General features: G+C 76.0%; 53 protein-coding genes, 2 pseudogenes and 3 riboswitches (1 of these 58 only partly in view). Of the genes and pseudogenes, 21 read left to right on the forward strand and 34 right to left on the reverse strand.

Annotated features, from left to right (window positions below; translation table 11 throughout):
* The 9 genes from ACI794_RS16175 to ACI794_RS16215 form a co-directional block, all read right to left on the reverse strand.
* A partial coding sequence (locus ACI794_RS16175) for an NAD(P)-dependent oxidoreductase (protein WP_456604172.1) occupies window positions 1-637 on the reverse strand: 637 nt, incomplete at its 3' end.
* Entirely contained in the window at window positions 634-1,035 is a 402-nt protein-coding gene (locus ACI794_RS16180; RefSeq protein WP_456604171.1) for a cobalamin biosynthesis protein, read from the reverse strand. The genes ACI794_RS16175 and ACI794_RS16180, both read right to left, overlap by 4 nt.
* Window positions 1,032-1,877 carry an energy-coupling factor ABC transporter ATP-binding protein gene (locus ACI794_RS16185; RefSeq protein WP_456616851.1) on the reverse strand — a complete coding sequence of 282 codons (846 nt, stop codon included), beginning with the start codon at window positions 1,875-1,877 and terminating at the stop codon, window positions 1,032-1,034. Before ACI794_RS16185 ends, ACI794_RS16180 begins: the two co-directional genes overlap by 4 nt.
* Window positions 1,874-2,611, reverse strand: a complete 738-nt coding sequence (gene cbiQ, locus ACI794_RS16190; protein ID WP_456616852.1) for a cobalt ECF transporter T component CbiQ — start codon at window positions 2,609-2,611, stop codon at window positions 1,874-1,876. The genes ACI794_RS16185 and cbiQ overlap by 4 nt, the downstream gene beginning before the upstream one ends.
* Complete coding sequence (locus tag ACI794_RS16195) at window positions 2,608-2,919, reverse strand: energy-coupling factor ABC transporter substrate-binding protein (protein ID WP_456616853.1); 312 nt, start codon at window positions 2,917-2,919, stop codon at window positions 2,608-2,610. Before ACI794_RS16195 ends, cbiQ begins: the two co-directional genes overlap by 4 nt.
* Complete coding sequence (locus ACI794_RS16200) at window positions 2,916-3,611, reverse strand: energy-coupling factor ABC transporter permease (protein ID WP_456616854.1); 696 nt, start codon at window positions 3,609-3,611, stop codon at window positions 2,916-2,918. Before ACI794_RS16200 ends, ACI794_RS16195 begins: the two co-directional genes overlap by 4 nt.
* Complete coding sequence (locus ACI794_RS16205) at window positions 3,598-4,983, reverse strand: cobyrinate a,c-diamide synthase (protein WP_456616855.1); 1,386 nt, start codon at window positions 4,981-4,983, stop codon at window positions 3,598-3,600. The genes ACI794_RS16200 and ACI794_RS16205 overlap by 14 nt, the downstream gene beginning before the upstream one ends.
* Window positions 4,980-5,594, reverse strand: coding sequence for a cob(I)yrinic acid a,c-diamide adenosyltransferase (gene cobO / locus ACI794_RS16210; RefSeq protein ID WP_456616856.1), 615 nt, complete (start codon window positions 5,592-5,594; stop codon window positions 4,980-4,982). The genes ACI794_RS16205 and cobO overlap by 4 nt, the downstream gene beginning before the upstream one ends.
* Before the next feature lies 1 nt (window position 5,595).
* Window positions 5,596-7,674, reverse strand: coding sequence for a putative cobaltochelatase (locus ACI794_RS16215; protein ID WP_456616857.1), 2,079 nt, complete (start codon window positions 7,672-7,674; stop codon window positions 5,596-5,598).
* A 73-nt stretch (window positions 7,675-7,747) separates the two neighbouring features.
* A riboswitch (cobalamin riboswitch) is annotated at window positions 7,748-7,882 on the reverse strand.
* 128 nt (window positions 7,883-8,010) lie between these two features.
* Between ACI794_RS16215 and ACI794_RS16220 the strand changes: the two genes are divergently transcribed.
* The 4 genes from ACI794_RS16220 to cobM are packed head-to-tail and all read left to right on the forward strand — an operon-like array spanning window position 8,011 to window position 11,458.
* Complete coding sequence (locus ACI794_RS16220; RefSeq protein ID WP_456604164.1) at window positions 8,011-8,655, forward strand: TetR/AcrR family transcriptional regulator; 645 nt, start codon at window positions 8,011-8,013, stop codon at window positions 8,653-8,655.
* 16 nt (window positions 8,656-8,671) lie between these two features.
* Entirely contained in the window at window positions 8,672-9,433 is a 762-nt protein-coding gene (locus tag ACI794_RS16225; RefSeq protein ID WP_456604163.1) for a maleylpyruvate isomerase family mycothiol-dependent enzyme, read from the forward strand.
* Between the two features lie 52 nt (window positions 9,434-9,485).
* Window positions 9,486-10,721: a precorrin-6y C5,15-methyltransferase (decarboxylating) subunit CbiE gene (cbiE, locus tag ACI794_RS16230; protein ID WP_456616858.1), complete on the forward strand. Its 1,236-nt coding sequence runs from the start codon at window positions 9,486-9,488 to the stop codon at window positions 10,719-10,721.
* Window positions 10,718-11,458: a precorrin-4 C(11)-methyltransferase gene (gene cobM, locus ACI794_RS16235; protein WP_456604161.1), complete on the forward strand. Its 741-nt coding sequence runs from the start codon at window positions 10,718-10,720 to the stop codon at window positions 11,456-11,458. The genes cbiE and cobM overlap by 4 nt, the downstream gene beginning before the upstream one ends.
* Before the next feature lie 74 nt (window positions 11,459-11,532).
* On the opposite strand, the gene ACI794_RS16240 is transcribed toward cobM, so the two are convergent.
* A complete protein-coding gene (locus tag ACI794_RS16240; RefSeq protein WP_456616859.1) occupies window positions 11,533-12,615 on the reverse strand; it encodes a cobalt-precorrin-5B (C(1))-methyltransferase in 1,083 nt (360 codons plus the stop codon).
* A 26-nt stretch (window positions 12,616-12,641) separates the two neighbouring features.
* Between ACI794_RS16240 and ACI794_RS16245 the strand changes: the two genes are divergently transcribed.
* Window positions 12,642-13,379, forward strand: coding sequence for a cobalt-precorrin-6A reductase (locus ACI794_RS16245; RefSeq protein WP_456604159.1), 738 nt, complete (start codon window positions 12,642-12,644; stop codon window positions 13,377-13,379).
* 42 nt (window positions 13,380-13,421) lie between these two features.
* Window positions 13,422-14,039 carry a flavodoxin family protein gene (locus ACI794_RS16250; RefSeq protein ID WP_456616860.1) on the forward strand — a complete coding sequence of 206 codons (618 nt, stop codon included), beginning with the start codon at window positions 13,422-13,424 and terminating at the stop codon, window positions 14,037-14,039.
* Here the strand turns inward: ACI794_RS16250 and ACI794_RS16255 are convergent.
* The 8 genes and pseudogenes from ACI794_RS16255 to ACI794_RS16290 all read right to left on the reverse strand — a co-directional run bounded on the left by ACI794_RS16255 (window position 14,036) and on the right by ACI794_RS16290 (window position 20,622).
* Window positions 14,036-15,277 carry an MFS transporter gene (locus ACI794_RS16255; RefSeq protein ID WP_456616861.1) on the reverse strand — a complete coding sequence of 414 codons (1,242 nt, stop codon included), beginning with the start codon at window positions 15,275-15,277 and terminating at the stop codon, window positions 14,036-14,038. The two genes, ACI794_RS16250 and ACI794_RS16255, sit on opposite strands and share 4 nt — an antisense overlap.
* A gap of 38 nt (window positions 15,278-15,315) precedes the next feature.
* Window positions 15,316-16,812: a precorrin-2 C(20)-methyltransferase gene (locus ACI794_RS16260; protein ID WP_456604156.1), complete on the reverse strand. Its 1,497-nt coding sequence runs from the start codon at window positions 16,810-16,812 to the stop codon at window positions 15,316-15,318.
* Entirely contained in the window at window positions 16,809-17,435 is a 627-nt protein-coding gene (locus tag ACI794_RS16265; RefSeq protein ID WP_456616862.1) for a precorrin-8X methylmutase, read from the reverse strand. The genes ACI794_RS16260 and ACI794_RS16265 overlap by 4 nt, the downstream gene beginning before the upstream one ends.
* A gap of 45 nt (window positions 17,436-17,480) precedes the next feature.
* Window positions 17,481-17,678: a hypothetical protein gene (locus ACI794_RS16270; protein WP_456604154.1), complete on the reverse strand. Its 198-nt coding sequence runs from the start codon at window positions 17,676-17,678 to the stop codon at window positions 17,481-17,483.
* A gap of 170 nt (window positions 17,679-17,848) precedes the next feature.
* Window positions 17,849-18,037, reverse strand: a pseudogene (locus tag ACI794_RS16275) (endonuclease); the annotation flags it as partial.
* A 91-nt stretch (window positions 18,038-18,128) separates the two neighbouring features.
* Entirely contained in the window at window positions 18,129-19,313 is a 1,185-nt protein-coding gene (locus tag ACI794_RS16280; protein ID WP_456616863.1) for a precorrin-3B synthase, read from the reverse strand.
* 13 nt (window positions 19,314-19,326) lie between these two features.
* Complete coding sequence (locus tag ACI794_RS16285; protein WP_456616864.1) at window positions 19,327-19,608, reverse strand: hypothetical protein; 282 nt, start codon at window positions 19,606-19,608, stop codon at window positions 19,327-19,329.
* A 210-nt stretch (window positions 19,609-19,818) separates the two neighbouring features.
* Entirely contained in the window at window positions 19,819-20,622 is an 804-nt protein-coding gene (locus tag ACI794_RS16290; RefSeq protein WP_456616865.1) for a DUF4383 domain-containing protein, read from the reverse strand.
* Window positions 20,623-20,755: 133 nt separating this feature from the next.
* A riboswitch (cobalamin riboswitch) is annotated at window positions 20,756-20,819 on the forward strand.
* 55 nt (window positions 20,820-20,874) lie between these two features.
* Here ACI794_RS16290 and cobN point away from each other — a divergent pair.
* The gene (gene cobN, locus ACI794_RS16295) at window positions 20,875-24,513 is read left to right on the forward strand and encodes a cobaltochelatase subunit CobN (protein ID WP_456616866.1); all 3,639 of its coding nucleotides are present in this window, start codon (window positions 20,875-20,877) and stop codon (window positions 24,511-24,513) included.
* Window positions 24,514-24,583: 70 nt separating this feature from the next.
* On the opposite strand, the gene ACI794_RS16300 is transcribed toward cobN, so the two are convergent.
* Both ACI794_RS16300 and ACI794_RS16305 read right to left on the reverse strand, forming a co-directional pair.
* A complete protein-coding gene (locus tag ACI794_RS16300) occupies window positions 24,584-24,937 on the reverse strand; it encodes a DUF1622 domain-containing protein (protein WP_456604092.1) in 354 nt (117 codons plus the stop codon).
* A complete protein-coding gene (locus ACI794_RS16305) occupies window positions 24,934-25,335 on the reverse strand; it encodes a DUF1622 domain-containing protein (RefSeq protein ID WP_456582964.1) in 402 nt (133 codons plus the stop codon). Before ACI794_RS16305 ends, ACI794_RS16300 begins: the two co-directional genes overlap by 4 nt.
* Window positions 25,336-25,395: 60 nt before the next feature.
* Between ACI794_RS16305 and ACI794_RS16310 the strand changes: the two genes are divergently transcribed.
* The 4 genes from ACI794_RS16310 (at window position 25,396) to ACI794_RS16325 (ending at window position 29,054) form a co-directional block, all read left to right on the forward strand.
* On the forward strand, window positions 25,396-25,860 hold the full coding sequence (locus ACI794_RS16310) for an SRPBCC family protein (RefSeq protein WP_456616867.1): 465 nt from the start codon (window positions 25,396-25,398) through the stop codon (window positions 25,858-25,860).
* Window positions 25,861-26,380: 520 nt separating this feature from the next.
* Complete coding sequence (locus ACI794_RS16315; RefSeq protein ID WP_456604094.1) at window positions 26,381-27,253, forward strand: alpha/beta fold hydrolase; 873 nt, start codon at window positions 26,381-26,383, stop codon at window positions 27,251-27,253.
* A gap of 103 nt (window positions 27,254-27,356) precedes the next feature.
* Window positions 27,357-27,977 (forward strand): AAA family ATPase, encoded by a 621-nt coding sequence (locus tag ACI794_RS16320; RefSeq protein ID WP_456604095.1) that lies wholly within the window; start codon window positions 27,357-27,359, stop codon window positions 27,975-27,977.
* Window positions 27,978-28,025: 48 nt separating this feature from the next.
* A complete protein-coding gene (locus ACI794_RS16325) occupies window positions 28,026-29,054 on the forward strand; it encodes an Atu2307/SP_0267 family LLM class monooxygenase (protein WP_456616868.1) in 1,029 nt (342 codons plus the stop codon).
* Between the two features lie 51 nt (window positions 29,055-29,105).
* On the opposite strand, the gene ACI794_RS16330 is transcribed toward ACI794_RS16325, so the two are convergent.
* A complete protein-coding gene (locus tag ACI794_RS16330; RefSeq protein ID WP_456616869.1) occupies window positions 29,106-29,324 on the reverse strand; it encodes a hypothetical protein in 219 nt (72 codons plus the stop codon).
* A gap of 153 nt (window positions 29,325-29,477) precedes the next feature.
* On the opposite strand from ACI794_RS16330, the gene ACI794_RS16335 reads away from it, so the two are divergent.
* Window positions 29,478-30,314, forward strand: a complete 837-nt coding sequence (locus tag ACI794_RS16335) for an HpcH/HpaI aldolase/citrate lyase family protein (RefSeq protein ID WP_456604097.1) — start codon at window positions 29,478-29,480, stop codon at window positions 30,312-30,314.
* A gap of 3 nt (window positions 30,315-30,317) precedes the next feature.
* Here the strand turns inward: ACI794_RS16335 and ACI794_RS16340 are convergent, their stop codons facing one another.
* A complete protein-coding gene (locus tag ACI794_RS16340) occupies window positions 30,318-31,904 on the reverse strand; it encodes a diguanylate cyclase (RefSeq protein ID WP_456616870.1) in 1,587 nt (528 codons plus the stop codon).
* Between the two features lie 79 nt (window positions 31,905-31,983).
* Window positions 31,984-33,618 carry a glycoside hydrolase family 13 protein gene (locus ACI794_RS16345; RefSeq protein ID WP_456616871.1) on the reverse strand — a complete coding sequence of 545 codons (1,635 nt, stop codon included), beginning with the start codon at window positions 33,616-33,618 and terminating at the stop codon, window positions 31,984-31,986.
* Between the two features lie 169 nt (window positions 33,619-33,787).
* Between ACI794_RS16345 and ACI794_RS16350 the strand changes: the two genes are divergently transcribed.
* The 5 genes from ACI794_RS16350 (at window position 33,788) to ACI794_RS16370 (ending at window position 40,865) form a co-directional block, all read left to right on the forward strand.
* Window positions 33,788-35,017 carry a saccharopine dehydrogenase family protein gene (locus tag ACI794_RS16350; RefSeq protein ID WP_456616872.1) on the forward strand — a complete coding sequence of 410 codons (1,230 nt, stop codon included), beginning with the start codon at window positions 33,788-33,790 and terminating at the stop codon, window positions 35,015-35,017.
* A 69-nt stretch (window positions 35,018-35,086) separates the two neighbouring features.
* Complete coding sequence (locus ACI794_RS16355; protein ID WP_456604101.1) at window positions 35,087-35,668, forward strand: DNA-directed RNA polymerase subunit alpha C-terminal domain-containing protein; 582 nt, start codon at window positions 35,087-35,089, stop codon at window positions 35,666-35,668.
* Between the two features lie 13 nt (window positions 35,669-35,681).
* On the forward strand, window positions 35,682-37,292 hold the full coding sequence (locus ACI794_RS16360; RefSeq protein ID WP_456616873.1) for a bifunctional 3'-5' exonuclease/DNA polymerase: 1,611 nt from the start codon (window positions 35,682-35,684) through the stop codon (window positions 37,290-37,292).
* 162 nt (window positions 37,293-37,454) lie between these two features.
* A riboswitch (cyclic di-AMP (ydaO/yuaA leader) is annotated at window positions 37,455-37,581 on the forward strand.
* 270 nt (window positions 37,582-37,851) lie between these two features.
* Entirely contained in the window at window positions 37,852-38,736 is an 885-nt protein-coding gene (locus ACI794_RS16365) for a hypothetical protein (protein WP_456604103.1), read from the forward strand.
* A gap of 248 nt (window positions 38,737-38,984) precedes the next feature.
* Window positions 38,985-40,865, forward strand: a complete 1,881-nt coding sequence (locus ACI794_RS16370; RefSeq protein WP_456616874.1) for a protein kinase domain-containing protein — start codon at window positions 38,985-38,987, stop codon at window positions 40,863-40,865.
* A 93-nt stretch (window positions 40,866-40,958) separates the two neighbouring features.
* Here ACI794_RS16370 and ACI794_RS16375 read toward each other — a convergent pair whose 3' ends face one another.
* The 3 genes from ACI794_RS16375 to ACI794_RS16385 are packed head-to-tail and all read right to left on the reverse strand — an operon-like array spanning window position 40,959 to window position 43,069.
* Complete coding sequence (locus tag ACI794_RS16375; protein WP_456581403.1) at window positions 40,959-41,114, reverse strand: hypothetical protein; 156 nt, start codon at window positions 41,112-41,114, stop codon at window positions 40,959-40,961.
* A 56-nt stretch (window positions 41,115-41,170) separates the two neighbouring features.
* Entirely contained in the window at window positions 41,171-42,634 is a 1,464-nt protein-coding gene (locus tag ACI794_RS16380) for a protein adenylyltransferase SelO (RefSeq protein WP_456616875.1), read from the reverse strand.
* A 42-nt stretch (window positions 42,635-42,676) separates the two neighbouring features.
* On the reverse strand, window positions 42,677-43,069 hold the full coding sequence (locus tag ACI794_RS16385) for a WhiB family transcriptional regulator (RefSeq protein WP_456604106.1): 393 nt from the start codon (window positions 43,067-43,069) through the stop codon (window positions 42,677-42,679).
* Window positions 43,070-43,265: 196 nt separating this feature from the next.
* On the opposite strand from ACI794_RS16385, the gene ACI794_RS16390 reads away from it, so the two are divergent.
* Window positions 43,266-44,114, forward strand: a complete 849-nt coding sequence (locus ACI794_RS16390; protein ID WP_456604107.1) for a mechanosensitive ion channel family protein — start codon at window positions 43,266-43,268, stop codon at window positions 44,112-44,114.
* Here the strand turns inward: ACI794_RS16390 and ACI794_RS16395 are convergent, their stop codons facing one another.
* The 6 genes and pseudogenes from ACI794_RS16395 to ACI794_RS16420 form a co-directional block, all read right to left on the reverse strand.
* On the reverse strand, window positions 44,115-45,980 hold the full coding sequence (locus ACI794_RS16395) for a helicase-related protein (RefSeq protein WP_456604108.1): 1,866 nt from the start codon (window positions 45,978-45,980) through the stop codon (window positions 44,115-44,117). It lies immediately after the preceding gene.
* Window positions 45,981-46,093: 113 nt separating this feature from the next.
* The gene (locus ACI794_RS16400; protein ID WP_456616876.1) at window positions 46,094-46,291 is read right to left on the reverse strand and encodes a hypothetical protein; all 198 of its coding nucleotides are present in this window, start codon (window positions 46,289-46,291) and stop codon (window positions 46,094-46,096) included.
* Between the two features lie 170 nt (window positions 46,292-46,461).
* Window positions 46,462-47,352: pseudogene (locus tag ACI794_RS16405) on the reverse strand (DUF222 domain-containing protein); the annotation flags it as partial.
* Window positions 47,353-47,512: 160 nt separating this feature from the next.
* The gene (locus tag ACI794_RS16410; protein ID WP_456616877.1) at window positions 47,513-49,708 is read right to left on the reverse strand and encodes an MMPL family transporter; all 2,196 of its coding nucleotides are present in this window, start codon (window positions 49,706-49,708) and stop codon (window positions 47,513-47,515) included.
* Window positions 49,709-49,714: 6 nt separating this feature from the next.
* Window positions 49,715-50,314, reverse strand: coding sequence for a TetR/AcrR family transcriptional regulator (locus tag ACI794_RS16415; RefSeq protein WP_456616878.1), 600 nt, complete (start codon window positions 50,312-50,314; stop codon window positions 49,715-49,717).
* 84 nt (window positions 50,315-50,398) lie between these two features.
* A complete protein-coding gene (locus tag ACI794_RS16420) occupies window positions 50,399-50,869 on the reverse strand; it encodes a heme-degrading domain-containing protein (protein WP_456616879.1) in 471 nt (156 codons plus the stop codon).
* Between the two features lie 89 nt (window positions 50,870-50,958).
* Between ACI794_RS16420 and ACI794_RS16425 the strand changes: the two genes are divergently transcribed.
* On the forward strand, window positions 50,959-52,029 hold the full coding sequence (locus ACI794_RS16425) for a YihY/virulence factor BrkB family protein (protein ID WP_456616880.1): 1,071 nt from the start codon (window positions 50,959-50,961) through the stop codon (window positions 52,027-52,029).
* Between the two features lie 62 nt (window positions 52,030-52,091).
* Here the strand turns inward: ACI794_RS16425 and ACI794_RS16430 are convergent, their stop codons facing one another.
* Together ACI794_RS16430 and ACI794_RS16435 are read right to left on the reverse strand one after the other, a co-directional pair.
* Entirely contained in the window at window positions 52,092-53,624 is a 1,533-nt protein-coding gene (locus ACI794_RS16430) for a DUF2252 family protein (RefSeq protein ID WP_456616881.1), read from the reverse strand.
* Window positions 53,625-53,685: 61 nt separating this feature from the next.
* Complete coding sequence (locus ACI794_RS16435; protein ID WP_456616882.1) at window positions 53,686-54,552, reverse strand: siderophore-interacting protein; 867 nt, start codon at window positions 54,550-54,552, stop codon at window positions 53,686-53,688.
* A gap of 286 nt (window positions 54,553-54,838) precedes the next feature.
* Here ACI794_RS16435 and ACI794_RS16440 point away from each other — a divergent pair, with 286 nt between their 5' ends.
* Entirely contained in the window at window positions 54,839-55,675 is an 837-nt protein-coding gene (locus ACI794_RS16440; protein ID WP_456616883.1) for an acyl-CoA thioesterase, read from the forward strand.
* A 115-nt stretch (window positions 55,676-55,790) separates the two neighbouring features.
* Window positions 55,791-56,409, forward strand: the 5' portion of a protein-coding gene (locus tag ACI794_RS16445; protein WP_456581416.1) for an ATP-dependent 6-phosphofructokinase. 410 nt of this gene lie beyond the right edge of the window; only the first 619 of its 1,029 coding nucleotides appear in the window; its start codon is at window positions 55,791-55,793; its stop codon lies off the right edge, out of view.

The following is a 56,409-nucleotide window of genomic DNA, read 5'->3' on the forward strand; positions in this document are numbered from 1 at the left end:
GGGGCAGGGAGGCGAGCAGGGGTTGGGGGCCGAGGTGGTCGGCGAGGACGACGTCGGCGGTGGCCAGGGCCTGGCGGCCGCGCACGGTGATCAGCCCGGGGTCACCGGGACCCCCACCCACCAGCACGACGCTCCCGGTCATCGCCTGCTCGCGCCGGCGGACCGGCAGGGTGCCCTCCGCGAGGCCGGCGAGCACGGCGTCGCGCAGCCCGGCCGCGGCGCGCTGGTCGTCGGCCCCGTGCACCGCCACGAGCAGCCCCCCGGCGCGGCCGGTGACCGGCAGCTCGGCGCCGGCCCGCCCTCCGTCGGCGCGGGCGCAGAAGACCCGTTCCCGGTCGGCGTCGGCGGCCACCGCGGCGTCCACCTCGGGGTCACCCGTCGCGGCCAGCGCGAACCAGGCCCCCGCGAGGTCCCCGGCGGCAAAGGGCCGCGGGCACCAGGTCAGCCGGCCGGCCGACGCCGCGGACTCCAGGGCCGGGGTCACCGCGGGGCTGATCACCGCCACGTCGGCGCCCGCGGCGAGCAGGCCGCTCACCCCGCGGTGCGCGGCCGCCCCGCCGCCGACCACGACCACGCGCCGCCCGGCCAGCCGCAGCCCGACCGGGTGCGGCGCCTCGCCGGTGGGGTGGGTGGTCACGGGTCCTCCTGGTGCGTCGGTGCGGGGCCGGGGGGAGCGGGCGCCGCGTCGGGTGGCCGGGCGACGGCGACGGTCACCCGCCCGCGCACCGTCTTCCCGACCTCGAGCACCCCGCCGGCGAGGAGCGCCGCGGCCTCGGCGACCGAGGGGGTGCCCACCCGTTCGGCGACCGCGCCGGACGGGGCCGGCACCGGGACGGCGGCCAGCACCTCGGCGGGGTGCCCGGTCAGCGGCCAGCCGCGCAGCGCCGCGGCGACCACCAGCCCCGGCTCGCGCACCCGGCTGTCCAGCGTGGCCAGCCGCACCGGACCGGCGGGGTCGGGGAGCACCGCGTCGACCGCGGCCAGCACCTCGGCGGCGGGCACGCCGGAGGCCAGCCCGATGCCGACGGTCCTCACGTCGGCACCCCCGGGCGGTCGGGCAGCGCGGCCAGCAGGCCCGCGGCGTCACGGGGGAGGGGGCCGTCCGGGAGCAGGCCGAGCGCGCGCAGCCGGCCGCCCACCTCGAGCGCCCACGGGCGGGACAGCCGGGCCCGCGCGAGCAGGTCGCCGTCGCCGAGCACGGCTCCGGGCGGCCCCTGCACCACGGCGCGGTCGACGACGACGGCGACCTCGTCGGCCCAGCGCAGCGCGAGGTCGACGTCGTGGGTGCTCATCACCACGGTGGAGTCCTGCTCCTGCAGCCGGGTGAGCGCGGCGAGGGTGTCGGCGACCGCCGTGGGGTCCAGCCCCGCGGTGGGCTCGTCGAGCAGCAGCACGCAGGGGCGCATGGCGACCGCGCCGGCGATCGCCACCCGCTTGCGCTCCCCGTACGACAGCTGGTGCGTCGGGCGCGAGGCGAGCGGCGCCACCCCGAGCAGCTCCAGCGCCTCGGCGACGCGGGCGCGCACCTCGTCCTCCGGGAGCCCGAGGTTCAGCGGACCGAAGGAGACGTCCTGGCCGACCGAGGCGCTGAACAGCTGGTCGTCGGGGTCCTGGAGCACCAGCTGCACCACCTGCCGGTGCTCGCGCAGCCCGCGGCGGGTGTGCTGGAGCGGCGCGCCGTCGACGGTGACCGCGCCCGCGGCGGGGCGCAGCGCCCCGGAGAGGCAGCGCAGCAGCGTGGTCTTGCCCGACCCGTTGGCGCCCAGGAGCGCCAGCCGCCGCCCCGGCGGCACCGCCAGCCCCGCGCTGTCGAGCACCGGTGCCGCACCCGGGTACCCGGCGACCAGACCGGAGGCGGCGAGGGCCCGGTGGCTCACCGCACCACCAGCGTGAGCCCGGCGATCCCCAGCGGCAGCGCCACAGCCAGCGCGAGGAACGGCCGGGAGGAGGGCAGCGCGTCGGGCAGCACCCGGAGCCCGGTCTCCATCCCGCGGCCGGCCAGCCCCTCCTGCATGCGCCGCGCGCGGTCCCACGACCGGGTCAGCACGGCCGCCGCGAGCATCCCGGCCGAGCGGTAGGAGCGGCGGGGGCTGGACCAGCCCATCCGCGCCGCCTGCGCCTCGCGGATGGTGCCCAGGCTCTCGAGCAGCACGAACACCAGCCGGTAGGTCACGCTCGCGACCTCGACGACCGCCGCGGGCACGCGCAACCGGCGCAGCTCGGGCAGCAGGTCCGACATCGGGGTGGTGGTGGCCAGGAGCAGCACCGCGGCGCTCCCGGCCACCGCGCGACCCACGAGGGAGCCCGCCTGCTCCGCGGCGTGCGGGGCCCAGCCGAGCCCGCCGTCGCCGACCGTGACCACCGCGGTGAGCGCACCGACGGCGATGAAGGCCAGCGGCCACCGGATGGCACGCAGGAAGGTGCGGGCGGGCACCCGGGCGGGGCCGAGCGCCAGCCCGACGGCGGCGAGCCCGACGAGCACGCTGCCCGGCCACGCGGGCAGGGCCAGCGCACAGGCGACGAGGCCGGCGCAGAGCAGCACCTTGTCGCCGGGCGCCCGCCCGCGCCACGCGCTGCACCACGCCGCCTCGTCGACCGCCAGGCCCGTCACCGCCGGTCGGCCTCCGCCGCCGCGCTCGTGGAGGTCGTCGCCCGCCGGCCGCGCAGCCGGCCCAGCACGTAACCGAGCACCCCGCCGCCCAGCGCCGCCTGGAGCGCGAACAGGCCGGACTCGACCTCGCCGGTGGGGCTGAACAGGGGGTCGGACCAGGGGGTGTAGCCCTGGGCCTCGAGCTCCTCGGTCACCGCGGTGTCGGTGCCGCCGTACTTCGAGGTGCCGCCGTCGACCAGCAGCGGGACGGCGAACAGGGCGAGGACGGCGAGGACGAGAAGGGTGGTGACGAGCGCGCGGCGGGTCACGCGGCACCTCCGGCGGGCGCGGGGACGGGTGCGGCCTTCAGGATGCCGAGCCGCTCGAGCTCGGGCCGGGCGTTGACGGTGAGCACCCGGAACAGCAGGACGCCGAGCAGCCCCTCGCCGATGGCCAGCGGGATCTGGGTGAGCGCGAAGACCCCGAGGAACTTGGCCAGCGCGCCGGCGAACCCGGTGCTCGCGTCGGGGAAGGCCAGCGCCAGCTGCAGGGAGGTGGTGACGTAGGTGGCGAGGTCGGCCAGGGCGACGCCGACGAAGACCGCCGGCAGCAGCCCCGCGCCCGCCGCCCGGGTCAGCCGGTAGGCCCCGTACCCGACCCACGGGCCGACGACGGCGAAGGCGAACGCGTTGGCCCCCAGGGTGGTCAGGCCGCCGTGCGCCAGCAGCAGCGCCTGGAAGAGCAGCACCACGGTGCCCAGCAGGGCCATCACCGGTGGCCGGAAGAGGAGCGCCCCCGGGCCGGTGCCGGTCGGGTGGCTGGAGCTGCCGGTGACGCTCGGCAGCTTGATGGCGCTGAGCACGAAGGTGAAGGCGCCGGCGGCACCGAGGAGCAGGGTCGACTCGGGGTTCTCGCGCACCTCCTTCACGACCGCCCGGGCACCGTGCGCCACGAAGGGCGCGGCGGCGAGCGTCCAGCCCAGGGCGTGCCCGGCGGGCAGGAACCCCTCAGCGATGTGCACGGGCGGTCTCCGATCGGTCGGCGGTGGCGCACGAGGCGACGAAGCGGGCGGCCAACGCGGGGGCGCCGGCCCAGTTGAGGTGCAGGTAGGAGGCGTGCACGCCTCCGGCGACGAAGCCCTCGGGGCCGGCCCCCGACCACTGCCAGGCGGGGTCCGGGCCGGCCGGGGGATCGGCGTGCGTGCGGTGGAACTCGTGGCCGCGGACCCGCGTGCCGGCCGGCGCCAGCACCGAGCCGCCGGCCGCCACCGCCTCGCGGTAGCCCAGCGTCAGGCGCGGCGACATCGCCGTCCGCACGTCGAGGACGCCGCACATCGGGACGCCGTCCAGCTCGCGGGCCAGGTACAGCAGCCCGGCGCACTCGGCGGCGACCGGGGCGCCCCGGGCGGCGAGCGCGGCGACGTCGGCGCGGAGCTGCTCGTTGGCCGAGAGCTCGGCGGCGTAGACCTCGGGGAAGCCGCCGCCGACGACCAGGCCGGCGGTGCCCTCGGGCAGGGCCTCGTCGCGCAGCGGGTCCACGGTCACCACCTCGGCGCCGGCCGCGGCGAGCAGCTCGGCGTTCTCGGCGTAGCCGAAGGTGAACGCCGGTCCGCCGGCGACGGCGATCCGTGGCCGGGCCCCGGCCGGGGTCACCTCGGCGGCCGGGTCCCAGGGGCGCCGGTCGAGGGCGGGTGCGGTGCGGGCCAGCCGGAGCACGGCGTCCAGGTCGACCCCGTCGGCCACCACCTCGCCGAGCCGGCGCACCGTCGCGACCGCCTCGGCCGAGCGCTCGGCGGCCGGCACCAGGCCGAGGTGGCGGGAGGGGGTGTGCAGCGTCTCCATCCGCCGGATCGCGCCCAGCACCGGGACGCCGGCGGCGCCGAGCGCCCCGCGGAGGATCGCCTCGTGCCGGTCGCTGCCGACGCGGTTGAGCACCACCCCGCCCAGGCGCACCGACGGGTCGAAGGTGGCGAAGCCGTGCACCAGCGCGGCGACGCTGCGCGCCTGGGAGGAGGCGTCGACGACGAGCACCACCGGTGCCCGCAGCAGCCCGGCCACGTGCGCGGTCGAGGCGAAGCCGGGTTCGACGCCCGGGTGCGTGGCGCCGTCGAACAGGCCCATGACGCCCTCGACCACCGCGAGGTCGGCGTCGCGCGCACCGTGCAGCAGGAGCGGGGCGATCCGCTCCTCGCCGACCAGCCACGGGTCCAGGTTGCGGCCGGGACGGCCGGCGGCGAGGCCGTGGTAGCCGGGGTCGATGTAGTCGGGGCCGACCTTGTGCGGGGAGACGGTGAGCCCGCGGGCGGTGAGCGCGGCGATCAGCCCGGTGGCGATCGAGGTCTTGCCCGCGTTGCTGCTCGGCGCGGCCAGCACCACCCGCGGCAGCGTGGTCACCACTCGATCCCCCGCTGGCCCTTCTGGCCGGCGTCCATCGGGTGCTTGACCTTGGTCATCTCCACGACCAGGTCGGCGGCCTCGACCAGCGCCGGGGGCGCGTCGCGCCCGGTGACGACGACGTGCTGGTTGCCGGGTCGTGCCGTGAGCGTCGCGACGACGTCGTCGACGTCCACCCAGCCCCACTTCAGCGGGTAGGTGAACTCGTCGAGCACGTAGAACCTGTGCCGCTGCGCGGCGAGGTCCCGTTTGATCTGCGCCCAGCCCTCGGCGGCGTCGGCGGCGTGGTCGACCTCGGTGCCCTGCCGGCGCGACCAGCTCCAGCCCGAGCCCATCTTGTGCCAGACCACCGGGCCGCCCTCGCCGGTCTGCTCGTGCAGCCGGCCGAGCGCGGTCAGCGCGTTCTCCTCGCCGACCTTCCACTTGGCGCTCTTGGCGAACTGGTAGACCGCGATCGACCAGCCCTGGTTCCACGCCCGCATCGCCATCCCGAAGGCGGCGGTCGACTTGCCCTTCATCTCGCCGGTGTGCACCGCCAGCAGCGGCCGGTTGCGGCGCTGCCGGGTGCTCAGGCCGTCCTGCGGGACGACCGCGACCTGACCCTGGGGCATGTCAGGCCGCCTTCCGCGCGTCCCGGACGGTGGCGGCCAGCGAGTCGGCGCCCAGCTCCTCCAGGCGGATCGTCCGGGCGCCGAGCGCTACGCCCAGCGACGCCGCCAGGCCCAGGCGCACCGGCCCGGACTCGCAGTCGACGACGACGCCCGCCACCTCCGCGGCGGCGAGCAGCCCGGCCGCGCGCCGGGCCTCGCCGAGGTGGTCGGCGCCCCGTGCCCCGGTGGCCCGGCCGTCGGTGACGACGACCAGCAGCGGGCGCCGGCGCGGGTCGCGCACCCGCTCGCGGGTCAGGGTGCGGTGGGCCTCCAGCAGCCCGGCGGCCAGCGGGGTGCGCCCGCCGGTGGGCAGGCCGGTCAGCCGGGCCGCGGCGGCCTCCACCGACCAGGTGGGCGGCAGCGCGACCTCGGCGTCCGCTCCGCGGAAGGTGATCAGGCCGACCTTGTCGCGGCGCTGGTAGGCGTCCAGCAGCAGCGAGAGCACGGCGCCCTTCACCGCGGCCATCCGCGAGCGGGCGCCCATCGAGCCGCTGGCGTCGACGACGAAGAGCACGAGGTTGCCCTCGCGGCCCTCCAGCACGGCCTGGCGGAGGTCGTCGCGCTCGACCAGGAGACCTGGCCCGCTGCGGCCGCGGGCCCGCTGGTGGGGGGCGGCCGCGAGCACGGTGCCGGCCAGGTGCAGCTTGGTGACGGCGGTGGCCGGGCAGGTCGAGCCGACCACCCGGCCGCGTTCCGACCGGGCCCGCGACCGCCGGCCCGCGGCCCCGGTCCCGATGCCCGGCACCTCCAGCCGGCGGGTGCGGAAGGGGTCGGCCGGCGCGACCGCGGGCTGCTCCGGCGCGGCCGCGTCGGTGCGCCCCCCGCCCTCGCCGCGCGGCGCGACCGTCGGCCCGCCGGCATCCTCGCCGTCCCCGGGCAGAGGAGGCTCCACCTGCGTCTCGGCGTCGGATCCGTAGGCATTGCTCCCTCTGCCCGGGTCCTGCCCGGTGTCGTCCGGGCGCCCGTCGTCCGGGCCGCCGTGGTCCGGGCCGCCGTCGTCCGGGCCGCCCTCCGGGGGGCCGGGGTCGTCGTCGGGCCGGGAGTCGGCGAGCGCCTGGTCGAGGGTCTCCTCGTCGAGCCCGGGTGCGTCGAACGGGTTGCGCCGGCGCCGGTGCGGGAGGGCCAGCCGGGCGGCGACGCGCACGTCGTCCTCGGTCACCTCGTCGCGGCCGCACCAGGCGGCGTGCGCGATCGCCGCGCGGGCGGTGACGAGGTCGGCGCGCAGGCCGTCGACGTCGAAGGCGGCGCAGACGGCGGTGACCTGGCGCAGCGCGGCGTCGGAGAGCACGACGCGGGGCAGGCGGGCGCGGGCGTCGGCGATGCGGGCGGCCAGCGCGGACTCCTCGGCGGCCCAGTGCGCGGCGAACCCGGCGGGGTCGGCGTCGGAGGCGAACCGGCGGCGCACCACCTCGGCCCGCACGTCCGGGTCACGCGGTGCGGCGACCTCGACCGTGAGGCCGAAGCGGTCCAGCAACTGGGGCCGGAGCTCGCCCTCCTCGGGGTTCATGGTGCCGACCAGCAGGAAACGGGCGGCGTGCCGCACCGAGACGCCCTCGCGCTCGACGTACGCGGTGCCCAGGGCGGCGGCGTCGAGCAGCAGGTCGACGAGGTGGTCGTGGAGCAGGTTGACCTCGTCGACGTAGAGCACCCCGCGGTGCGCGGCGGCGAGCAGCCCGGGCTCGTAGGCCTTGACGCCCTCGGTCAGCGCCCGCTCCAGGTCCAGCGAGCCGACGAGCCGGTCCTCGGAGGCGCCGACCGGGAGCTCCACCAGCCGGGCCGCGCGGGTGCGCCCGGCCGCCCCGGGCTCGTGCGGGCCGTCGGGGCAGGCCGGGTCGGGGGTGGCCGGGTCGCAGCCGAACCGGCAGCCGGCCACGACCGCGACCGGCGGCAGGACGGCGGCCAGCGCCCGGACGCTCGTGGACTTGGCGGTGCCCTTCTCGCCCCGCACCAGGACGCCGCCCACCGCGGGGGAGACCGCGTTCAGGAGCAGGGCCAGCCGCAGGTCGTCCATGCCGACGACGGCGGTGAAGGGAAAGCTCATGCGGGGTACCCGCGCATGGCACGCGTCCTCTCCCCGGGTGTCCACGCCCGGAGGTGGCAGGGACGACGGCTGGAGTCTCCTGGCTCCCGGATCGACACCCGTCCCCGACCTTCCCGCTCCCGAGCGAGCTCAGGCGCAGTGGTCGAGCGTGGGGACGGGCTCCCCGGTCACAGTGGCGGGACCGCGCCGGGATCTCACCGGGCTTCCTCCACTGCCGTCGCTTGTGGCGGCGTCATCAGACCACGGGCGGGCTCCCCGGCGACAGACCCCCTCCGCGCGTGGCGGGACCTAATGCCCTGTTGACATCCTATTGCCCTTAGGACGAGCATCCGGTCCGTGACCGGAGCCGTGGTGCCGGACCGTCGCGGGCGGCGGCGGCAGGAGACGATCGAGCAGGTGCTCGACGTGGCGGTCGAGGTCATGGCCGAGCAGGGCGCGGCCGGGCTGACGCTCGGCGAGGTGGCCCGCCGGATGGGCATCCGCCCGCCGTCCCTCTACGGGTACTTCGACGGCAAGCACGCGCTGTACGACGCGCTCTTCGAGCGGGGGTGGCGCGCCCTGCAGCAGGTGCTCGAGCGGGCCGGTGCCACCGGGGACGGCGCCGACCCCCTCACCGCGTGGCGGGAAGGCACCGCCGTCCTGGTCCGCTGGGCCGTCGAGCACCCGGCCCACTCGGCGCTGATGTTCTGGCGCCCGGTACCCGGCTTCGCGCCCTCGGCGCGGGCGTACGAACCCGCGGTCGAGCTCGACGTGGCGTCCCGGGCGATGCTCGTCCGGCTCCGCGATGCGGGGCACCTCGCCGCGGACGTCGACCTCGACCGCGCCTACCGCACCTGGACGGCGCTGGTCGGTGGGGTCATCTCCCAGCAGCTGTCCAACGCGCCCGGCGAGCCGTTCGAGTCCGGCGCCTTCACCGCCGTCCTCCCCGACGTCATGGACATGTGGCTCGACCACCACCGCACGAACCCGTCCACCCGCTGATCCCAGGAGGTCCCTCGTGACCGCTCCGACTCCTGCTCCCGCCCGTCCCCGTCCGCGGACCGCCGCCCTCGACCGGGACACCGCCTACCGGCTCGCCGCCACGGAGTACGAGCGGATGCTCGCCCTCCTCGGCGGGCTGGACCCCGGCGACTGGAGCCGGGCCACCGACTGCCCGGACTGGGACGTGCGGGCCATGGCGGCGCACGTCCTCGGGATGGCGCAGATGGCCGCCTCGGTCCGCGAGATGGCGCGGCAGAACCGGATCGCCGGCAAGGCCGGTGGTGGCATCGACGCGCTGACCGCGGTGCAGGTCCGCGCGCACGCCGGCCTGGACGGCCCGGCGATCGTCGCCGCGCTAGCGGCCACCGCACGTCGCGCGGTGCGGGGACGACGCCGGCTGTCCCGGATCGCGGGCCGCGTGACGCTGCCCGAGGAGCAGGTCAACGGCGATGTCCGGGAGTACTGGCGGATCGGTTTCCTGCTCGACGTCGTCCTGACCCGGGACGTCTGGATGCACCGGATCGACGTGTGCCGGGCGACCGGGCGCGAGCCCGAGCTCACGCCCGGGCACGACGGCGTCCTGGTCGCGGACGTCGTGGGGGAGTGGGCGCAGCGGCACGGCCGGCCCTACGAACTCACCCTCACCGGCCCGGCGGGCGGGCAGTGGTCGTCCGGGGCGGGTGGCGAGCGGCTCGAGCTCGACGCCGTCGAGTTCTGCCGGGTCCTCTCGGGCAGGGGCAGCGGCTCCGGCCTGCTGGCTCAGCAGGTTCCCTTCTGACCCACCCCGCGGCCGGCCGGACGGCGGTGCACCACCCCTAGGATCGGCCGACGTGCCCGGAGATCCGCGTCCCGACGGCCGCCCACCGGTCGTGGTGGTCGGCGTCGGAGCCGACGGCTGGGACGGGCTCCCGCCGCGCGCCCGGCGGGCGGTCGAGGGCGCCGACGTGCTCCGCGGCAGCGCCCGCCAGCTCGCCCTGGTGCCCCCCGAGGTGACGGCGGAGCGGGTGCCCTGGCCGTCCCCGCTCGGCCCCGCGCTGGCCGGTCTCGGGCAGGAGCACCCCGGACGGCGGGTGGTCGTGCTGGCCAGCGGCGACCCGATGCTCTCCGGCGTCGGCACCTCGCTGGTGCGGCTGCTGGGCCCGGCGGCGGTCGAGGTGCTCCCGCACCCCTCGTCGGTGTCGCTGGCCTGCGCGCGGCTGGGCTGGGCGGTGGAGGAGACGCAGGTGGTCACCGTCGTCGGCCGGCCGGTGGAGCTCGTGGTCCCGCACGCCACCCCCGGCCGGCGGCTGCTGGTGCTCGGCTCCGACGGCTCGACGCCGGCCGCCGTCGCCGCGCTGCTGGCGGAGCGCAGCCTCGGCGCCAGCCGGCTGACCGCGCTCGCCCAGCTCGGCGGCCCCGCGGAACGCGCGGTCACCGGCACCGCCGCCGGCTGGCCGCACGGGGACACGGACCCGCTGGTGCTCACCGCCGTCGAGGTGGTCGCGGACCCCGGCGCCGTGCCGTTGCCGGCCCTGCCCGGCCTCCCGGACGACGCCTACGAGCACGACGGCCAGCTCACCAAGCGCGACGTGCGGGCGGTGACCCTCGCCCGGCTGGCGCCGCTGCCGGGACAGCTGCTCTGGGACGTCGGCGCGGGCGCCGGGTCGATCGGCATCGAGTGGATGCGCACCCACCCCAGCTGCCGGGCGGTGGCGGTCGAACGCGACGCGGGGCGGGCGGCCCGGGTCGGGCGGAACGCCGCGCGGCTGGGCGTGCCCGGGCTCGAGGTGGTCACCGGCGAGGCCCCCGCTGCCCTGGCCGGGCTGCCCGCGCCGGACGCGGTCTTCGTCGGCGGCGGCGCCACCGTGCCCGGGGTGCTCGACGCCTGCTGGGACGCGCTGCCGGCGGGTGGGCGGCTGGTGGTCAACGCCGTCACGCTGGAGAGCGAGGCGGTGCTGGCCGAGCGGCACGCCCGCTCCGGCGGCGAGCTCGTGCGGCTCGGCGTCGCCACCGCCGCCCCCGTGGGCGGCTTCACCGGCTGGAAGGCGGCCATGCCCGTGACGATCTGGTCGGGGGTCAAGCCGTGACCGTGCACTTCATCGGCGCCGGGCCGGGCGCGGCGGACCTGGTCACCGTGCGGGCGGCCCGCATCATCGCCACCGCACCGGTGTGCCTCTACGCCGGCGCGCTGGTGCCCCGGGAGCTGCTGGACACCGCGCCGCCGGGCGCCCGGTTGGTGGACACGGCCGACCTCGACCTCGACCGGATCACGGCCGAGCTGGTCGCCGCGCACGAGGCCGGGCACGACGTCGCCCGGCTGCACTCCGGCGACCCGTCGGTCTACAGCGCGATGGCCGAGCAGATGCGCCGGCTGGACGCCGCGGGCGTGCCCTACGACGTCGTGCCGGGTGTGCCCGCCTTCGCCGCCGCGGCCGCCTCGCTCAAGCGGGAGCTGACCGTGCCCGGCGTCGGGCAGACGGTGATCCTCACGAGGACCTCGGCCCGGTCGACGCCGATGCCGGCGGGGGAGGACCTGGCGACCCTCGGGGCCTCCCGCGCCACGCTCGTCCTGCACCTCGCGGTGCAGCGGATCGCCGAGCTGGTGCCGGAGCTGGTGCCCTCCTACGGCAGCGACTGCCCGGTCGCGGTCGTCGCCCGCGCCAGCCGGGACGACGAGCTGGTGCTGCGCGGCACGCTCGCCGACATCGCCGGCCAGGTCGAGGCGGCCGGCGTGCGGCGGACCGCGGTGGTGATCGTGGGCTCGGTCCTGACCGCGGGAGAGTTCCCCGACAGCCACCTCTACTCGACGACCCGGTGCCGATGAAGGACCCCGCTGCCCCCCACCGCTCGCGAGCTCGCGGCGGGCCCCTGCAGCGGGGCCGTCCGACCGGACGAGGCTCAACTCTGCCCGACGACCGTGCCGGCGCGGTCGATCACCAGGACGTCGACCTCGACCGGGGCGCCGCGCAGCACGCCGAGCGCCGTCTCCCGCGCGGCGGCGGCCACCAGGTCGCCCAGCGGGAGCCCGGCCGCCCGGCACTGCTGCAGCGCGTCGAGGGCGGTGTTCGCGCCGCGCACGCCGTCCACCAGCGCCGGGGGTCCGCCCGCATCCTGGACGCGGGCGGCCAGCGAGGCGAAGGACACCTGCGAGCGCCCCGAGTGCAGGTCCAGGTGCCCGTCGGCGAGCTTCGCGAGCTTGCCGATGCCGCCGGCGACGGTCAGCCGCGGGACGGGGTGGCGGCCCAGGTACTTGAGGACGGCGCCGGCGAAGTCCCCCATGTCCAGCAGCGCGTCGTCGGGCAGCCCGTAGCGCTCCACGACGACGCGCTCGCTGGTGCTGCCGGTGCAGGCGGCGACGTGGCCGTGCCCGGCGGCGCGGGCGACGTCGATGCCGCGGCGGATCGAGTCGATCCAGGCCGCGCAGGAGTACGGGACGACGACGCCCGTGGTGCCCAGGATGGAGAGCCCGCCCAGGATGCCCAGCCGCGGGTTCCAGGTACGCCGGGCCAGCTCCTCGCCGTGCTCGACCGAGACCTCGACAACGACGTCGCCGGTGCCGCCGTGACGGGCGGCGACCGCGGCCACGTGCTCGCGCATGAACCGGCGGGGCATCGGGTTGATCGCCGGCTCGCCGACCGGCAGCGGCAGTCCGGGCTTGGTCACCGTGCCGACGCCCGCGCCCGCCCGGAAGGTGACGCCGCTGCCCGGCTCGCCGTGGGTCACGCGGACGGAGACCAGCGCGCCGTGGGTGACGTCGGGGTCGTCGCCGGCGTCCTTGACCACCCCCGCGGTCGCGGCGCCGCCCTCCAGCCGCTCGGTGGCCAGCGCGAACGCCGGGTGCCGGTCCTTGGGCAGGTCGATCGTCACCGGGTCGGGGAACTCGCCGGTGAGCAGCGCGGTGTAGGCCGCGGTGGTGGCCGCGGTCGCGCAGGCGCCGGTGGTCCAGCCGGAGCGCAGCCCGCTGCCCGCTGTCGTTCCCACATGACCAGCATGCACGGCGGCCTCCGGTGACCGGCCGGGTGCTGGTGCTCGGGGGCACCGGGGAGGCCCGGCGGCTGGCCACGGCGCTGGTCGCGGACGGCATCGGTGTGCTGAGCTCGCTCGCCGGGCGGGTCGCCGATCCGCGGCTCCCGCCGGGGGAGGTGCGGATCGGTGGCTTCGGGGGCGCAGCAGGCCTGGCGGAGTGGCTGCGGGCGAACCCCGTGGACGCCGTCGTCGACGCGACGCACCCGTTCGCCACGGCGATGACCGCATCCGCCGTCTCGGCCGCGACCGCGACCGGGGTGCCACTCCTGCGCCTGCAGCGGCCGGGCTGGACCGCGCAGCCGGGCGACGACTGGCGGTGGGTCGACTCACCGGCCGGGGCGGCGGAGGCGGTGCAGGGGTTCGGGTGCGTCTTCCTGACGACGGGCCGGCAGGGGCTGGCCGCCTTCGCCGGGCTGGCGGCCCACTGCGTCGTCCGCTCCGTGGACCCGCCGGAGCCCCCCGTGCCGGCGTGGACCACCACCGTCCTCGCGCGCGGCCCGTTCAGCCTCGAGGACGAGCTGGCCCTGCTGCGCGAGCACGCCGTCGAGGTCGTCGTCACCAAGGACAGCGGCGGCTCGATGACGGCGGCGAAGCTCACCGCGGCCCGGCAGCTCGCGGTCCCGGTGGTGCTGGTGCGCCGGCCGCCGCTGCCTGCGGGCGTTCCCGTGGTCGCCACGGTGGCGGCGGCGCGGCAGTGGGTCCGGTTGCGCGCAATCTGATCGTCATGTGTGTCGGCGCAGGTCGGCGGGGAGTGCACCCCCATGACCGAAACCGCGTCTCTCCGCGCCCTCGCCCTCGTCTGCAGCCTCAAGCCCTCGCCCGCGCCGTCCAGCAGCGACCTGATCGCCCGCCAGATCCTGGCCGGGCTGGAGGAGCACGGCGTCACCGGTGACGTCGTGCGGGTCGTCGACCACGACGTGAAGCCCGGCGTCGAGGTGGACATGGGGGAGGGTGACCAGTGGCCCTCGATCCGCGAGCAGATGATGGCCGCCGACATCCTGATCGTCTCCACGCCGACCTGGGTCGGTCACATGAGCAGCGTGGCCCAGCGGGTTCTGGAGCGGCTCGACGGCGAGCTCTCCGAGACCGACGACTCGGGCCGGCCGAAGGTGACCGGCAAGGTGGCGGTCGTCTCCGTCGTCGGCAACGAGGACGGCGCGCACAAGATCGTCGCCGACCTGTTCCAGGGCCTGGACGACATCGGCTTCACCATCCCCGCGCAGGGGTCGACCTACTGGAACGACCAGGCGATGGGCGGCACCGACTACATGGACCTCGACGAGACGCCCGAGGCGGTGGCCTCCACGACGGCGACCCTCGCGGAGAACGCCGCGCACCTCGCCCGGGCGCTCAAGGCCCAGCCGTACCCCGGCAGCTAGGCCGGCAGCCGCTCCGCCGCACCGGTGGTGGCTTCGCGTGCCCCGGCGCGGCGGCGGCGCAGCCGCACCCCGGCGATGGCGGTCAGCGCCAGCACGACCAGCACGGCCGCGTACACCTCGGTCACCGTCTCCAGGCCGAAGGCCCCGGTGGCCGACCCGGCGACCACCGCGGGCACGCTGAAGCTGAGGTAGCCGACGACGAAGATGCTGGACAGCAGCCCGGCGCGCTCGGCGGGGTCGACGCCGGCGCTGGCGGTCGCGACGGAGCCGAGGAACGACAGGCCGAAGCCGAGCCCCGAGACGACGGCGGACACGAACAGCACGGAGACCTGGCCGGTGAGCAGCGCGGCGATCGTGCCGGTGACGCCGCCGGCGAAGAGGGTGGCGCCGCCGACCATGACCCGCTCCGCGGCGAGGTCGCGGCCGAGGATCGCGGCGATCCCGCCCGAGCCGTGCATGGCCAGCACCATCAGGCTGCCGACCAGGTGGTCCTCGATGCCGAAGACGCCGACGACCAGCGACGGCCCCAGGGAGAGGTAGAGCCCGCCGAGCGCCCAGGCCGCGACCATGACCGGCAGCACGGCGAGGAACGCCGGCCGCTGCGAACGCGGGACGCGGACCGTCGGGCGCAGCGAGCGGAGCGCCCCGGGGGCGCGGGGCGAGGTCTCGGGCAGGAACACGACGGCCGCCGCCGCGACCAGCAGGACGACGGCGAGCACGCCGAACACCCACCGGGCCGGCGAGGCGACGTGCTCGACGACGAGGCCGGCGCCGACCGCACCCACCGACAGGCCCAGGCCCGGGGCGGCGCTGTTGAGCAGGGCGCCCAGCGGACGGGACGGGCGCTGGGTGTCCAGCAGCAGCGCACCGAGGGTGCCGGTCAGGACGCCCATGGACAGGCCCTGCAGCACCCGGGCGGCGAGCAGCCAGCCGACGCTGTCCGCGGCGAGGAAGACGACCATCGAGACCGCCTGCAGCAGCAGGCCGCCGGCCAGCACCGGGCGCCGCCCGACGTGGTCGGAGAGGCCGCCGACCACCAGCAGGGCGGCGAGCAGGGCGAGGGCGTAGATGCCGAAGACGGTGGTCAGCATCCCGGGGCCGAACCCGAACTGCTCCTGGTAGACGCGGTACAGCGGTGTGGGGACGCCCGACGCGGCCAGGACCAGGATGAGCAGGCCGGCGGCGGTCCGGAACGCGGGGTCCCGGCGGAGGGTCGGTGGAGCCACGATGGTGGCCAAGCGCAACGATCCCGCGGGCATTCCCGTGCCCCGGTGTGTCAGCGCGGGTAGCTGCGCGAGGTGTAGACGGCGCCCGAGGGGGTGACGCGGGTCTGCGAGGACCCGATGAGCACCAGGCAGCGCATGTCGACGGTGCCCGCGTCGAGGGTGCCCAGGGTGGTGACCCGGACGGCCTCCTCCGGCCCGCCGACGTCGCGGCCCACGACCACCACGGTCTCGGGCGGGCGCTCCTCGAGCAGCACCCGCAGCGCCTCGCCGAGCTGGTGCGGGCGGTGCTTCGACCGCGGGTTGTAGAGGGCGATGACCAGGTCGGCCGCGGCCGCGTGGCGCAGCCGGTCGACGACGACCTCCCACGGCTTGAGGACGTCGGAGAGCGACAGCACGCAGAAGTCGTGGCCGAGCGGGGCGCCCACCCGGGAGGCGACAGCCTGGGCGGCGGTGAGCCCCGGGACGACCCGCACCGGGACGCCGGCGAACTCCGGTCGCTCGGCGACCTCCAGGACCGCGGCGGCCATGGCGAAGACGCCCGGGTCACCGCTGGAGACGACGGCGACCCGCCGGCCGTCGCGGGCCAGGGCGAGGGCGTGCGCGGCGCGGTCGGCCTCGACGCGGTTGTCGCTGGCGTGCCGGGCCTGGCGCGGGTTCACCGCGACCCGGTCGAGGTAGGGGCCGTAGCCGACCAGGTCGTCGGCCGCGGCGAGCGCCTCGGCTGCCTCGGGCGTCGTCCAGCCGCGGGCGCCGGGGCCGAGGCCGACCACGACGACCTCACCGGCGTCGGCCGGCCGCTCCGCCGGGGGTGCGGGCTCGGCGACCTGCGGGGTGAGCGGGCTGGGCAGCAGGGCGAGGGAGAAGTACGGCACGCTGGCGGGGTCCACGTCGGCCAGCGGGGCGCAGCGCTGGCGGTCGGTGGTGGCGCGCTCGACGTAGAGGGCGCGGTCGAGCACGCCGGCCCGCTCGAAGGCCTCGCGCACCTGCGGGAAGGTGCGGCCGAGCTTCATCACCGCGGCCGAGTCGGTGGCGGCCAGGCGGGCGGCGAGCTCCTCGGCGGGGAGGGTGCCGGGGAGGACGGTGAGGACCTCGTCGCGCTCGACCAGGGGCCGGCCGACGGCAGCGGCGGCCGCGGTGACGCTGGTGACCCCGGGGACGACCTCGGTGGGGTAGCGGTGCGCCAGCCGCTTGTGCATGTGCATGTAGGAGCCGTAGAAGAGCGGGTCGCCCTCGGCGAGGACGACGACGTCGCGGCCGGCGTCCAGGTGCGCGGCCAGCCGGGCGGCGGCGGCCTCGTAGAACTCGTCGATCGCGCCCTGGTAGCCGCCGGGGTGGTCGGTGGTCTCGGTGGTGACCGGGTAGACCAGCAGCTCCTCGACCTGGCCGGCGCGCAGGTAGGGCTCGGCGAGGGCGCGGGCCACCGAGCGGCCGTGCCGGGCGGCGTGGAAGGCGACGACGTCGGCGGCGCCGATCAGCCGGGCGGCCTTGACGGTGACGAGCTCGGGATCACCGGGGCCCAGCCCCACCCCGTACAGCCGGCCGCTCACTCCACATCACTCGCGATCGCGTTCACGGCGGCGGCGGTGATGGCGCTGCCGCCGCGGCGGCCCCGCACGACGAGGAACTCAAGGTCGGAGGCGGCGAGGGCCTCCTTGGACTCGGCCGCGCCGATGAACCCCACGGGGATCCCGAGGACGGCGGCGGGGCGCGGCGCGCCGGCAGCCACCATCTCGAGCAGGTGGAACAGCGCCGTGGGGGCGTTGCCGATGGCGACGACCGCGCCGTCGAGGCGGTCCCGCCAGAGCTCCAGGGCGGCGGCGGTGCGGGTGGTGCGGAGGTCGGCGGCGAGCCCGGAGGTGCGCGGGTCGTTCAAGGTGCAGACGACGTCGTTGTCCTTGGGCAGCCGGCGCCGGGTGACGCCGCTGGCCACCATCTGCGCGTCGCACAGCACCGGTGCGCCGGCGTCGAGCGCCTCGCGGGCGCGTTGCACCACCGCGGGGGAGTAGGCGATGTCCTGGACGAGGTCGACCTGCCCGCAGGCGTGGATCATCCGCACGGCCACGCGGGCGACGTCGCCGGGCAGCCCGCCGAGGTCGGCCTCGGCGCGGATCGTCGCGAACGACTGCCGGTAGATCTCGGCGCCGTCCTTCTCGTACTCGTAGACCACCATCGGGCGGAGAGGCTACGTCGGTGGCCCCGGTCCGCCCGCGCCCGGTCACCCCGTCCGTGACCGTTCGGGCGCTGTCGTGATGCGGGGGAGGACGAGGATCTCGGTGCCGTCGGGCCGGTAGGTGCGCCATCGGCCGTCGGGTTGTCGTTCGACGCGGAACCCGTGGTGGATCTTGGTGTGGTGCCGTTCGCAGAGCAGGGCTGAGTTCTCCAGCGAGGTGTCCCCGCCGTCGGCCCAGTGCACGAGGTGGTGGACGTCGCACCAGTGGGTGGGGGCGTGGCAGCCTGCGAACGCAAGGACCCCTCCGCCCCCCGCCACTCGCAAGCTCGCGGCGGGCCCCTGCGAAGGGGCCGAACGCGGCCGACGTCGAGGGGCTGGCCCTCGGGGCCCAGCACGATGCGGGTGACGGTGCCGTCGCAGGCCAGCCAGCGGGCCCGGGCGGCGGAGATCGTGGCGCCGAAGCCGAGGGTGGCCGCGCCGGGGCCGGTGTCCGGGTCGATGAGGTCCTCCAGGTCCACCCGGACGACCACCTGGGGTTTGTGGGTGCGCAGCACCGGCAGGGCGCCGCACCCGACGGTCCCATCGAACACATGTACGAACACTACCGCCGGCCGACGGCATCCGCAGGGCGAAAGTGCAGGTCAGAGCCGAGTCCACAGATTGCCACCGGCCCTTGACAGCTGACCGATGTCGTCACTCCGCCGGTGCGTCGATCCGGTAGCCGGAGCCGGTGGCGACCACGTCGACGACCGCTCCTCCGGGCCGGCCGCAGCGCCGCTCGCAGCCGGCCCAGTGCTGCCGCGCGCCACCGGCGGGGAGTGAGCCGACCACCACGGCGGCGGTCGCGTCCGCCCGGACGTCGGCGAGCGACTTGGCGCACCCGGGCAGCCCGGCGCAGGCCGTCACGCGGGTCCACGGGCTGGCCGGGTGGAGCACCAGCCCGGCCTCCACCAGCAGCGGGGCCGCCGACCCGTCGGCCAGGTCGGGGACCACGACCCCGCGCCACGGTGTCAGCTGGGCCTCCGCCGCGAGGTCGGCCAGCAGCGAGAGGTGGGCGGCGGTGAGCCGGCCCAGGGGCACGACGGCGGCGAGGGCGGTCCGCCCGTCGTCCTGCCGCACCGCCCCGATCGGGCGCACCCGCGGCTCGGCCGGCACCTCGGTCCGCGCGCCGGCCTGCAGCTCCAGTGAAGCCGCCACCCGCGCCGCCACTCGGGCAGCTCCGTCCACCAGCTCGGCCAGCCGCCAGGCGGTCCCGCCCTGCTCGGCCCGCTCGGCGAGAAGAGCACGGGTCGCCGCCAGCGCGAGCGAGACGGCGTCCGAGGGCCCGGCGCGCAGGCCGGAGTCGACGCCGGCCAGGGTCAGCGCGATCACGCCCGGGGAGAGGGCGAGGAGGCCGACGTCGCCACCGAGCGCGGCGACGTCGCCCCGGCCGTCGTCGAACGTGGCCAGGAACCGGCCCGGAAGCGCCGCGAGGGAGGGATCGGCGCACATGGCGACGTCGAAGGCGCGCACCCAGCCCCGGGCGTCGAGCAGGCCGCCCGCCCGGCCGCTCAGCACGCTGCCCAGCAGGTTCCGCGCGGTCTCGTGGCTGTCGCTGGGCAGCAGCCCGGCCGCCGCGAGCCGGCCACCGAGCTCAGCCGCCGATCCCCGGCGCAGGCCGCGCAGCTGCACGTTGCCGCGGCTGGTGAGCTCCAGCGCGCCGTCGCCGAGCTCGACGGCGGCCACGCCCAGCACCCGCAGCTGCCCGGCGTCGAGCAGCCCGCCGGGGACCCGCACCCGTGCGAGCTCGCCATCGGCGGCGGAGTGGGTCTGCAACGCGCCGGGGCAGGCGTCGGCCCGGTCCCGGAGCGGTGGCGTCGGCGTACCGGTTGATGACATGGCGTCCGCGAGGCTACGTCCCCGGCCGCTCGCGCTCGACCGTCAGCTCCGGTCGGTCACGGGCGTCCCGGTGGACCCCCGGGAACCGGGAGGAGTGCACGTCCAGCCGCCGGCTGCACAGGCTGCGTCCGTCGGCGTCCAACGCCTCCGCGGTGGGTGGCCGACGACCGGCCCACACCACCACCAGGTGGCCGTGCCGGGGCACCCGCAGCAGGCGCGTCCCGACGGCCAACCGGTCGACCTCCCGGCTGGCGCGCACCCGGGCGTAGGAGACGTACCGGGCGCCCCACGGCACCGACCGCCCGCCGTCTCCTCCTCGACGCAGCCGACGCTGCGGCGGGCGAAGAGGGTGCAGGCGACCTCGCCGTCGACGTCCACGGCCAGGGCGGCGAACCGCCGCCGGCGGCTGAGCCGCGCGGGGCTGTCCGGCACGCCGCGCTCGATGAGCGCGACGCTCTCCGCGAGGGCGTCGTAGGCCACCGCCGAAGGCCAGGGGCGCAGGAGCTCAGGAGGCGCGGCGGTCGAAGGAGAGCCACACCCGGCGCCGTTCGGCCCGGCTGTGGGCCGACGCCATGGCCGCGACCCGGCGCTGCTGGTCGGGGGTCGCGGTGTGCTGGACGACCGCCACCTCCGCCTCGCGCATGGCCCGCTCGGCGGCGAACTCCTCGGGGGTCGAGGGGTACTCGTCCGCCTCGTCGGGGCCGGCGTCCATGTTCGCGCCGGACCGGGCGTAGGGGCTGTCGGGCGGCAGGTTGCCGCTCACCCGCCCGTAGGTGCCCAGGAGGAGCAGCACGAGCCCGGCGACGACGGAGAAGACCACGTTGGGGAAGCGGAACGCCAGGACGTTCAGGTCGGTGTTGAGCACGGCGAGGTTGGCCAGCGCCGACACCAGGAACAGCACGCCGACGACGATCATCACCGTCGAGGCGATCCGCGGCCCGCGCACGGCGGCCGCGACCAGGACCACCGCGGTGACGACGGAGATGGTGGACAGCAGGCCGTTCGAGGAGAGACCGAGGACCCGCTCGCCCTCGGTGGAGAAGAAGTCCAGCCCGTCGGCGAAGCCGAGGATGCCGAAGACGGCGATCACCGCGGCGACGACCACCGCGCCGATCCGGTGGACGGCGGGCACCCGGCCGCCGGCGCCGGCGTCGTCCGGTTCGCCGACCCCGGTGCGCGGGGGTTCGGCCCGCACCGGCTCGGCGCGGGCGCCCGCGTCGGGGCCGGCAGGCGGGCTAACCGGTCCCGCCCCGGCGGGTGGGGTGCTGGACGCGGTTCGGTTGCGGCGGAGGTGCGAGCGCAATGCCATGAGGACTCCCTCGGACGGACCGGTCGATACCCGTCCTTCCGATCCCGGGCGGCCTCCGGATGCGGACGGTGGGGGTCGGCTCGCGCTGCGCACGCACCCCGGTAGCGTTCGCCCCACATCACGGCAGTGCAGAAGGAAGCCGGTGCGAGTCCGGCGCGGTCCCGCCACTGTGAGGCCTCCGGGCCGAGCCAGACACTCCGGCTGCCGTGCCCAGCGGAACGGGGCGCGGACCCCGAGGGAGGCGGCGCGGCCGTGTTCACCCTGCTCTCCACGAGCGACACCGACCTGCTCTCGGCCCGGGCCAGCGGCGCGGACTGGCGGCTGGGCAACCCCGCCCGCCTGGACGCCGACGGGATCGCCGCGCTCGCCCAGGGCAGCGCGCTCGTGGTGGTCCGCATCCTCGGTGTGCGCCGCCAGTACGAGGAGCTGATCGCGCCGCTGCTGGGCGGCCCGGCGCCCGTCGTGGTCCTGGGCGGCGAGCAGTTGCCCGACGCGGAGCTGATGGAGCTCTCCACCGTCCCGATGGGCGTGGCCACCGAGGCGCACGGCTACCTGGCCCAGGGCGGCCCCGACAACCTGACCCAGCTGCACCGCTTCCTCTCCGACACCGTGCTGCTCACCGGCGAGGGGTTCGAGCCGCCGTCGGTCGCCCCCGACTGGGGGCTGCTGGACCGCACGCCGCGGACGACGACGGGCCCGCGCGTCGCCGTCCTCTACTACCGCGCGCACCACCTCGCCGGGAACACCGCCTTCGTCGAGGCGCTGTGCACCGCGGTCGAGGAGGCCGGCGCGCAGCCGCTGCCGGTGTTCGTGAGCTCGCTGCGCAGCGTCCCCGACGACCTGCTCGCCACGCTCGGCACCGCCGACGCCCTGGTGGTGACCGTGCTGGCCGCCGGCGGCTCGCGGCCGGCCACCGCGCAGGCCGGCGGTGACGACGGCGCCTGGGACGTCGGGCAGCTCGCCGCGCTCGACGTCCCCGTGATCCAGGGGCTGTGCCTCACCCGGTCGCGCGACGAGTGGCTCGCCGACGACGACGGCCTCTCGCCGCTCGACGTCGGCAACCAGGTCGCGATCCCCGAGTTCGACGGACGCCTGATCAGCGTGCCGTTCTCCTTCAAGGAGACAGACGACGACGGGCTGACCCGCTACGTCGCCGACCCCGAGCGCGCCGCGCGGGTGGCCGGCACCGCCGTCGCCCACGCGCGGCTGCGGCACACCCCGCCGGCCGAGCGCCGCATCGTCGTGATGCTGTCGGCCTACCCGACCAAGCACGCCCGCATCGGCAACGCCGTCGGGCTGGACACCCCGGCGTCGGTGGTGCGGCTGCTGGCCGCGATGCACGGCGCGGGCTACGACGTCGGCCCGTTCGACGGACCCGACGCGCTGCCCGGTGTGGCGGACCTCGACGGCGACGCCCTGGTGCACGCGCTCATCGCCGCCGGCGGCCAGGACGAGAACTGGCTGACCGAGGAGCAGCTCTCCGGCAACCCGGTGCGCATCCCGGCCGACGAGTACCGGAGGCACTTCGACACGCTCCCGGCCGACCTGCGCGAGGCGATGACCGAGCACTGGGGCGAGGCGCCCGGCTCGCTGTTCGTGGACGGCTCCGGGGACGACCAGGCCATCGTCTTCGCGGCGCTGCGCGCGGGGAACGTCGTCGTGATGGTGCAGCCGCCGCGCGGCTTCGGCGAGAACCCGATCGCGATCTACCACGACCCCGACCTGCCGCCCTCGCACCACTACCTCGCGGCCTACTGGTGGTTGCGGTCGGTGTTCGGCGCGCACGCGCTGGTGCACGTCGGCAAGCACGGCAACATGGAGTGGCTGCCGGGCAAGACCGTCGGGCTGTCGGCCTCCTGCGCACCCGACGCCGCGATCGGCGACCTGCCGCTGGTCTACCCGTTCCTGGTCAACGACCCCGGTGAGGGCAGCCAGGCCAAGCGCCGCGCGCACGCCACCCTGGTCGACCACATGGTGCCGCCGATGGCCCGCGCCGAGACCTACGGCGACATCGCCCGCCTGGAGCAGTTGCTCGACGAGCACGCCAACGTCGCGGCGATGGACCCGGCGAAGCTGCCCGCCGTCCGCGCCCAGATCTGGACCCTGCTGCAGGCGGCGAAGCTGGACTCCGACCTCGGGCTCAACGAGCGCCCCGAGGACGACCACTTCGACGAGATGATCCTGCACGTCGACGGGTGGCTCTGCGAGATCAAGGACTCCCAGATCCGCGACGGGCTGCACGTGCTCGGCACGCCGCCCTCGGGGCAGGACCGGGTCGACCTGGTCGTGGCGATGCTGCGCGCCCGGCAGATCTGGGGCGGCTCGGTGGCCCTGCCCGGGCTGCGCGAGGCGCTCGGCCTGACCGAGGACGGCACCGCCGGGTTGCACGAGACCGACCGGATCGAGGCGCTGGCCGCCGCGCTGGTCGGTGCGATGGAGGAGCGCGGCTGGACCGGGGCCGCCGTCCCCGAGGTCGTGCGCGAGGTCCTCGACCGCGACGACGAGGCGGTCGCGGCGGTGCTCCGGTTCGCCGTCGACGAGGTGGTGCCCCGGCTGGCGCGCACCACCGACGAGCTCGACGCCACGCTGCACGCCCTCGAGGGCGGCTACGTGCCGGCCGGCCCGTCGGGCTCCCCGCTGCGCGGCCTGGTCAACGTGCTCCCGACCGGCCGGAACTTCTACTCCGTGGACCCCCGCGCGGTGCCCTCGCGGCTGGCCTGGGAGACCGGCCAGGCGATGGCCGAGTCGCTGGTCGACCGCTACCGCGCCGACACCGGCGAGTACCCGCGCTCGGTCGGGCTCTCGGTCTGGGGGACCTCGGCCATGCGGACCTCGGGCGACGACGTCGCCGAGGTCCTGGCGCTGCTCGGCGTCCGCCCGGTGTGGGACGAGGCCTCCCGGCGGGTGACGGCGCTCGAGCCGGTCCCGCTGGACGAGCTGGGCAGGCCGCGGATCGACGTCACCGTGCGGATCAGCGGATTCTTCCGGGACGCCTTCCCGCACGTGGTCACCATGCTCGACGACGCGGTGAGCCTCGCCGCCTCGCTCGAGGACGAGTCCGACGACGAGAACTACGTCAAGGCCCACGTGGACGCCGACGTGGCCACCCACGGCGACCGCCGGCGGGCCACCACCCGCGTCTTCGGCTCCAAGCCCGGCGCCTACGGGGCGGGGCTGCTCCCGCTGATCGACAGCCGGAACTGGCGCGGAGACGCCGACCTCGCCGAGGTCTACGCGGTGTGGGGCGGCTACGCCTACGGCCGCGACCTCGACGGGGTGCAGGCGCGGCCGGACATGGAGGCGGCCTACAAGCGGATCGCCGTCGCCGCGAAGAACGTCGACACCCGCGAGCACGACATCGCCGACTCCGACGACTACTTCCAGTACCACGGCGGGATGGTCGCCACGGTGCGCGCGCTCACCGGCTCGGCGCCGAAGGCCTACATCGGCGACTCGACCCGGCCCGAGCAGGTGCGCACCCGGTCGCTCACCGAGGAGACGGCGCGGGTGTTCCGCGCCCGCGTGGTCAACCCGAAGTGGCTCGCGGCGATGCGCCGGCACGGCTACAAGGGCGCCTTCGAGCTCGCCGCCACGGTCGACTACCTGTTCGGCTACGACGCCACGACCGGCGTGGTGGCCGACTGGATGTACGAGAAGCTGGCGCAGACCTACGTGCTCGACCCGGAGAACCGGGAGTTCATGGAGAAGTCCAACCCGTGGGCGCTGCACGGCATCGCGGAGCGGCTGCTGGAGGCGGTGGACCGGAAGATGTGGGCGTCGCCCGACCCGCAGGTGCTCGCCGAGCTGCAGCAGGCCTACCTCGACACCGAGGGGGAACTGGAGGGCGGGGAGACGCCGGCGGGGTCGGCTCCGGGACCGCGCCGGGCATAGCGCCGGGCCGCAGGGTCCACCAGCTGCCCTGCAGGGTGTCGAACCCGGGATCTCGTGCCGGGCGGGCGGCTCAACGGTGCCAGGCCGGCCGCAGCAGCTGGGCCACCAGGTCGCGCGGTGGCCGGGGGCGGTGCGAGCGGTCCCCGTTCGCCGGGGGCTCGCCCTGCAGGGACCGTGCCCCCAGCCGCAGGCCGTAGCTGACCAGGTGCCGCAGGGCCACGATCGCTCCGGCCACGACGATCTGCTGCCAGCTGGGGTCGCCCACCAGCCGCAGCAGCCCGGCAGCCACCAGCAGGTCGAGGAGGATGCCGACCGCGAGCGCCGGCCGGCGGGTGACGGCCAGGGCCAGCCCGCTGGAGACCAGCGCGAACGCGGCGACGACCGGGGACATCGCCCCGGTGACCGCGACCAGCGTCGAGCTCACACCGTCCGCCCGGCGCGCCGGTGGTCGGTCGGGTCCTCCGAGGACGCTTCGTCGTCGTCCTCGGCGATCTGGCGCTTCTCCTCCGCGATCTCCTTGCCGAGGAAGTAGTTGAGCACCGTCCGGATGGCCGCGATGGCGGCCAGCTGACCGATCTCCTCCCAGCTCGGCGCGACCGCGGTCTTGAGGACGTCGGCGGCCAGCTGGAACTCCAGGCCGAGCGCGAGGAAGCGGCCCAGCGTGAGCCGGACGGGGACGAACGCCCGTGTGCTCCGGTCGCGGAAGCCGACCCACAGGAAGAGCAGGAACGCCCAGACCGCGCCGATGATGATGACCGCCGCGCCGCAGGCCTCCACGATGACGACCAGGACGTTGACGATCTCCTGCAGCAGCTCTTCCACGGGGCGCCGCATACCCGGGGCGCGTCGCCGGGCACGCATGGTGGTTGCGAGACTGCGCCGATGAGCGAACTGCGCCACTCCGCCTCGATCGTCGTCGCCGCCTCCCCGGAGGAGCTGTACGACCTCGTCTCCGACGTCACGCGGACCGGTGAGTGGAGCCCGATCTGCCAGGAGTGCTGGTGGGACGAGGGTGCCACGGGGAAGGTCGGCGACCGGTTCACCGGGCGCAACGCCACGCCCGACCGCACCTGGGAGACCCGCTCGCGGGTGGTCGTCGCCGACCGCGGCCGCGAGTTCGCCTGGGTGGTCGGCGACGACTTCGTGCGGTGGGGCTTCGGCATGGCGCCGGTCACCGGCGGGACGCAGCTCACCGAGTCGTGGGAGTTCCTGCCCGCCGGCCTGGCGATGTTCGCCGAGCGCTTCGGGGAGCGCGCCGACGAGCAGATCGCGCTGCGCACCCGGCAGGCGCACGAGGGCATCCCGGTGACGCTCGCGGCCGTGAAGCACATCGCCGAGCGGGGCTGATCGGTCGGCTGCCGCCGTCCACCGGCACCGGCCGCGCCGGCCCGGCGCCGTTCCTCGACCAGCCCTCCTGGTCGAACAGGACGGTCAGCCGGTCGGGCTCCACGGACATGACCACGCCGTGCCCCCACTCGCGGTGCCGCACCTCGGCGTTCACCGGGAACGGTGCGTCGCCGACGGCGTGGTCCGCGGCCGTGCCGGCCTCGCACCATCTCGATCCGGGAGCGGATGAGCCGCTGGTGGGTCTCGGACACCTCCACGGCCTCCCGCACCGCCTGGCCGGGGGTGAGGTCCTGGTCCAGAACAACTCCAGCCGGCCGTCGTCGCTCTCGCGCTCCACCGCCAGGCGGAGGTTGGGCCGGTCGAAGCCGGCGACGATCTCGGCCGGGTCGCGCAGGCCCAGTCGTTCCGCGATGCGGCCGGCGCGGGGTCTGCTCACCGCCGGGCCACCGGGTCGCTGCGGACCGGTGGCCTCCGATCCGCCTCCAGCCTCTCCGGGGGCGCCCCGTCGTAGCCTCCCGGCATGCCGGACCAGACCTTCCAGCTCCCTTCCGCCCACGACGTCCCGGTCACCGCCTACCGGTGGGACCCCGCCGGCCCGGTCCGCGGCGTCGTGCAGCTCACCCACGGCATGGGTGAGCACCTGCTCCGCTACGAGGCGCTGGCCGCCGCGCTGACCGCGGCCGGCTGGCTGGTCGTGGGGCAGGACCACCGCGGTCACGGCGCCACGGCCGGCGACGGTGCGTGGGGCGACCTGGGGCCCGGCGGCTGGGACGAGCTGGTGCGCGACATCGGCCGGCTCAGCGCCCACGTGCGCGCCGAGCTCCCCGATGCGCCGCTGGTGCTGCTCGGGCACAGCATGGGTTCCTTCGCCGCGCAGCAGCACGTGCTGGACCACTCCGGGGAGCTCGCCGCCCTGGTGCTCACCGGGACGACGGTGCTGGACCTGATCGAGCCCGCGGTGGACCTGGACGGCCCCACCGACCTCTCGGCCTTCAACGCCCCGTTCCAGCCGGCCCGCACCGACTACGACTGGCTCTCCCGCGACGAGGCGCAGGTGGACGCCTACGTGGCCGACCCGCGGTGCGGCTTCGGCCTGGCCGCCGCCGACAGCCGGCAGATGTTCCTGGCCGGGCGGCAGCTGGCCGACATCGAGCGGCTGCGCGGGCTCCGCGACGACCTGCCGGTCTACGTGGCGGTGGGCGACGCGGACCCGCTCAACGGCCGGCTCGCGCTGGTGCAGGTGCTGGTCCACCGGCTGCGGGAGGCCGGCGTCCGGGACGTGACGCTGCAGGCCTACCCCGGCGCCCGGCACGAGGTCTTCAACGAGACCAACCGCGACGAGGTGGTCCGCGACCTGCTGACCTGGCTCGATCGGGTCGTCCCCGCGGGCTGAGCACGGCGCCGCGGGCCCGGTTCACAGCCGACACCCAGGGAGCTCCCCGGGAAACACCACCTCGGCGAGGGAGCCTCGCCCTCCCGAGCGAAGAGGAGGCGCCGTGGTCAGCAGCACGGTCCCGTCCGCAGCGCCCCGGAGCGGTGCGTCCGCGGCGCCGTCCGGCCGCGTCCTCCTGGTCGTGGGCGGGCTGCCGGGCAGCGGCAAGACCACGCTGCTGCGGCGCCTGCTCGCCGACGACGCCCCCGGCGTCGCCGCCCTGGACTCCGAGGACGTCGCCGCCCGGGTGCGCCGGGCGGGGATCGGCGTCCCGTACCGGCTGCTGCGGCCGTGGGTGCACTGTTGGCACCGGTGGCGCGTGCTGCGGACGGTGGGCGGCGACGCGCCGCTGGTCGTGCTCACCGACCCGTGGACCAGTTCCCCGTGGCGGAGCCTGGTGGCGCGGGTGGCCCGCCGGTCGGGCCGGACGCTGCGCGTGGTGCTGCTCGACGTGCCGCCCCCGCTCGCCCGGGCGGGCCAGCGGGCGCGCGGCCGGACGCTGCCGGGCGGCCGGATGCGGCGCCACGCGGCCCGGTGGAGCCGGTACCTCGAGCGGGTGCAGGCCACACCCGAGGGGGTCCTCGTCGTCGACCGGCCGGGGGGTGACGAGCTGACCTGGGAGGTCGCCCTGGGGGAGGCGGAGCCCGGGGCCGGCAGCGCCCTTCGCCACTGCCGTGTTGACTGAGCCGCGGGGCCGCCCGGTCCCTTTCGCACCGAGCTCCTGGAGGACGGCATGCACGTCGGCGTCGACAGCTTCGTCGCGGCGGTGACCGATCCGCGCACCGAGCGGCTGATCGGCCCGGAGGAGCGGATGGCGCACCTGCTCGAGGAGATCGAGCTCGCCGACCGAGTCGGGCTGTACTCCTTCGGCATCGGCGAGCACCACCGCAGCGAGTACTACGACTCCGCGCCGCCGGTGATCCTCGGGGCCGCCGCGGCGCGCACCTCGCGCATCCGGCTGGGCAGCGCGGTCACCGTGCTGAGCGCCGCCGACCCGGTGCGCGTCTTCCAGCAGTTCGCCACCCTCGACCTCATCTCCCGCGGCCGGGTCGACCTCGTGGTGGGGCGTGGCTCGTTCACCGAGGCCTTCCCGCTCTTCGGCCTCAGCCTGGCCGACTACGACGAGCTCTTCGCCGAGAAGCTCGACCTGCTGCTGCGCATCCGGGCGTCGGAGCACGTCACCTGGTCGGGGAAGCACCGGCCGCCGCTCACCGGGCAGGGCGTCCACCCTCGCCCGCTGCAGGACCCGCTGCCGATCTGGGTGGGGGTCGGGGGCACGCCGGAGTCCTTCGCGCGGGCCGGGCTGCTGGGTCTCCCCCTGATGGTCGCGATCATCGGCGGGGAGCCGCGCCAGTTCGCCCCGCTGGTCGACCTCTACCGCCGGGCCGGTGCGCACGCCGGGCACCCGCCCGAGGCGCTGCAGGTGGGGCTGCACGTCTTCGGCTTCGTGGCGGAGAGCACGCAGGCCGCCGCCGACACGATCTACCCGGGCTGGCACGAGATGTTCGCGAAGATCTCCCGCGAGCGGGGGTTCGCCACCCCGACACGGGCGCAGTTCGACGCCACCAGCGGCCCGGACGGCGCGTTCTTCATGGGCGACCCGGACACCGTGGCCGCCAAGCTGCGGCGGGTGTCCGAGCAGCTGGGCGGCGTGGACCGCGTGGCGCTGCAGATGACCAACCCGCGGCTGGGGCACGAGGACCTGCTGCGCGGCATCGAGCTCCTCGGCACCGACGTCGCCCCGCAGGTCGCCGGGGCCTGACGGCGGGCCGTCGCCCGCGGCCCCGGGGGACGCCGGCGACGGGCCGGGGGCTCAGGCCAGGCCCTCGTCGTGCGGCCCGATGCTGGCCGAGGGGTCGACGCCCTCGTCGGCCGCGGGCTGGACCGGGCCCTCGCCGGGCTCGGACCCGGAGCCGGCCGCGGTGTTGCGCGAGGAACGCTCCGGATCGGTGACGTCGGTCGTCGTCGGCGCCTGCCCGATCCGCCTGGCGGCCTCTCCGGTGCCGGTCTCCTCGAGGTTTCCGTCGGTCACGTCTGCTCCTCTCGTACGGGGTCGCCCCTGCGCGCGCGGCGTACCTCCAGGCCGTCTCAGGACACGTCGGCGGGCGCACCGGTGTGGTGCGCGCAACCGTCGGGCGTGGCGCGCCGGAAGGTGCTGGGAGCCGATCCGTACGAGGATGGGGACGTGGTGAGAACGCGGAAGGTCGGACCTGAGGACGCACGCTCCTGGCTGCTGGTGAACGGGGCGCGGACGGAGCTCTTCGACGTCGCCCACGAGTCACGGGCCGATGCGGTGGTGCTCGACATCGAGGACGCCGTCGACCCCGCCCGCAAGGGCGAGGCGCGCGAGGGCGTCGTCCAGTGGCTCTCCCGCGAGGACCGCAGCGCCTGGGTGCGGATCAACGACCACGAGACGCCGTACTGGGCCGACGACATGGCGGGGCTGGCCGGGCTGCCCGGGCTGCTCGGCGTCATGCTCGCCAAGGCCGAGGCCGCCGAGCACGTGACGGAGACGTTCGACCGTCTCGGCGGCGCCACGCCCGTCCTCGCGCTGGTCGAGTCGGCGCTCGGCATCGAGGAGGCGGTGAACATCGCCCGGGCCCGTGGGGCCTTCCGCCTCGCGTTCGGCAGCGGCGACTACCGCCGCGACACCGGCACCAGCGCCGACGAGCTGGCCATGTCCTACCCGCGGACGCGCCTGGTGCTGGCCAGCCGCATCGGTGGCCTGCCCGGGCCGATCGACGGCCCGACCGTGAGCACCAGCCTGCCGGTCCTGCGGGAGCAGAGCGCCGTCACCGTCTCCCTCGGGCTGACCGGGAAGCTGTGCCTGGACATGGACCAGCTGCCGGTGATCAACGAGGTCATCAGCCCCGCGCCTTCGGACGTCGCCTGGGCTCGTGACTTCCTCGCCGACTTCGACGCCCGCGGGCAGGTCATCCGCGACGGCAGCGACCTGCCCCGCCTCGGCCGCGCACGCAAGATCGAGCGGCTGGCCGGGATCTTCGGGGTCGAGCCCGTCTGACGCTCAGGCCACGGTGACGACGCGGTCGCGGCCCTGCCGCTTCGCCGCGTACAGCGAGGCGTCGGCGCGGCCGAGCACCTCCGCGGGCGTGCTGCCGCCGCCGGCGATCCCGATGCTGACGGTCACCGGGACGCCACCGGTCAGCGCCGCCCACGGGTGCTCGGCGATCGCCCGGCGGACGCCCTCCAGGTGCCACGCCGCCGCACCGGGCCCGGTGCCGGTCTGCACCAGCAGGAACTCCTCGCCGCCCAGCCGGGCGGCGAACGACCCGGCGGAGCCCGTGGCGGTCTCCTGGAGGATCGCGGCGACGGCCCGCAGCACCTGGTCACCGACCTCGTGGGAGCAGGTGTCGTTGACCCGCTTGAAGTGGTCGAGGTCCAGCAGTGCCACGGTCACGTCGCCCGGGCGGGCCGCCAGCAGGCGCGGCAGCTCCTCGTCGACGTAGCGGCGGTTGTACAGCCCGGTCAGCGGGTCGCGCAGCGAGAGCTCCCGGTACCTGCGGCTCTGCCGGCGGGCCTCGGTGGTCTCGTACATGGCCTGCAGCGCGCGGGCCCGCGCGTCGCGCTCGCCCGACTGCAGCTCCATGAGCTCGGCGCAGTAGCGCTTGTGCTCCTCGTACGCCGCCCGGAAGCGACCGCGGGCCGCGTGCAGCTCGGCCAGCTCGCGGCGGGCCCGCACGCGGATGGACGTCAGCCCGAACCGCTCGCAGCGGCGCACGCACTCGTCGAGGCTCTCCTGCGCCTCGTCCAGGCGCCCGCGGCGACGGCGGATCTCGGTGAGGGTCAGCAGGAAGTCGGCCCCGGCGTCGCCGTCCAGCGAGGCGTCGAGCAGCTCCGGGTGGAGACCGGGCGCCATGGCGGTCTCGGCGTCCTCGAGGCACCCCAGCTCCATGAGGGCACGGCCGATCGTGTCCAGCCGGCCGACCCCGAGCGGGATGCCGTGCCGCGCCGCCAGCTCCTGCAGCTTCCGGCTCCAGACCAGGGCCTCCTCGAACCGCCCGGAGAGGCTCTCGCAGTAGGTGCGGTTGTTGAGCACGAGCAGCTGCCGGTCGACGTCGTCGATCTCCTCGGCCAGCTCCAGCACGTGGTCGTAGCGGTCACGGGCGGCGAGGTCGCCGTTGAGCCCCAGGCAGTCGGCCAGCCGCGCGTGGAGGTCGATCCGGGTCTGGGGCCGGACCTCCTCGTCGATCAGCTCGACGGCGCGGACGGCGTGCTCCAGCGCCAGGGAGAGGTCGCCCAGCTCCTGGAACACCGCGGTCAGGACGAAGTGGCTCCGCGCCAGGAGGCGCCGGGAGCCGCGGTCGGCGGCCCAGCGGTTGATCTCCTCGGCCACCCGGCCGGCCTCGGCCACGTTGCCGAGCCGCCGCACCAGGTCGGCCTGCACCAGCCGGGCGCGCTGCTCCAGCTCGGGCATGCGCAGCCGGCGGGCCTCGGTCAGCGCCTGCTCGGCCCGCTGTTCGAGGCCGTCGTCGTCGAACCGGGAGCGGTCCTCCAGCTCGTCGATCCGCGCCGAGAGCGGCGCCGCGCCGGCGTCCGGGGGACGTGGTACGGGCAGGTCGGGAGCACGCTCCCCACCGGATCGTTCCGCCACGCTGGTCACCCGACCCCATCGGCCGGTCGCCGGCCCGGCTCCAGCGTCCGGCCCCGGGAACCCCCTCGTACGGGTGGGGTCAGCCCTCGGCGAGCCAGATCGCGGTGTGCGGCGGCAGCGCCACGGTCGCCGGGGAGCGGCGCACGTGCGTGTTGGACGCCAGCAGGACCGTGCCGCGGGTGCGCACCAGCGTCGTGCCCGTGCCCATGTTGACCACGCACCGGACCACGCTGCCGTCACCGGCGGTGCACCGGACAGTGAGGACGTCGCCCCGCGTGCTGACCGTGGCCTCGCCGGAGCCCAGCGCCGGGTGCGCCTCGCGCAGCGCCAGCGCCCGCCGGTAGAGGGTCAGCATCGAGCCGCCGTCGCGCGACTGGCGGGACACGGCGTACCGGTCCCACTGGTCGGGGATCGGCAGCCAGGGCTCGGCGTCGGGCCGGGTGGAGAAACCGACCCCGGGTGCCGGGTTCCAGGGCATCGGCACGCGGCAGCCGTCCCGCCCGCTGCGGGCGCCGCCGCTGCGGAAGAAGATCGGGTCCCGCTTGGCCTCGTCCGGGACGTCGGCCTGCGGCAGGCCCAGTTCGTCGCCGGCGTAGACGTAGGCGGAGCCGGGCAGCGCCAGCATCAGCAGCGCGGCGGCCCGGGCGCGGGCGGCGCCCACGGCGCCACCGCCGAACCGGGTGACCTGCCGGTCCTTGTCGTGATTGCCGAGCACCCAGGAGACCGGGGCGCCGACCTCGCCGAAGGCGTCCAGCGCGCTGCGCACGCCGTCGGCGAAGGCCTCGGTCGACCAGGCCGACTTCAGCAGCCGGAAGCTGAACGACTGGTGCATCTCGTCGGGGCGCGAGTACAGGGCGACCTCGCGCGGGTCGGCCAGGCACACCTCGCCGACGAGCATCGTGTCGGGGTACTCGTCGCAGATCGACCGCCAGCGCCGCCAGACGTCGTGCACCTCGGGCTGGTTCCAGGTCATCGCCTGCTCGGGGCCGTGCCCGAACAGGGTGGGGGAGTAGGCCCCCGGGTTGTCGCGCAGGCCGGCGTCCTTGAACAGGCCGTAGGCGACGTCGACGCGGAAGCCGCTGACGCCGCGGTCGAGCCAGAAGCGCAGGGTCCGCTCGAAGTCCGCGGCGACGGCCGGGTCGCGCCAGTTGAGGTCGGGCTGCTCGGGGGCGAACAGGTGCAGGTACCAGCGGCCGTCGGGGGTGCGCGACCACGCCGGCCCGCCGAAGAGCGACTGCCAGTTGTTCGGCGGCTCCTCCGACGGCGGCGCGAAGTGGTAGCGCGACGCCTCGAGGCACCCCGGGTCGGCCAGCGCGGCCTGGAACCAGGGGTGCCGGTCGGAGGTGTGGTTGGGAACGACGTCCAGCACCACCCGCAGGCCCAGCGCGCGGGCCTCGGCGACGAGCGCCTCCAGGTCGGCGACGTCGCCGTACTCCGGGTCGACGGCGCGGTAGTCCACGATGTCGTAGCCGCCGTCGGCTCCCCCGGAGGGGTAGTGCGGGTTGATCCACACCGCGTCGACGCCCAGCCACGACAGGTAGGGCAGCCGGGACCGCAGCCCGGCGAGATCCCCGATGCCGTCGCCGTTGCCGTCGGCGAACGAGCGCAGGTAGACCTGGTAGACCACCGCCGACCGCCACCACGGGGACGTCGACGACCGTTCCGCGACCTGCCGACGGGTCGCGGTCCGCACCGATGCGAGCCGCACTGCCATGCGCCCTCCATCGGCACCCTCCCGGGCTCCTGACGCACAGAGGGGGTCGGAGTGACCCGTGTTCCGGCTCGTGACCTCCCCGAGACGTGCCCGCGCGCCGCCGGCATCGCGGCCGGGGGTGGCGCCGGCCGGCGGGACACCCGGTCCCGCGGCAGGTCAGGATGGCCGCATGGCAGAAGACGCACGGACCCACGACCTCGTCGTCTACGGGGCCACCGGCTTCGTCGGCCGGCTGCTGGCGGGCTACCTCGCCGACCACGCCCCGCCCGAGATCCGCATCGCGCTGGCCGGCCGTTCCCGGGAGCGGCTCGAGGAGGTCCGCCGGGCACTGCCCTCCGGCGGTCGGAACTGGACCCTGGTCGAGGCCGACTCCACCGACCCCGCCTCGCTGGACGCCCTCGCGGCCGCGACCCGCGTGCTGGTGACGACCGTGGGCCCGTACGCCCGGTACGGGCTGCCGGTCGTGGAGGCCTGCGCCCGGGCCGGCACCCACTACGCCGACCTCACCGGCGAGGTGCTCTTCGTCCGGGACGCGATCGACCGCTGCGACGCCGTCGCCCAGGAGACCGGCGCGCGGATCGTGCACGCGTGCGGCTACGACTCGATCCCCTCGGACCTCAGCGTGTTCCTGCTGGCCCGGCAGGCCGCGGCCGACGGCGCCGGCTGCCTGCGCGACGTGCAGCTGGTCGCCACCCTGCGGGGCGGGTTCAGCGGCGGGACCATCGACTCGATGCGCGCACAGGTGGAGGCGCTGCAGGCCGACCCGGCCCGGCGCCGGGTGGTCGGCGACCCCTTCGCGCTGAGCCCCGACCGGGCGGCGGAGCCCGACACCCGCCAGCCGCGGGACGCCGGCATGCCCACGCAGACCCCCGACGGTCGGTGGACGGCGCCGTTCGTGATGGCCCCCTTCAACACCCGCATCGTCCGGCGCAGCAACGCGCTGCAGGACTGGGCCTACGGGCGGGAGCTGCGGTACGGCGAGGTGATGGGCGTGGGGCGCGGCCCGGTGGGCGCCGTGACCGCCGCCGGGGTCACCGCCGGGCTGCTCGCCACCGTGTCGGCGATGAGCCTCTCGCCGACCCGCGCGCTGCTGGACCGGGTGCTGCCCGCGCCCGGCACCGGCCCCAGCGAGTCCGTCCGGGAGAAGGGCTGGTTCCGCATGGTCGTCGACGCCACCGCCGAGGACGGGCGGCGCTACCGGGCGACGGCCGCGGGCAGCGGTGACCCGGGGTACAAGGCCACCGCCGTGATGCTCGGGGAGAGCGCCCTCGCGCTCGCCCTGGACGGCGACCGGCTGCCCGACCGGGCGGGGTCGCTCACCCCGGCGACGGCGATGGGGGAGGTGCTGGTCGAGCGGCTGCGGGCTGCCGGGCACGCCTACGAGTTGGTCGCGGTCTGAGAGTCCTCCCGTGGGCCGGCCGACCGCCTCCGGAGCAGGCGTCGGGGGGCATGGCTAGGGTTGACCGACATGCCGACCAGCGCACCGGGACAGCCCGCGGGGACGATCCGGGACCTGGGCCTCCCCGCCCGGGCGGTCACCGCCCTCAGCCGCGCCGGGATCACCGAGGTCGAGGCGCTCGCGACCCTCAGCCGGCGGGAGCTCAGCGCCGTCGCGGGCCTCGGCCCCGGGCTGGTGGCCGCGATCCGGGCCGTCGTCCCCGAGCCGCCCGCCCGGCTGCGGGGCGCCGACGACCGGCCCGGTGCGGCGGCGCGGGACGGCGAGGGACCGGTGGCGCCGGTCATCCCGTCGTTCGAGTCGCTGCGGGGGCCGCGGCGCCGGTCGGCGGTCGACCTCCTGCTGCCCGGGGCCCCGGAGCGGCGGGAGGCCCGGGAGCAACAGGCCGTCCCCTCCCCGCCCCCCGCGCCGCCCCGGCCCGTCGCCCCCGCCGGCCGCTCCACGCCGGGCGGGGCCGGGGACCCTCCCGCCGTCCGCCCGCCCGACTACGCCGACCTGCTCCGCCTGGGCGTGCACGTCGCCCGCGCGGTCCTGGTCCTGCCGGCGCGCTGCCTGCACCGGCTGCTCGGCCGGGGCGCCCCGCCGACCCCGTAGGCCCGGGGCGCGGGTGGAGCGGGTCCTGCTCCGGCGCAGCGGTGAGGCGGTGGAGGCCGTCGAGCTCGACGCGGACGGGGCGACCGGCGCGCGGCTGGACCGGGCGGCGCTGGCCGGGTACGTGCGTCGGCGCGAGACGGGCCCCGCGCCGGTCCGCTGGGTGTGGGACGACACCACCCGCTGGTACCCGGCGCTGCTCGCGGCCGGGGTCCGGGTGGAGCGGTGCAGCGACCTGCGGCTGGGCCACGCGATCCTGCGGCGGTCGCCGTTCGCCGCCCGGGAGCTGCTGGCCGGGGAGGACACCCCGGGCTGGGACGCGCTGGCGCCCGGCCCGCCGCCGGAGTCGGCCCTGTTCCCGCTGGCCGACCCCGCCGACCTCCTCGACCCGCTGGCCGAGCACCGGCGCCAGCAGGCGACCGTGGCCGCCTCGCCGGAACGGGACCGGCTCGCCCTGCTGCTGGCCGCGGAGTCCTCCGGTGCGCTGGTCGCGGCCGAGCTCGCGCACACCGGGCTGCCGTGGCGCACCGACGTGCACGAGCGCCTGCTGACCGGCCTGCTCGGTCCGCGCCCGTCGGCCGGTGCTCGCCCGGCGGTCCTCGAGCGGCTGCTGGGCGAGGTCCGGAGGTCGTTCGGGGCGCCCGCGCTCAACCCCGACTCGCCCGGCGAGCTGCTGCGGGTCCTGCAGCACGCCGGGCTGCCGATCGCCGATACCCGGTCCTGGACGCTGGAGCAGCTGGACCACCCCGGCATCCCGGCCCTCCTGGAGTACCGGAAGCTGTCCCGGCTGCTCGCGGCCAACGGGTGGGCGTGGCTGGACACCTGGGTGCGCGACGGCCGGTTCCGCGCGGTCTTCGTCCCCGGTGGGGTGGTGACCGGGCGGTGGGCGTCCTCCGGGGGTGGGGCGCTCTCGGTGCCCACCGTCGTCCGGCCAGCGGCGGTCGCCGACCAGGGGTGGCGGTTCGTCGTCGCCGACGTCGCCCAGCTGGAGCCGCGGGTGCTGGCGGGGATGAGCGGGGACGGGGCCATGGCCGAGGCGGCGCGGGCCGCCGACCTCTACGCGGGGATGGTCGCCGCGGGCACCGTGGCCACCCGGGCCGACGCCAAGCTCGGCATCCTCGGCGCGATGTACGGCGGCACCCGGGGTGAGAGCGGGCGCATGATGCCCCGGCTGGCGCGCCGCTACCCCCGCGCCATCGGGCTGGTGGAGGACGCCGCCCGCGCCGGGGAGTGCGGCGAGGTGGTGCACACCCTGCTCGGCCGGGGGTCGCCGCGGCCCGGGGCGTGGCCGCACGAGGAAGGGGACCGGGCCCGCCGCGCCTGGGGCCGGTTCACCCGCAACTTCGTCGTCCAGGGCACGGGCGCGGAGTGGGCGCTGTGCTGGCTGGCCGACCTCCGCAACCGGCTGTGGCGGCTCGGGGACGGCGACACCGTCGGCGCGCGGCCGCACCTGGTGTTCTTCCTCCACGACGAGGTGGTGGTGCACACGCCCGAGCACCTGGCCGACGAGGTGGCCGAGGCGGTCCGCGCCGCCGCGGCGACCGCCGGGCGGCTGCTGTTCGGCGCCTTTCCCGTCGACTTCCCGCTCGACGTCGCCGTCGTGCGGTCCTGGGCGGACGCCGGCTGACGCGCGCCCGCGCTACACCACCGACCGGGCCGGCGGCCCACCGCGACACACGTCACGTCCTGGAAATCGGCGCCTGCGGATTGTCACGACTGCATAACGACGGTTACGGTGGCTGGGCCCGGCCGGTCGTTCTCTCCCCGCCAGGGGAGGTCCGCCGGGCGCCGCCGAGCCGTCCTCCGGGACGGGCCGGGGACCCACCGCAGCACTGGGGTGAATCGCGCGCCGGCCACGTGACGGCGCGGGTAGGGCGACTTCCTGCGCCCGAATCCGTCAGCTAACCCGGTAGGCGGCACCACGGAAGAAACGGAGAGCCGCCCCGAATGGCGCGCCCCTGCACCGCCGCACGACCCTGCGCCCGCCGGCACCGCCGCCTCCGGGCCCGTCCGCGGATCTGATCGCACGCGCCGCCCGGCGCCCCGCCGGTCGCCCGCCGACCCGCACCGGCCTCCCCGCCGCTGCGTGCCGGCCCCGCGACCCGCGCCCGGGCCCGCTGTCCGCATCCTCCGCGGTCCGCCGTCACCGGCCGACCGCGCCCCACACCCCGGAGCACCCGAACACCATGGACCCCCGCACCACCACCGGCCGACGCGGCCGGCTCGCCCTCCACCGCCCGCCGGCGTCCGTCCGCCGGCCGGCCCTCTACCTCGCCGTCGCGGTCGCCGGCGCCGTCCTGGTCAACGGCCTCGTCGGTACCGACCCCGCCGTCCAGGCCGGGGCCACCACCTCCGAGTCCGTCAGCGTCGCCCAGGAGCTGGGCCTCTCCGCGCAGTCGGGCCCCGTCGACGTCACCGAGGACCTCCAGGCGCTGGAGGACCTGGCGGCCAGCCGCAGCACGCGCGAGGCCGACCAGGCCGCCGCGCAGCAGGCCCAGGCCGCCGCCGACCAGGCGGAGCTGGACCGGCAGAAGGCGGAGGCGGAGGCCGTGGCCCGCGCCGAGGCCGAGAAGAAGGCGGCCGAGGAGGCCGCGGCGGCGGAGGCCGCGGCGGCCGAGCAGGCCCACGAGCACGCCCCGGCGGCCCCGGCCAGCCCGACGCAGCAGGCGCGGGCGGCAGCCACCGCCGCCGCCTCGGTGGCGGCCTCCGCCGTCGCCCGCATCACCAACAGCTCCGGCAGCGTGCGCCCGCAGGTCCAGGCCGCGGCCGACGCCGTGGTCAGCAACGTGCCCGGCGCCGCGGGGATCACCCTGGGCGGCACCCGGCCCAGCGCCGCCGACCCGGGCGGGCACCCCTCGGGGCTGGCGCTGGACTACATGGTGATGTCGAACGCCGCCCTCGGGGACGCCATCGTCGAGTACCACCGCGCGCACTGGGCCGAGCTCGGCGTGGACTACCTCATCTGGGAGCAGCGGATGCTCTCCTCGCCGGGCGGCTCCTGGCAGGCCATGGAGGACCGCGGCAGCGGCACGGCGAACCACTTCGACCACGTGCACGTCAACTACAACTGAGCACTCCCGCAGCGGCTCCCAGGTGACCCGGCGGATCCCGGCCGGGTGCCTGCGTGCTGTCCCTCTCGGAGCGGATCCCCGCGGCCGGTAGGGCGGTCGGCCCGGCCGACCGCCGCTTGCAACCTCGTCGGGCGTGTCGCGGTTCAGGCCCCCTCGTGGTGGGCACCCATGAGAGGCGCACGGGCACGCGAGGACGCACGGGGTGGACCTCGCGAGCACCGACACGAGGAGATTCGGGAGATTCGGGAGTGACCACGGCCGGAACCAGCCGACGATGCCTGGACGGCCGCTACCAGCTCCACGAGCTCATCGCCGTCGGTGGCATGGGCGAGGTCTGGCGGGCCAGTGACCAGCAGCTCCACCGGACGGTGGCGGTCAAGGTGCTCCGCAGCGAGTACGCCGACGACCCCGTCTTCGTCGCCCGCTTCCGCGCCGAGGCCCGCCACGCGGCCGGGTTGAGCCACCCGAACATCGCCGCCGTCCTCGACTACGGGGAGACGACGGCCCCGGACACGGGCGAGCACCTGGCCTACCTGGTGATGGAGCTGGTCGAGGGCACGTCGCTCTCGGCGCGGCTGGCCGAGGAGGGCTCGCTGGACACCCGGGCCACGCTGGCGCTGCTGCGGCAGGCGGCCGCGGGCCTGGCCGAGGCGCACCGCGCCGGCGTGGTGCACCGCGACGTGAAGCCGGCCAACATCCTGCTCGGCCCGGACGACACGGTGAAGCTCACCGACTTCGGCATCTCGTGGTCGGCGGGGAGCGCCCCGATCACCGGAACCGGCCAGGTCGTGGGCACCGCCCAGTACATGTCGCCCGAGCAGGCGCGGGGGGAGCACGTCAGCCCGGCCAGCGACGTCTACGCCCTCGGCCTGGTCGGCTACGAGTCCCTCACCGGGCACCCCGCCTTCGACGGCGACAACCCGGTCACCGTCGCGCTCAAGCAGGTGCAGGAGGCCCCCGAGCCCCTCCCTGCGGAGCTGCCGCCGGACGTCCGCGCCCTCATCGACGCCGCCCTGGTCAAGGACCCCGACGAGCGCCCGCGCGACGGCGGGGCCTTCCTCGCCGCGATCGAGGAGACGATCCGGCGGCCGTCCGGCGAGGCCCCGACGCAGTCGGTGGTGGCGGCGCCGGTGCAGCGTGAGCGCCGGGCGGAGCGCGCGCGCAAGGCGGCCGCGAGGCGCCGGCCCGCCCGGGTGACCCGTCCGGAGCCCGGACCATCCGCCCGCCGTCCGCTCGTCGCGGTGCTGCTGCCGCTGGTGGCCCTGCTCCTGCTCGGCGCGGGTGCGGTGGCTCTCGTCTCCGGACCTGGGCCGGACACCACCGCCTCGGACTCCTCGGCCGGCGTGGTCTTGCACAGCGAGGACTACCTCGGCCGCCCCGCCGCGGAGGTCGCGGCCGAGCTCGGCGCCCTCGGCCTCACCGTCCGGCAGGTGGAGGACCCGACTCGGGAGCGCGCCCCCGGCACGGTGACCGGCCTCGACCCGGTGGTCACCCTGCTCCGCCCGGGTGACGTGGTCCGCCTCTCCGTCGCCGTGCGGCCCGGCGCGCGCTCGCCCGTGCCGGCGCCCTCCACCGGTGGGGGTGCGACGCCGGTGCTGCGTCCCGAGCCTGTCGCGCCCGCCCCGGAGCTCCCGGCGGAGGACCCGGTCCGGAACGGCCCGGCTGCGGGCGGTGGGAGCGCTCCGGCCCCCGGCCGTCCCGCGGCGCCCACCGGCGACCCCACGACCCCGGCCGGGGGCGGCGACCCGACGGGCGAGCCGACCACCCCGGCGCAGGGCGGCGACCCGACGGGGGAGACGGCGACCCCGCCGGAGACCGGCGGCCCCACGAGCGAGCCGACCACCCCGCCCGAGACCGGCGGCCCCACGAGCGAGCCGACCACCCCGCCCGAGACCGGCGGCCCCACGAGCGAGCCGACCACCCCGCCCGAGACCGCCGGCCCCACGAGCGAGCCGACCACCCCGCCCGAGACCGCCGGCCCCACGAGCGAGCCGACCACCCCGCCCCAGACCGAGGACGAGGAGGACGGGGACGACGGCGGTGAGGACGACGGTGACGAGGACGACGGCGACGACGAGGACGTCGATCCGGAGGCGTCCGGGCAGGTGTCGTCCGCCGCGCGGGTCTGACCGCGCGAGCGCCGTGGCCTGACGACCGGTCAGCCGCGGGCGGGGGTCATCGCCTCGCGGGCGTGGTCCACCACAGCGGTACGGGGACGCGGCTCAGAGCAGCCGGTCGAGGTCGTCCGGCCCGGGGGCGGTGCCGCCGGAATCGGGCAGGGGTGAGGCGTCGGGGACGTCGTCGTCGGGGGGCTCCGGGGCCACCGGCCCCTCGGCGTAGAGGGTGTCGGGGTCCCGGGGGTCCATCTCGCGCGGCACGGACGGCGACTACCCGGCGGCGGCGCGGTGAACCCGCCCGGCCCCGCCCTGACCGCTCAGGTGCCGCAGAAGGTGCGGTACGCCCCGAAGTCCTGCGGCGCGGGCCCCGCGTAGCGCTCCAGGCCGGGCCGCTCGTCGAAGGGCTGGGTCACGGCCTCCAGGAGCCGCCGGAGCGGCGCGAGGTCGCCCTCGGTCGCCTCCTCGAGGGCCTCCTCGACGAGGTGGTTCCGCGGGATGTAGACCGGGTTGACGCCGTCCATGCCGTCGGCGTCGGGGTGCAGCGCCCGCCAGCGCTCCAGCCAGCCGTCGATGCCGGCCAGGTCGAGGAAGAGCAGGCGCACGCGCTCGACGTCGCCCCGGGCCGCCGCGCCGAGCCCGCGGAACAGCGAGGTGAGGTCGACGTGGTCGCGGGCGAGCAGGGCGAGCAGCTCCTCGGCCAGCTCGCGCACCACGGCGTCGTCGGTCCCGTCGGGCAGCCCGAGCTTCGCGCGCACGCCGGCGGTCCAGGCCGCCTCGTACCGCGGGGCGAACTGGCGCAGCGACCCGACGGCGAGCGCGACCGCCTGCTCCTGGTCCTCCGACAGCAGCGGCAGGAGCGCCTCGGCCAGCCGGGCGAGGTTCCACTCCGCGACCACCGGCTGGTTGCCGTAGGCGTAGCGCCCGGAGTGGTCGATGGAGCTGTAGACGGTGGCCGGGTCGTACGCGTCGAGGAAGGCGCACGGGCCGTAGTCGATCGTCTCGCCGGAGATGGTGGTGTTGTCGGTGTTCATGACGCCGTGCACGAAGCCGACCAGCATCCAGCGGGCCACCAGCGCGGCCTGGGCGGCGACGACGGCGTCGAACAGGGCCAGGTAGGGCTGGTCGGCCTCCGCCGCCTGCGGGTGGTGCCGGGCGATGGCGTGGTCGGCCAGGCGGCGGAGCAGGTCGACGTCGCCGGTGACGGTGGCGTACTGGAAGCTGCCCACCCGCAGGTGGCTGCTGGCCACGCGGGCCAGGACGGCGCCGGGCAGCAGCGTCTCGCGGCGCACGGCGCGGCCGGTGGCCACCACGGCGAGGGCCCGCGTCGTAGGGATGCCGAGGGCGTGCATCGCCTCGCTGACCACGTACTCGCGCAGCATCGGGCCGATCGCGGCGAGGCCGTCGCCGCCGCGGGCGAACGGCGTGCGGCCCGAGCCCTTGAGGTGCAGGTCGCGCGGGGCGCCGTCCGGGCCGGTGAGCTCGCCGAGCAGCAGGGCGCGCCCGTCGCCGAGCCGCGGGGTGAACCCGCCGAACTGGTGCCCGGCGTAGGCCTGCGCGACCGGGGTGGCGCCGTCGGGGACGAGGGTGCCGGCCAGCAGGCGGACGCCGTCGGGGGAGCGCAGGGTCGCGGCGTCCAGACCCAGCTCCGTGGCCAGCGGCTCGTTGAGGAGCAGCAGCCGGGGATCGGGGGTCTCCTCGGCGTGCCAGGGCACCGACATCTCCGGGAACTCGCGCGCGAAGCGGTCGTCCAGGACAACGGTCCGTGCCGGTGCGGAGGTCACGCCCCCAGGGTACGAGCGAACCCGAGGGCCGGCCGGGGACGATCAGGCGCTGATGGTCTCGCGGCGCTGCAGGCGGACCCGGCGGCGCTCGCGCTCGGAGAGGCCGCCCCAGATGCCGAAGCGCTCGTCGTTGGCGAGGGCGAACTCGAGGCACTCGGCGCGCACGGGGCAGCCGGTGCACACCCGCTTGGCATCGCGGGTGGAGCCGCCCTTCTCCGGGAAGAACGCCTCGGGGTCGGTCTCGGCGCAGAGGGCGTCCAGCCGCCACGCCTCGGGGGAGACCGCCTCGGCCGGCCAGGCCGGGGCGGTGAAGGCGTCGAAACCGGCGTCGCAACCGGTGTCGTAGCCGGTGTCGAAAGCGGCGTCGGCGGGGCCGAGGTCCTGGGCGGCGGAGCCGGGAACCAGGGTGAGCACGGGGCGGGAGAACGAAGACACGGGAAGCTCCTCGGAGGACGTGGTGCAGGCGGGGTGACGGACCGGTACGGCCTGCTTGCTACGTGTGACGTTACGGAGCCGGGGCCGCGTCGGCACTGGCAGAATCCACACGGAACCGGCTCGTCCGATTGGCAGGTCTGCGGCCGCGCGTGGACGTCGGGCGGCGGGATCTCCGGAGGCTGCCTAGCCTCCGGAGGTGGCCGGAGCGCACCTGACCAACCTGTGGACGGCGGCCGAGGACCCCGTCGACGCCGTCGTCACCGACCCGATCACCTGGCAGCAGGGCCTCCAGGCCCTGGTCGTGCTCGTGCTGGGCATCGTCCTGGCGATCGTCGTGCGCCGCGGTCTGGTCCGCGCCATCGACCGGGAGGGCAGCCGCCACGTCGGCCTGGTCGTGGGCCGCTTCGCGAGCGTGGTGATCGGCGCCGTCGCGGCCGTCTACGCCCTCGACCTGCTGGGGGTGAGCATCGGCCCGCTGGTGGGCGCCCTGGGTGTGGGCGGGATCGCGATCGCCTTCGCCGCGCAGGACATCCTGCAGAACTTCATCGCCGGCGTCCTGCTGCAGGTGCGCCGCCCGTTCCGGGTGGGGGAGCAGATCGGCAGCGGCGACCACGAGGGCGTCGTGGAGGACGTCAACCTGCGCACCACGGTGCTCAACACCTACGACGGTCTGGTGGTGTACCTGCCGAACGCCGAGGTGCTCAAGCAGCCGATCGTCAACTACACCCGGACGCCGCTGAGCCGCACCTCGCTGACGGTCGGCCTGCCCTACGACGTCGACCTCGACCAGGCGCGGCAGGTGCTGCTCGCCGCCTGCCTGGAGACCGACGAGGTGCAGGCCAGCCCGCCACCGGAGGTGTGGGTGGAGGAGTTCGCGGACTCCTCGATCAACGTCGCGGTCCGCTACTGGCACCCGGCGGACATCGCCAGCCGGTGGCGGGTGCGCAGCGCGGTCGCCATCTCGGTCAAGACGGCGCTGGACGCTGCCGGGATCTCCATCCCCTTCCCGCAGCGGGTGCTCTGGTTCCCCGAGGGCCCCGGCTGATCAGCTGCGGCGGGAGCGGCCCCGCGGACCACCCTGCCGCCCGCCGAGCGCCCGGCCGGCGGCCCGGCCCGCCGTCCGCCGACCACCGCCGACGGGCCGGCGCTCGCGCTCGCTCTCGCGCCGGCCGGCCGGGGCGCTGCAGGGCCGGCAGGTGGTGAACCAGGGAGCGATCGCGTTACCGCACTCGACGCACTTGCCGGAGCGACCCAGCGCGATGGCATCGGGGAGCAGCTCGGTGATCATCTCCGCGCACTCCTCCTCGACCCACGCGGCGTCCTCGCTGTCCAGGCCGGCGACGCCGGGGAACTGGCGCAGCAGGGTCTGGGCGTCGCGGGCCGCTGCTGCCGCCTGCTCGTACTCCTCGACGGTGCCCCCGCGCGGGACGTCGGGCAGCACGGTCTCCGGCGGGACCGGGAGACCGACGGCGTGCTGCAGAGCGGCCCGGGCGAGCACCAGCCAGCGGGTGCGGCGCGGCGGGTTGTAGTCGATCGCGAGGTTGACCAGTCGCCACACGGTGTTCAGGTCGCCGGCCGCGCCCAGGGGGCCGCGCAGCAGCGGCAGCAGGGCGTGCACCCGGAGGACGAGGCTCGTGACGTCGTCGGCGGTCATCGCCTGGTCGCGGGTCGCGGCCCGGGCCCACGCCATCCAGCGGGTCAGCGCCTCGGGGAGGTCGACCGCCTCGAAGGCGCCGAGGTCCTCGAGCTCGGGGCGCAGCCGGGGGGCGCGCTTGGGCAGGTCGCTCATCTCGTCGCCGCGCGCGACCGCGGCGCCGGCGCCGACCAGCGCCGCCAGCGGCTTGAGCCCGCTGACGCCGATCAGGATCCCGGCGGCGCCGTGGCCGGTGAGGCCGTAGCGCCCGGCCCGCCCGGCGATCTGGGCGGCCTCCCAGGTGCGCAGCGGCCGCATCTCCTGGCCGTCGAACTTGGTGGTCTCGGCGAAGAGCACGGTGCTGGCCGGGACGTTGATGCCGTGGCCGATGACGTCGGTGGTGACCAGGACGTCGAGCTCACCGCTGGTGAACCGCTCGATGACCTCCCGCCGGGTGGCCGGAGGCAGCGCGCCGTAGAGGACGCCCACCTTGCCGGGGCGGTGCTGGTCGAGTTCGGCAGCGACCGCGTAGACGGCCTTGCGGGAGAAGGCGACGACCAGGGTCTGCGGCCGGACGTTCGCCGGCCGCACCGGCGCCCGGAGGACGTCCAGCCGCGACAGCCGCTTGTGGTTGACCACCTCGACGTGCTCGGCGTCGGAGACCAGCGGCTTGAGCACGAGGTAGGCCTCGGCGGCGGAGATCAGGTGCATCTGGCGGTACTCGCCGGTGAGCAGGAGCCGCGCCCAGTGGTGCCCGCGGTCGGGGTCGGTGACCCAGTGGGCCTCGTCGAGGACCAGCATCTCGCCGCGGTCGGGGGCCTTCTCCACGGTGCAGCAGACGATGGGCGCGAAGGGGTCGATCTCCTCCTCGCCGGTCGACAGACCCACGGTGCCCTCGGGCAGCTGGGCGGAGAGCTTCGCGTAGGCCTCGTGCGCCAGCTGGCGGAGCGGTGCGGCGTAGACGCCCGCCCCGGTCGCGGCCAGCGCCTGGAGGGACTCGTAGGTCTTGCCGGAGTTGGTCGGGCCGAGGTGGAAGACGACCTCCTCCGGCCGGGTGGCGCGGGCGGGCAGCTCCGGTGCGGCGCCCTCGACCCAGCTCTGCTGGGCGAGCTTCTCCTCGCGGGCGGCGGCGCGGTCGGTCTCGCGGGTGGCGCGGGTGGCGTCGTCGGTGCCGCGCGTGCGGCGGGCGGCGTCGTCGGTGCCGCGCGCGGCGGCCGAGCGGCTGGCGGAGCGGTTCCGTCGGCGGGCGGGCGCGGGCTGGGGGTGGTGCTCGGGCAAGCGTGATCCTCGAAGTGCTCGGGGGCAGGTGCGCGCCTCTGCCGAGCCGCGTCGTCTCCAGAGCCAACACCGGACGGTGCCGATGCATGCCCGCGGGGTCGGGAGCGGCCCGCTCACCCCGTCCGTGACCGTTCGGGCGCTGTCGTGATGCGGGGGAGGACGAGGATCTCGGTGCCGTCGGGCCGGTAGGTGCGCCATCGGCCGTCGGGTCGTCGTTCGACGCGGAACCCGTGGTGGATCTTGGTGTGGTGCCGTTCGCAGAGCAGGGCTGAGTTCTCCAGCGAGGTCTCCCCGCCGTCGGCCCAGTGCACGAGGTGGTGGACGTCGCACCAGTGGGTGGGGGCATGGCAGCCGGTGAACGAAAGGACCCCTCCGCCCCCCGCCACTCGCGAGCTCGCGGCGGGCCCCTGCGAAGGGGCCGAACGCGGCCGACGTCGAGGGGTTGGCCTTCGGGGCCGATGACGATGCGGGTGACGGTGCCGTCGCAGGCCAGCCAGCGGGCGCGGGCCGCGGAGATCGTGGCGCCGAAGCCGAGGGTGGCCGCGCCGGGGCCGGTGTCCGGGTCGATGAGGTCCTCCAGGTCGACCCGGACGACCACCTGGGGTTTGTGGGTGCGCAGCACCGGCAGGGCGCCGGCGGCCAGGGCGTTGTCGGCGAGCTGCACGAAGGCGTCGCCCTGCTGCTGGGCCCGGGTCCGGGTGTCCCCGGCGGGCCGGTCGGCCTGCACCACCGACTCCAGCGCGGCCTGCACCTTCTCCCCGCCCATGGCGTCGAGCTCGAACCGGCCGCTGACGCCGCCATCAGCGTGCTTCACCAGGGTCAGCGACCGGCCCTCGGTGGGGTCGGGTTCGGGGCCGTCGGGGTCCAGCCGGGCCAGGTAGTGGGCCACCACCTGGCGCAGCTCGGCGTGCGGGCGGGTGGCGGCCACCTCCGCGAGCGCCGCGTCCACCCCGGCCAGGTCCACGCCCTGGGCTGCGGCGGCGGCCAGGTTGGCCGGGGCGGCCACCGGGGCGATCACCGCCAGGGCCTCCGGCGGCAGGGCCCCGGTCGCGGCCGCGGCGGCGACCGCCGGTAGGGCCTCCATCGCCCGTCCGGTGCTCACCAGCCGGGAGGCGGCGGCGGACGAGTACCGGGCGTGCCCGCGCAGCCAGGAGGCCATCGTCTTCTGCCCGTCGTGCTCGGCGGCCCCGGTGAGCTCGCACTGCCGCACCGTGCGGGCGATCTCGGTGGTCAGCCGGTTCCCGGCCACCAGCAGCGGGGCCAGCCGTTCGATCAGCTGCGGCCCGAACGCGCCCTCGAGCCGCTCGCCGGCCAGGTCGTCCAGCGCGGCGACCAACCGGTCGATCGCACCAGACGGTTCTGTCGAACACATGTGCGAACACTACCGCCGGCCGACGGCATCCGCAGCGCGAAAGTGCAGGTCAGAGCCGAGTCCACAGATGTCCCGGCAGGCTTGACGCGACCGGATGCACTTGTCGAACGGCGAACGGCCCGCCTGCACGAGGCAGGGGGCCGTCCACGAGCGGTGCGGCTCAGCGTGGAGCGGCGCCGACCGTCTCCCGGTCGCGCGCGGGCTCCCGCTTCTCCAGCGCGGCCCCCTCGACGTCCAGAACCGGCAGCCACTGCAGCCAGCGCGGCAGCCACCAGGCCCGGTGGCCCAGCAGTGCGAGCGCGGCGGGGACCAGCACCATGCGGACGACGAAGGCGTCGAACAGGATGCCCGCCGCGAGGGCGAACGCGATCGACTTGATCGTGGGCTCACCCGCGGGCACGAAGCCGGCGAAGACCGAGAACATGATCAGCGCCGCGGCGACGACGACCGGCGCGGCCTGGCGGAACCCGGTGCGGATGGCCTCCAGCGGCGCGGCGCCGTGGCTGTGCGCCTCGTGCATCCGGGACACCAGGAAGATCTGGTAGTCCATCGCCAGCCCGAACAGGATGCCGATCACCAGGATCGGCGTCAGGCTGATCAGCGGCCCGGTCACCTCCAGGGCGACCAGGTCGGCCAGCCAGCCCCACTGGAACACCGCGACGGCGGCGCCGAGCGACGCACCGACGGTGAGCACGAAGCCCAGCACGCCGACCAGGGGCACCAGGAGCGAGCGGAAGACCAGGACGAGCAGCACCAGCGCCAGGCCGACGACCAGGAGCAGGTAGACCGGCAGGGCCTCGTTGAGGCTGTCGGCCACGTCGACGCTCACCGCGGTGGCGCCGGTGACGGAGGCCTCGACCCCCTCGAGGTCGGCGAGCTCGGCGCGCAGGTCCTCGACGAGCTGCTCGGTCTCGGCGGTGGCCGGCCCCGACGCCGGGATGACGTTGAGCAGGGCCGCGGTCCCGTCGGCGTTGGGCGTGGGCGGGGTCACCAGGGCGACGTCCTCCACGCCGGCGACCGTGGCGCCGGCTGCGGCGGCGGCCTCGGGCGCGCCCTCGCCCTCGAAGAGGATGGTCAGCGGGCCGAGGAAGCCCTCGCCGAAGCCCTCCGCCAGCAGCTGGTCGGCCCGCGCCGCCGTGGAGTCCTCGGCCGGCTCCTGCACCAGCGTCGTCCGCATGGAGAAGAACGGGATGGCGATCACGCCGAGCACCACCACGGCCAGCAGCAGCGAGACCATGCGGTGGCGGGTCACCGTGGCGACCCAGCCGGCGAGGAAACCGCGGCCACCGGCGTCCGCCGGCGTCATCCAGGGGAAGGCGTCGGTGTCCATGACGGCCCGGTACCGGCGGGGGAGCGCCCGGCGGCCCAGGAAGCTCAGCGCCGCGGGCACGAGGGTGATCGCCACGAGCACCGCGACGACGATCGTCGCCGCCGCGGCGATGCCCATCTGGGTGAGGAAGGGGATGCCCACGACGGAGAGCCCGAGGAGTGCGATGACCACGGTCAGCCCCGCGGTGACCACCGCCGACCCGGCGGTGCCCACGGCGGTGGCGATCGCGGTCCCGACGGGGGAGCCGTGCCGCAGCTCCTGCCGGAACCGGGTCACGATGAACAGCGCGTAGTCGATGCCGACCGCGAGGCCCAGCATCGCCGCGAGGATGGGGGTGGTGGAGGAGAGCTCGGCGAAGCCGGTGGCGATGGTCACGCCGAGGACGCCGATGCCGACGCCGACGACGGCCGTCAGCAGGTTCATGCCGGCGGTGACGAGGGAGCCGTAGGTGACGGCCAGGACGACGAGCGCGACGACGACGCCGATGACCTCCGCAGGGCCGCCGACGTGCGGCGGCTCCTGGATCGCCTGGCCGGTCACCTCGACGGTGAGCGCGCCGTCACCGGCCTCCTCGACCGTCTCCAGGAGCGCGTCCCGCTGCTCGGGGGCGACCTCGCCTAGCCCGCTGTCGAAGGTCACCGAGCTGTAGGCGGTGGTCTGGTCGGCGTTCACCGTGGGCGCCGCGGGGTCCAGCGGGTTGCTCGCCCCCGCGACCCCGGGCAGCCCGCCCAGCTCGGCGACCAGCTGCCCGACGGCGGCCGCGTTCTCCGGCGTGGTCAGCGTCTCGCCCTCGGGCGCGGCGATCACGACCCGGGCCGACGCGCCCCCGGCGGCGCCGAACTCCTCGCCGATCCGTTCGAGGGCGGTGGTCGACTCCTGGCCGGGGATGTTGAAGGCGTCGGAGGTCTCACCGGCGAGGGTGGCCGCGCCCGCGCCGCCGGCGACGAGCACCACCAGCCAGACCAGGATCACCGGTAGCCGGCGCCGGTGCGCGAGCGCACCGAGCCGGGACAGCACAACAGCCATGGGGGATCAGGCCTCCACCTGGTGGGGAACGGGACGAGCGGCGCCGGGCCGGCGGTGCCCGAGCGCGTCGAAGCAGGTGGCGACGATCCAGGGCCGCCACCGGGTGACGTCGTCCTCCTGATGGGCAGTCAGGCTCAGCACCGCCAGCGCGGTCAGCGCCCCCAGCACCCGGATCGCCCGCTCGGAGGTGGGCGCCCCGGGGTCGACGCCGAACGCCTGCAGGGCGGCCGCGCCGGCGGCCTCGACCTCGGAGGCCGCGCAGTCCTGCTCGCCCTGGGTGATGGGGGCCAGGAGGAGCGCGACCACCCCGGGGTGGGCCAGGGCCACGTCGACGAGCACCTCGAGGGCGCGCCGGTCGCGCTCCGGCCCGGGCGGCAGCTCGCCGACGGCGGTGAGCACGCGCTGCCCGAGGACGCCGGCCTGGGCCAGCACCGCTCGGTACAGCGTCTCCTTGCTGGCGTAGTGGTGCAGCAGCCCCGCCTTGGAGAGGCCGACCGCGTCCGCGACGTCCTGGACCGACGTCTTGGCGAAGCCGCGGCGCGCGAAGAGGGCGGCGGCCTGGTCGAGGATGCCCTCGTCGATCTGCTGCCGGAACGGACGTGCCACGTCGCACAGGCTACGGGCTACCGACCGATCCGGTAGGGGGACCGACCGGATCGGTCGGTGCCGTTGGCCACACCGGGCCGGGGGTCAGTGGCCCAGGTGCTCGGCCAGCACGGTCGTCACCATCCGGTGGTCCGCCAGCTGGGGCAGGCCGGAGACGGCGACGACGCCCACGGGGCCGACGTCCCGAACAAGCAGCGGGAACGCGCCGCCGTGCGCGGCGTAGAGCTGCGGGTCCAGCCCGAACTCCGCCTCGAAGGTCGTGCCGCGCTCGATGCTGTCCTGGCGGACGTGCAGGGAGCTGTGCCCGAACCGGTGCACGACCCGGGACTTCCGCTCGATCCAGGAGGCGTTGTCGGGCGTGGCGCCGGGCAACGCGACGGAGAAGAGCCGCTGGCCGTTGCGCACGATCTCGATGGCGACCGGCGCGGCGTCGCGGCGCGCGGCGGCGACCAGCGCGCAGCCGAGCACCCAGGCGTCGTCGTGGGTGAAGGAGGTGAGCTGGAGCTCCTGCTCCTCCGCGGCGAGCTCGGCGACGGTGGGGAACGGCTGCGTCATGGGTCCTTCCTACCCGGCCGCCGGCTCCACGTCCCGGCGCGTGTGCGGACCGGTTCCGGGTAGCCGTCCGTCGAGGGAGGGGTGCACGCATGGCTGTCGCCGCACGGCTGGACGCGTTCCAGAGCAGGCATCCCGCGGTCGGCTTCCCGCTCGCGGTGGTCTACAAGTTCGTCGACGACCGCGGGCCGCACCTGGCCGCGCTGATCACCTACTACGGGTTCGTCTCGCTGTTCCCGCTGCTGCTGGTGCTGACCTCGGTCCTCGGCTTCCTGCTGCAGGACGACCCGGAGCTCCAGCAGCGGATCCTGGAATCGGCGCTCTCGGACTTCCCCCTGCTGGGCCCGGCGCTCGTCGAGAACATCGGCACGTTCCGGGGCAGCGGGGTGGCGCTGGTCATCGGCATCGTGGGCAGCCTGTACGGCGGCCTGGGCGTCATGCAGGCGGCGCAGGCGGCGCTCAACCGGATCTACGCCGTCCCCCGCTTCGCCCAGCCCAACCCGCTGCTCTCGCGGCTGCGCAGCCTGGTGCTGGTGCTGGTCCTCGGCCTGGGGGCGGTGGCGTCGACGGCGCTGACCGCCGGCGTCACCACGTCCTCGGACGTCCTCCCGCTACCGGGACCGCTGGTGACGGTGCTGGGGACGCTGGCCGGCCTGGCGATCAACGTGGGCATCTTCCTGGTGCTGTACCAGGTGCTCACCGCCCGCCGGCTGGACTGGCGCAACGTCGCGGTGGGCGCCGGGATCGCCGCGGTGCTCTGGGAGCTCCTGCACGTGCTGGGCACCTACTACTTCGGCACGTACGTGACGCGGGTCAGCGACGTGTACGGCGTCTTCGGGGTGATCCTCGGCCTGGTCGTCTGGATCTACCTGCAGGCGCTCGTGGTCGTCCTGGCCGCGGAGATCAACGTCGTCCGGCACCGGCGGCTCTACCCGCGGTCGCTGCTGACCCCCTTCACCGACGACGTCGAGCTGACCCGGGCAGACGTCCGCGCCTACACCGGCTACGCGCGCAGCGAGCGGTACAAGGGCTTCCAGCGCGTGGAGGCATCCTTCCGCAAGGACGCCCCGCCGGGGCCGGGTGACGTGGAGGGCTTTCCTCGGGAGGTCCCGGGGGAGCTCTCCGATGCGGAGGGGGAGGCCGGCGCCCGCCCGCCGGGGTAGGAGGCGCGCCGAGGCCGGCACCCTCCCGCGGTCGTACGGTGCCAGCGACCGGCGGAGCCGGCTCAGCGGTAGACGACGTCCACGCTGCGGAAGGCGCCGAGCGCGTGGTCGGCGGTGAAGTAGCCGTGGTCCCGGCGCACCCGGTCGGCCGCCTCCTCGGCGAACCGCAGCACGTCGTCGACGAAGAGGTCGCGGTTGCCGATCGCGTCGAGGATCGCGGGCTCGACGTCGTAGTCGACGTTCCCGGTCTCGTCGGACATCGCGTGGGTGTGCGCCAGCACCCGGCCGCAGATGCCGGCGTACTGCTTCCACTCCCGCGGCGACAGGGAGCCCAGGCCGATGTCGTCCCGGTACGGCGCCCGCTCGCGCACCATGAAGCTCTCGCCGTCGATGTCGACGCTGCCGTAGAAGACGTCCCCGCTGACCAGGTGCACCCGCTGGGCGTGCCGGATCCGGTCGGCCTGGCCGTCCACCTCGTAGCCGGACGGCGGCACCAGCCCGGAGAGCGCCGAGCGGCGGGCGCGCTTGAACTCCAGCAGCAGGTCGTCGGTCCCGTCGTCGCGGACGCCGGCGATCAGCACGTAGTAGCGGGGCAGCCCCAGCGAGGCGGTGCCGGCGCCGCGCCGCTCGGCGACGTCCTTGACCCGCATCCGGCCGGCCCGCTCGGGCACCGGCACCTCGTTGTCGGCCACGAAGCGGTCGACGATCCCCTGGAACTCGGCCCGGCGGCTGCTGACCGGCACCAGCTCCTCGTCGGTCCGGAACCCGCTCCGGGTCTCGTCCAGCAGGCCGGCCAGCCAGTCGGCGCGGCTGGTCCCCAGCGCGCCCGCGATCAGCTCGGCGATCAGCGGCGGCGCGTTGTCCATCCGCAGCTGCTCGGTCTCCTCCCGCCCGTCGGCGGCGTAGGAGGCGATGCCGGCCGCGTAGCCGCGCAGGAACCGCTCGGCGATGGCGCGCTGCTTCTTCCCGCCGTACCCGGACTTCTCCGCCGCCCCGAGCAGGAAGCCGACCGCGCCGCGCTTCAGGTCCCAGGTGAAGGGGGCGTAGTAGGCGTCGTCGAAGTCGTTCACGCCGAAGATCGGCACGTTGTCCGAGCTGGGCATCACCCCGAAGTTGCCGGGGTGCACGTCGCCGAGGGCGAGCACCGTGGGCAGCCGGGCGTCCTCGCCGACCAGGTCGCGGTAGAAGAGCAGGTTGGTGCCGCGGAAGAAGTGGAAGACCGAGCCGGCGAGCTTGTCGAACTTCGCGCGCGCCTCCAGGTCACCGGTGGCGATCCGCGTCTCGTGGTCCTCGCGCACGGTCTCGCGCACGTGCACCCGCCGGTCGTTGCCGGTGAGCATGCGGGGGATGAGCACCATCTCGCCCGCCGCCCGGGCCTCGGCGAGCCGGCGGAACGCCTCGACGCGGGAGCTGATCTGCCGGCGGCCCGCCCCGGGGCGCTCGGTCTCGTGCAGCGCCGTCGGGCGTTCCGCGTCCTGCAACGCGGCGACCAGCTGGTCCTTGGCCATCCGGCTCCGCCCCGGGATGCCGCGCTCGCGGGCCAGGCGCAGGAGCTGGTCTCGGGTGGCGGTCGTCAGCTGGGTGTCGGAGGGCATGCACCCGGCCTACCCGCCCGCACCCGGGCCAGGCACGACGATCGTGTGACGGATCCCGAGGTCAGCGGGGCGCCGTGGCGTCCTCGGCCTCGAGGGCTGCGTTCCACTCGCGCTTGCCCGACTGCCAGCGGTCCTCGGTGTCGCCCCGCCGCCAGTACCCGGAGATCGACGTCCACTCCGGGTCGAGCCCCCGCTCGGCGCGCAGGTGCCGGCGCAGCTCCCGGACGGCGTGGGCCTCGCCGTGCACGAAGACGTGCCCGCTGCCGGCCGGCAGCGGCTCCGCCCGGACGGCCTCGACCAGGAGCGTGCCCGGCTCGGCGCCGTCGCGGTGCAGCCAGCGCAGCTCGACGCCCGGGCCGACGACGAGGTCCTCCTGCTCCTCCTCGGCGTCGGCCACCTCCACGAGCACGAGCGCGCGGGCCTCCGCGGGGAGCCGGTCGAGGGTCGCGGCGATCGCCGGCAGCGCGCTCTCGTCCCCGGCGAGCAGGTGCCAGTCGGCGTCCGGCCGGGGGGCGTAGGCGCCACCCGGGCCCATGAACTGGATGCGGTCGCCGGGGCGCGCCGCCGCGGCCCAGGGGCCGGCGAGCCCCTCGTCGCCGTGGTGCACGAAGTCGATCGTCAGCTCACCGGCGACCGCGTCCCAGGCCCGCACGGTGTAGGTGCGGGTCACCGGCCACTGGTCGGCGGGCAGCTCGGCGCGCACCTGCTCGACGTCGTAGGGGACGGCGTAGGAAGCGTCCGCCGGCGGGAACAGCAGCTTGACGTAGCGGTCGGTGAACTCCCCGTCGGGGAAGCCGGCCAGGCCGTCGCCTCCGAGCACCACGCGGATCATGTGCGGCGTGATACAGGAGGTCCGGACGACCTCGCCGATCCGCGGGGTCCGCCTGCGGGGCGGTCGCCCGTCGTCGTTCCGCCGTGGCTCGCTCATCGCTGCTCCGCTCCCGGCCGCGCCGGGCGACCGCAGTACCGACCGTGCCGCCGCCCCCGGGACGCGGGGAGCGCGGGTGCTGTGCGCGCGGTGTCCGTCCGGGTCCGTCCGGGTCCGTCCGGACGGCGGTCGGCGCGCGGGGACGACGCTACAGAGGTCGATGATCACCGCCGGCGGTCGGCCCGGGGGCAGCCGTACAGGTCGAGGGCGCCGAGGACCGGGTTCCGGACGGGGACGGGCATGGAGGGCGAGCTCGGCGACGCGGCGCTGCGGCTATGTTCCCCGGGTGGGAACTGCAACCACCGGCACCGCGGCGCACCGCTCGGACGCCGGGCCGACCGTGCTGGACGTGCTGGCGCTGGAGGAGATCGACCGCGACCTCTACCGGAGCACGCTGCTGTTCACCGATCCCTTCCCGCTCTACGGCGGTCAGGTGGCGGCGCAGGCGCTGTACGCGGCCGGGCGCACGGTGGCGGCCGACCGGCTCCCGCACTCGCTGCACGGCTACTTCCTGCGCAGCGGGGACGCCGCCCGGCCGACCGTCTTCCGCGTCGACCGGGACCGCGACGGCGGCTCGTTCTCGGCCCGGCGGGTCGTCGCCATCCAGGGCGGCGAGGTGGTCTTCAGCATGGCGGCGTCCTTCCAGGTGCCCGGCCCGGGGCCGGACCTGCAGGTCCAGGAGGTCCCCGCGGTCGACCCGCCGGACGGATCGCCGGTCTTCGAGCTGCCCCGGCTGTTCTCCGTGGAGGGCCGGCGGCCTACGCAGCCCTTCCCCGACGCGCACTGGCCGACCCGCTTCTGGGCACGCTCCACGGTGCCGCTGCCCGAGGACCGGCTGGTGCACGCCTGCGTGCTCGCCTACCTGTCCGACATCGGCACCGGCCTGTCGGCGCTCCCCGACGACGAGGCCGCCCCGGGCCCGAGCCTGGACCACGCGGTGTGGTTCCACCGGCACGCCCCGCTGGACGACTGGGTGCTCATGGACATGGTCCCGCGCACCGTGGCCGGCGGGCGCGGCTGGTACACCGGGTCGATCACCACGGCCGACGGCGTGCTGGCGGCGAGCTTCGCGCAGGAGACGCTCTTCCGGCCCGGCCGGAACCCTTTCCGCCCGGACCGGTGACCGTCGGTCACGCCCTCGCTCCGGGACCGCGCGGACTGCGCGTCGACCCGCGGTCGTCTAGACGTCATGACGTACGGTCGGGTGGACCCGGCCCACGAGCGCGAGGAGCCAGCCGGTGCGCATCGGAATCCTGACCGGGGGCGGGGACTGCCCCGGCCTCAACGCCGTCATCCGCTCGGTGGTCCGCACCGCGGGTGCCCACTACGGCAGCGAGGTGGTCGGCTTCCGCGACGGCTGGCGCGGCCTCCTGGAGAACCGGTACACGCCGCTGGACGTGGCGGCGGTCGACGGCCTGCTCACCCGCGGCGGCACGACGCTGGGCTCGGCGCGGGTCGCGCCGGAGAAGCTGCACGCGGGCATCGACGAGATGAAGTGCACGCTCGACGAGCACGGCATCGACGTCCTCATCCCGATCGGCGGCGAGGGCACGCTCACCGCCGCGCACCTGCTGTCGGAGGCGGGTGTCCCGGTGGTCGGCATCCCCAAGACGATCGACAACGACATCGACGGCACCGACCTCACGTTCGGGTTCGACACGGCCGTCAGCATCGCGACCGAGCTCATCGACCGGCTGCACACGACGGCCGAGTCCCACCAGCGGGTGCTCCTGGTGGAGGTGATGGGCCGGCACGCCGGGTGGATCGCGTTGCACGCCGGCCTGGCCGCCGGCGCGCACCTCACCCTGGTGCCCGAGGAGCCGTTCGACGTCGACGAGGTCGTCCGCCTGGTGTGCG

This window comes from Blastococcus sp. SYSU DS0541, assembly GCF_054050875.1.

What these genes read in the sequence shown, in the direction of transcription:
- cobO (WP_456616856.1), bottom strand. Translation starts at nt 5,594, where the DNA reads ATGCCCCAGGGTCAGGTCGCGGTCGTCCCGCAGGACGGCCTGAGCACC.
- ACI794_RS16215 (WP_456616857.1), bottom strand. Translation starts at nt 7,674, where the DNA reads ATGAGCTTTCCCTTCACCGCCGTCGTCGGCATGGACGACCTGCGGCTG.
- ACI794_RS16250 (WP_456616860.1), top strand. Translation starts at nt 13,422, where the DNA reads ATGACCGAAACCGCGTCTCTCCGCGCCCTCGCCCTCGTCTGCAGCCTC.
- ACI794_RS16265 (WP_456616862.1), bottom strand. Translation starts at nt 17,435, where the DNA reads ATGGTGGTCTACGAGTACGAGAAGGACGGCGCCGAGATCTACCGGCAG.
- ACI794_RS16280 (WP_456616863.1), bottom strand. Translation starts at nt 19,313, where the DNA reads ATGTCATCAACCGGTACGCCGACGCCACCGCTCCGGGACCGGGCCGAC.
- ACI794_RS16290 (WP_456616865.1), bottom strand. Translation starts at nt 20,622, where the DNA reads ATGGCATTGCGCTCGCACCTCCGCCGCAACCGAACCGCGTCCAGCACC.
- ACI794_RS16310 (WP_456616867.1), top strand. Translation starts at nt 25,396, where the DNA reads ATGAGCGAACTGCGCCACTCCGCCTCGATCGTCGTCGCCGCCTCCCCG.
- ACI794_RS16315 (WP_456604094.1), top strand. Translation starts at nt 26,381, where the DNA reads ATGCCGGACCAGACCTTCCAGCTCCCTTCCGCCCACGACGTCCCGGTC.
- ACI794_RS16325 (WP_456616868.1), top strand. Translation starts at nt 28,026, where the DNA reads ATGCACGTCGGCGTCGACAGCTTCGTCGCGGCGGTGACCGATCCGCGC.
- ACI794_RS16345 (WP_456616871.1), bottom strand. Translation starts at nt 33,618, where the DNA reads ATGGCAGTGCGGCTCGCATCGGTGCGGACCGCGACCCGTCGGCAGGTC.
- ACI794_RS16350 (WP_456616872.1), top strand. Translation starts at nt 33,788, where the DNA reads ATGGCAGAAGACGCACGGACCCACGACCTCGTCGTCTACGGGGCCACC.
- ACI794_RS16355 (WP_456604101.1), top strand. Translation starts at nt 35,087, where the DNA reads ATGCCGACCAGCGCACCGGGACAGCCCGCGGGGACGATCCGGGACCTG.
- ACI794_RS16365 (WP_456604103.1), top strand. Translation starts at nt 37,852, where the DNA reads ATGGACCCCCGCACCACCACCGGCCGACGCGGCCGGCTCGCCCTCCAC.
- ACI794_RS16410 (WP_456616877.1), bottom strand. Translation starts at nt 49,708, where the DNA reads ATGGCTGTTGTGCTGTCCCGGCTCGGTGCGCTCGCGCACCGGCGCCGG.
- ACI794_RS16420 (WP_456616879.1), bottom strand. Translation starts at nt 50,869, where the DNA reads ATGACGCAGCCGTTCCCCACCGTCGCCGAGCTCGCCGCGGAGGAGCAG.
- ACI794_RS16425 (WP_456616880.1), top strand. Translation starts at nt 50,959, where the DNA reads ATGGCTGTCGCCGCACGGCTGGACGCGTTCCAGAGCAGGCATCCCGCG.
- ACI794_RS16430 (WP_456616881.1), bottom strand. Translation starts at nt 53,624, where the DNA reads ATGCCCTCCGACACCCAGCTGACGACCGCCACCCGAGACCAGCTCCTG.
- ACI794_RS16435 (WP_456616882.1), bottom strand. Translation starts at nt 54,552, where the DNA reads ATGAGCGAGCCACGGCGGAACGACGACGGGCGACCGCCCCGCAGGCGG.